General features: G+C 66.9%; 53 protein-coding genes and 1 pseudogene (1 of these 54 cut by a window edge). 35 read left to right on the top strand and 19 right to left on the bottom strand.

Translation table 11 applies throughout. The features are described from left to right. From AC3FNH_RS10130 to AC3FNH_RS10085, 10 genes are all read left to right on the top strand, one after another. Positions 1–571: the 3' portion of an ABC transporter substrate-binding protein gene (locus tag AC3FNH_RS10130; protein ID WP_488719948.1), read on the top strand. It extends 563 nt beyond the left edge of the window; 571 of the gene's 1,134 nt are visible here — the last part of the coding sequence; its start codon lies off the left edge, out of view; it ends in the stop codon at positions 569–571. A gap of 4 nt (positions 572–575) precedes the next feature. Then, positions 576–1,397, top strand: coding sequence for an ABC transporter permease (locus AC3FNH_RS10125; protein ID WP_488719947.1), 822 nt, complete (start codon positions 576–578; stop codon positions 1,395–1,397). A gap of 10 nt (positions 1,398–1,407) precedes the next feature. After that, positions 1,408–2,211: an ABC transporter permease gene (locus AC3FNH_RS10120; RefSeq protein WP_488719946.1), complete on the top strand. Its 804-nt coding sequence runs from the start codon at positions 1,408–1,410 to the stop codon at positions 2,209–2,211. A gap of 22 nt (positions 2,212–2,233) precedes the next feature. Next, entirely contained in the window at positions 2,234–3,079 is an 846-nt protein-coding gene (locus tag AC3FNH_RS10115) for an ABC transporter ATP-binding protein (RefSeq protein WP_276102316.1), read from the top strand. A 28-nt stretch (positions 3,080–3,107) separates the two neighbouring features. After that, entirely contained in the window at positions 3,108–4,082 is a 975-nt protein-coding gene (locus AC3FNH_RS10110) for a TauD/TfdA dioxygenase family protein (RefSeq protein WP_488719945.1), read from the top strand. Positions 4,083–4,270: 188 nt separating this feature from the next. Further along, positions 4,271–5,545, top strand: coding sequence for an O-acetylhomoserine aminocarboxypropyltransferase/cysteine synthase family protein (locus AC3FNH_RS10105; protein ID WP_488719944.1), 1,275 nt, complete (start codon positions 4,271–4,273; stop codon positions 5,543–5,545). A gap of 136 nt (positions 5,546–5,681) precedes the next feature. After that, a complete protein-coding gene (locus AC3FNH_RS10100) occupies positions 5,682–6,494 on the top strand; it encodes a MetQ/NlpA family ABC transporter substrate-binding protein (RefSeq protein ID WP_488719943.1) in 813 nt (270 codons plus the stop codon). A 236-nt stretch (positions 6,495–6,730) separates the two neighbouring features. Next, the gene (gene pdhA / locus AC3FNH_RS10095; protein WP_488719942.1) at positions 6,731–7,831 is read left to right on the top strand and encodes a pyruvate dehydrogenase (acetyl-transferring) E1 component subunit alpha; all 1,101 of its coding nucleotides are present in this window, start codon (positions 6,731–6,733) and stop codon (positions 7,829–7,831) included. An 11-nt stretch (positions 7,832–7,842) separates the two neighbouring features. After that, positions 7,843–8,820: an alpha-ketoacid dehydrogenase subunit beta gene (locus tag AC3FNH_RS10090; RefSeq protein ID WP_276102321.1), complete on the top strand. Its 978-nt coding sequence runs from the start codon at positions 7,843–7,845 to the stop codon at positions 8,818–8,820. Between the two features lie 18 nt (positions 8,821–8,838). Then, a complete protein-coding gene (locus tag AC3FNH_RS10085; RefSeq protein WP_276102322.1) occupies positions 8,839–9,948 on the top strand; it encodes a dihydrolipoamide acetyltransferase family protein in 1,110 nt (369 codons plus the stop codon). Between the two features lie 26 nt (positions 9,949–9,974). On the opposite strand, the gene AC3FNH_RS10080 is transcribed toward AC3FNH_RS10085, so the two are convergent. After that, positions 9,975–10,181: a DUF6494 family protein gene (locus AC3FNH_RS10080; protein WP_488719941.1), complete on the bottom strand. Its 207-nt coding sequence runs from the start codon at positions 10,179–10,181 to the stop codon at positions 9,975–9,977. Between the two features lie 129 nt (positions 10,182–10,310). Here AC3FNH_RS10080 and AC3FNH_RS10075 point away from each other — a divergent pair, with 129 nt between their 5' ends. The 5 genes from AC3FNH_RS10075 to AC3FNH_RS10055 all read left to right on the top strand — a co-directional run bounded on the left by AC3FNH_RS10075 (position 10,311) and on the right by AC3FNH_RS10055 (position 13,859). Further along, positions 10,311–11,921, top strand: coding sequence for a phospholipase D family protein (locus AC3FNH_RS10075; protein WP_488719940.1), 1,611 nt, complete (start codon positions 10,311–10,313; stop codon positions 11,919–11,921). A 102-nt stretch (positions 11,922–12,023) separates the two neighbouring features. Continuing rightward, complete coding sequence (locus tag AC3FNH_RS10070) at positions 12,024–12,227, top strand: CopG family transcriptional regulator (protein WP_488719939.1); 204 nt, start codon at positions 12,024–12,026, stop codon at positions 12,225–12,227. Between the two features lie 101 nt (positions 12,228–12,328). Continuing rightward, the gene (locus AC3FNH_RS10065) at positions 12,329–12,487 is read left to right on the top strand and encodes a hypothetical protein (protein WP_488719938.1); all 159 of its coding nucleotides are present in this window, start codon (positions 12,329–12,331) and stop codon (positions 12,485–12,487) included. Between the two features lie 209 nt (positions 12,488–12,696). Further along, a complete protein-coding gene (locus tag AC3FNH_RS10060) occupies positions 12,697–13,134 on the top strand; it encodes a universal stress protein (RefSeq protein WP_276102327.1) in 438 nt (145 codons plus the stop codon). Between the two features lie 71 nt (positions 13,135–13,205). Continuing rightward, on the top strand, positions 13,206–13,859 hold the full coding sequence (locus AC3FNH_RS10055; protein ID WP_276102328.1) for a peroxiredoxin: 654 nt from the start codon (positions 13,206–13,208) through the stop codon (positions 13,857–13,859). A gap of 252 nt (positions 13,860–14,111) precedes the next feature. On the opposite strand, the gene AC3FNH_RS10050 is transcribed toward AC3FNH_RS10055, so the two are convergent. The 4 genes from AC3FNH_RS10050 to AC3FNH_RS10035 all read right to left on the bottom strand — a co-directional run bounded on the left by AC3FNH_RS10050 (position 14,112) and on the right by AC3FNH_RS10035 (position 17,145). After that, positions 14,112–15,068, bottom strand: a complete 957-nt coding sequence (locus AC3FNH_RS10050; RefSeq protein WP_488719937.1) for a chemotaxis protein — start codon at positions 15,066–15,068, stop codon at positions 14,112–14,114. 185 nt (positions 15,069–15,253) lie between these two features. Further along, entirely contained in the window at positions 15,254–15,514 is a 261-nt protein-coding gene (locus AC3FNH_RS10045) for a MoaD/ThiS family protein (RefSeq protein ID WP_488719936.1), read from the bottom strand. Positions 15,515–15,529: 15 nt separating this feature from the next. Next, positions 15,530–16,714, bottom strand: a complete 1,185-nt coding sequence (locus AC3FNH_RS10040) for a WD40/YVTN/BNR-like repeat-containing protein (RefSeq protein ID WP_488719935.1) — start codon at positions 16,712–16,714, stop codon at positions 15,530–15,532. A 224-nt stretch (positions 16,715–16,938) separates the two neighbouring features. After that, positions 16,939–17,145, bottom strand: a complete 207-nt coding sequence (locus AC3FNH_RS10035; RefSeq protein WP_488719934.1) for a hypothetical protein — start codon at positions 17,143–17,145, stop codon at positions 16,939–16,941. Positions 17,146–17,617: 472 nt separating this feature from the next. Here AC3FNH_RS10035 and AC3FNH_RS10030 point away from each other — a divergent pair, with 472 nt between their 5' ends. Both AC3FNH_RS10030 and AC3FNH_RS10025 read left to right on the top strand, forming a co-directional pair. Next, entirely contained in the window at positions 17,618–19,000 is a 1,383-nt protein-coding gene (locus tag AC3FNH_RS10030; RefSeq protein ID WP_276102333.1) for an NCS2 family permease, read from the top strand. 705 nt (positions 19,001–19,705) lie between these two features. After that, entirely contained in the window at positions 19,706–20,017 is a 312-nt protein-coding gene (locus AC3FNH_RS10025) for an H-NS histone family protein (RefSeq protein ID WP_276102334.1), read from the top strand. Between the two features lie 44 nt (positions 20,018–20,061). Here the strand turns inward: AC3FNH_RS10025 and AC3FNH_RS10020 are convergent, their stop codons facing one another. Next, positions 20,062–20,634 (bottom strand): hypothetical protein, encoded by a 573-nt coding sequence (locus AC3FNH_RS10020; RefSeq protein ID WP_488719933.1) that lies wholly within the window; start codon positions 20,632–20,634, stop codon positions 20,062–20,064. A gap of 480 nt (positions 20,635–21,114) precedes the next feature. Further along, the gene (locus tag AC3FNH_RS10015; protein ID WP_488719932.1) at positions 21,115–22,335 is read right to left on the bottom strand and encodes an NnrS family protein; all 1,221 of its coding nucleotides are present in this window, start codon (positions 22,333–22,335) and stop codon (positions 21,115–21,117) included. Positions 22,336–22,559: 224 nt separating this feature from the next. Here AC3FNH_RS10015 and AC3FNH_RS10010 point away from each other — a divergent pair, with 224 nt between their 5' ends. The 8 genes and pseudogenes from AC3FNH_RS10010 to AC3FNH_RS09975 form a co-directional block, all read left to right on the top strand. Then, complete coding sequence (locus AC3FNH_RS10010; RefSeq protein ID WP_488719931.1) at positions 22,560–23,849, top strand: MFS transporter; 1,290 nt, start codon at positions 22,560–22,562, stop codon at positions 23,847–23,849. Positions 23,850–23,889: 40 nt separating this feature from the next. After that, positions 23,890–25,275, top strand: coding sequence for a NarK family nitrate/nitrite MFS transporter (locus tag AC3FNH_RS10005; protein ID WP_488719930.1), 1,386 nt, complete (start codon positions 23,890–23,892; stop codon positions 25,273–25,275). A gap of 174 nt (positions 25,276–25,449) precedes the next feature. Next, positions 25,450–29,181 (top strand): nitrate reductase subunit alpha, encoded by a 3,732-nt coding sequence (locus AC3FNH_RS10000; RefSeq protein WP_488719929.1) that lies wholly within the window; start codon positions 25,450–25,452, stop codon positions 29,179–29,181. Positions 29,182–29,183: 2 nt separating this feature from the next. Then, complete coding sequence (gene narH / locus AC3FNH_RS09995) at positions 29,184–30,731, top strand: nitrate reductase subunit beta (protein ID WP_488719928.1); 1,548 nt, start codon at positions 29,184–29,186, stop codon at positions 30,729–30,731. A gap of 18 nt (positions 30,732–30,749) precedes the next feature. Then, the gene (gene narJ / locus AC3FNH_RS09990; RefSeq protein WP_488719927.1) at positions 30,750–31,424 is read left to right on the top strand and encodes a nitrate reductase molybdenum cofactor assembly chaperone; all 675 of its coding nucleotides are present in this window, start codon (positions 30,750–30,752) and stop codon (positions 31,422–31,424) included. A gap of 19 nt (positions 31,425–31,443) precedes the next feature. Next, positions 31,444–32,127 (top strand): respiratory nitrate reductase subunit gamma, encoded by a 684-nt coding sequence (gene narI, locus AC3FNH_RS09985; RefSeq protein WP_488719926.1) that lies wholly within the window; start codon positions 31,444–31,446, stop codon positions 32,125–32,127. Positions 32,128–32,155: 28 nt separating this feature from the next. Further along, positions 32,156–32,908 carry a peptidylprolyl isomerase gene (locus tag AC3FNH_RS09980; protein ID WP_488719925.1) on the top strand — a complete coding sequence of 251 codons (753 nt, stop codon included), beginning with the start codon at positions 32,156–32,158 and terminating at the stop codon, positions 32,906–32,908. A gap of 53 nt (positions 32,909–32,961) precedes the next feature. Beyond that, a pseudogene (locus tag AC3FNH_RS09975) lies at positions 32,962–33,111 on the top strand (carbonic anhydrase); the annotation flags it as partial. Between the two features lie 95 nt (positions 33,112–33,206). On the opposite strand, the gene pobA reads toward AC3FNH_RS09975, so the two are convergent. Beyond that, a complete protein-coding gene (pobA, locus tag AC3FNH_RS09970) occupies positions 33,207–34,376 on the bottom strand; it encodes a 4-hydroxybenzoate 3-monooxygenase (protein ID WP_276102342.1) in 1,170 nt (389 codons plus the stop codon). A gap of 123 nt (positions 34,377–34,499) precedes the next feature. On the opposite strand from pobA, the gene AC3FNH_RS09965 reads away from it, so the two are divergent. Beyond that, entirely contained in the window at positions 34,500–35,387 is an 888-nt protein-coding gene (locus AC3FNH_RS09965) for a helix-turn-helix domain-containing protein (protein WP_488719924.1), read from the top strand. A gap of 16 nt (positions 35,388–35,403) precedes the next feature. Here AC3FNH_RS09965 and pcaDC read toward each other — a convergent pair whose 3' ends face one another. From pcaDC to pcaH, 4 genes are read right to left on the bottom strand one after another with little or no spacing between them, the layout of a single operon-like run. After that, complete coding sequence (pcaDC, locus tag AC3FNH_RS09960; RefSeq protein WP_488719923.1) at positions 35,404–36,594, bottom strand: bifunctional 3-oxoadipate enol-lactonase/4-carboxymuconolactone decarboxylase PcaDC; 1,191 nt, start codon at positions 36,592–36,594, stop codon at positions 35,404–35,406. Between the two features lie 39 nt (positions 36,595–36,633). After that, positions 36,634–38,034, bottom strand: a complete 1,401-nt coding sequence (locus AC3FNH_RS09955; protein WP_488719922.1) for a 3-carboxy-cis,cis-muconate cycloisomerase — start codon at positions 38,032–38,034, stop codon at positions 36,634–36,636. 58 nt (positions 38,035–38,092) lie between these two features. Continuing rightward, positions 38,093–38,662, bottom strand: coding sequence for a protocatechuate 3,4-dioxygenase subunit alpha (pcaG, locus tag AC3FNH_RS09950; RefSeq protein WP_488719921.1), 570 nt, complete (start codon positions 38,660–38,662; stop codon positions 38,093–38,095). A gap of 4 nt (positions 38,663–38,666) precedes the next feature. Continuing rightward, positions 38,667–39,368, bottom strand: a complete 702-nt coding sequence (pcaH, locus tag AC3FNH_RS09945) for a protocatechuate 3,4-dioxygenase subunit beta (protein WP_276102346.1) — start codon at positions 39,366–39,368, stop codon at positions 38,667–38,669. Positions 39,369–39,463: 95 nt separating this feature from the next. Here pcaH and AC3FNH_RS09940 point away from each other — a divergent pair, with 95 nt between their 5' ends. Beyond that, positions 39,464–40,435: a LysR substrate-binding domain-containing protein gene (locus tag AC3FNH_RS09940; RefSeq protein WP_276102347.1), complete on the top strand. Its 972-nt coding sequence runs from the start codon at positions 39,464–39,466 to the stop codon at positions 40,433–40,435. On the opposite strand, the gene AC3FNH_RS09935 is transcribed toward AC3FNH_RS09940, so the two are convergent. Continuing rightward, positions 40,429–41,820, bottom strand: coding sequence for an MFS transporter (locus tag AC3FNH_RS09935; RefSeq protein ID WP_488719920.1), 1,392 nt, complete (start codon positions 41,818–41,820; stop codon positions 40,429–40,431). The two genes, AC3FNH_RS09940 and AC3FNH_RS09935, sit on opposite strands and share 7 nt — an antisense overlap. Before the next feature lie 426 nt (positions 41,821–42,246). Continuing rightward, a complete protein-coding gene (locus AC3FNH_RS09930; RefSeq protein WP_488719919.1) occupies positions 42,247–43,317 on the bottom strand; it encodes a 4-hydroxyphenylpyruvate dioxygenase family protein in 1,071 nt (356 codons plus the stop codon). Between the two features lie 293 nt (positions 43,318–43,610). On the opposite strand from AC3FNH_RS09930, the gene AC3FNH_RS09925 reads away from it, so the two are divergent. The 3 genes from AC3FNH_RS09925 to AC3FNH_RS09915 all read left to right on the top strand — a co-directional run bounded on the left by AC3FNH_RS09925 (position 43,611) and on the right by AC3FNH_RS09915 (position 47,031). Further along, positions 43,611–44,444: a shikimate dehydrogenase family protein gene (locus AC3FNH_RS09925; RefSeq protein WP_488719918.1), complete on the top strand. Its 834-nt coding sequence runs from the start codon at positions 43,611–43,613 to the stop codon at positions 44,442–44,444. A 130-nt stretch (positions 44,445–44,574) separates the two neighbouring features. Beyond that, positions 44,575–45,909, top strand: a complete 1,335-nt coding sequence (locus AC3FNH_RS09920) for an MFS transporter (protein ID WP_488719917.1) — start codon at positions 44,575–44,577, stop codon at positions 45,907–45,909. A gap of 57 nt (positions 45,910–45,966) precedes the next feature. Beyond that, positions 45,967–47,031 carry a porin gene (locus AC3FNH_RS09915; RefSeq protein WP_488719916.1) on the top strand — a complete coding sequence of 355 codons (1,065 nt, stop codon included), beginning with the start codon at positions 45,967–45,969 and terminating at the stop codon, positions 47,029–47,031. Between the two features lie 105 nt (positions 47,032–47,136). Here AC3FNH_RS09915 and AC3FNH_RS09910 read toward each other — a convergent pair whose 3' ends face one another. Further along, on the bottom strand, positions 47,137–47,574 hold the full coding sequence (locus tag AC3FNH_RS09910) for a MerR family transcriptional regulator (protein ID WP_488719915.1): 438 nt from the start codon (positions 47,572–47,574) through the stop codon (positions 47,137–47,139). Positions 47,575–47,724: 150 nt separating this feature from the next. Between AC3FNH_RS09910 and AC3FNH_RS09905 the strand changes: the two genes are divergently transcribed. Both AC3FNH_RS09905 and AC3FNH_RS09900 read left to right on the top strand, forming a co-directional pair. Continuing rightward, on the top strand, positions 47,725–47,961 hold the full coding sequence (locus AC3FNH_RS09905; protein WP_488719914.1) for a GDCCVxC domain-containing (seleno)protein: 237 nt from the start codon (positions 47,725–47,727) through the stop codon (positions 47,959–47,961). Between the two features lie 18 nt (positions 47,962–47,979). Then, complete coding sequence (locus tag AC3FNH_RS09900; protein ID WP_488719913.1) at positions 47,980–48,189, top strand: DUF2188 domain-containing protein; 210 nt, start codon at positions 47,980–47,982, stop codon at positions 48,187–48,189. A gap of 429 nt (positions 48,190–48,618) precedes the next feature. Here AC3FNH_RS09900 and AC3FNH_RS09895 read toward each other — a convergent pair whose 3' ends face one another. Next, positions 48,619–48,816, bottom strand: coding sequence for a hypothetical protein (locus AC3FNH_RS09895; RefSeq protein WP_488719912.1), 198 nt, complete (start codon positions 48,814–48,816; stop codon positions 48,619–48,621). Positions 48,817–48,959: 143 nt separating this feature from the next. After that, a complete protein-coding gene (gene aroQ / locus AC3FNH_RS09890; protein WP_488719911.1) occupies positions 48,960–49,433 on the bottom strand; it encodes a type II 3-dehydroquinate dehydratase in 474 nt (157 codons plus the stop codon). 88 nt (positions 49,434–49,521) lie between these two features. Here aroQ and AC3FNH_RS09885 point away from each other — a divergent pair, with 88 nt between their 5' ends. After that, positions 49,522–50,481, top strand: coding sequence for a LysR family transcriptional regulator (locus AC3FNH_RS09885; RefSeq protein WP_488719910.1), 960 nt, complete (start codon positions 49,522–49,524; stop codon positions 50,479–50,481). Positions 50,482–50,521: 40 nt separating this feature from the next. Here the strand turns inward: AC3FNH_RS09885 and AC3FNH_RS09880 are convergent, their stop codons facing one another. Beyond that, entirely contained in the window at positions 50,522–51,289 is a 768-nt protein-coding gene (locus AC3FNH_RS09880; RefSeq protein WP_276102359.1) for an IclR family transcriptional regulator domain-containing protein, read from the bottom strand. Between the two features lie 142 nt (positions 51,290–51,431). On the opposite strand from AC3FNH_RS09880, the gene AC3FNH_RS09875 reads away from it, so the two are divergent. Then, a complete protein-coding gene (locus AC3FNH_RS09875; protein WP_488719909.1) occupies positions 51,432–53,306 on the top strand; it encodes a bifunctional sugar phosphate isomerase/epimerase/4-hydroxyphenylpyruvate dioxygenase family protein in 1,875 nt (624 codons plus the stop codon). A 62-nt stretch (positions 53,307–53,368) separates the two neighbouring features. Then, the gene (locus AC3FNH_RS09870; protein ID WP_488719908.1) at positions 53,369–54,205 is read left to right on the top strand and encodes a 3-oxoadipate:acetyl-CoA acetyltransferase; all 837 of its coding nucleotides are present in this window, start codon (positions 53,369–53,371) and stop codon (positions 54,203–54,205) included. 45 nt (positions 54,206–54,250) lie between these two features. Here the strand turns inward: AC3FNH_RS09870 and AC3FNH_RS09865 are convergent, their stop codons facing one another. Next, the gene (locus AC3FNH_RS09865; protein WP_488719907.1) at positions 54,251–55,138 is read right to left on the bottom strand and encodes a DMT family transporter; all 888 of its coding nucleotides are present in this window, start codon (positions 55,136–55,138) and stop codon (positions 54,251–54,253) included. Positions 55,139–55,795: the final 657 nt, after the last annotated feature.

The raw sequence follows: 55,795 nt of genomic DNA, 5'->3' as shown, positions 1-55,795 counted from the left end.
CGAGAAGGACCTGCGCCTGCTCAATCTCGACACCGCGGGCTACCTGGCCGCGCTGAGCACGCGCGACATCGACGCGGCCATCGGCGCCATGGACATCCTGCGCCTGCGCGACAAGGGCGCTGTGCGCATCCTGTATTCGAGCAAGAACCAGTCGCCGATCTACACGCGGCAAAGCCACGTCCTGGTGACGGACGACTTCGCCAGCCGCTACCCGGAAGCCACGCAGCATTTCGTCAAAAGCGCGGTGGAAGCGGCGCGCTGGGCCTCCGACGAGAGCCATCGCGAAGAGGTGCTGCGCACCTGGGCGCGCGCCGGCACGCCCTACGACCACTGGAAGGAAGACTTCGACGGCGAACCGCTGCGCGTGCGGCTCAACCCCAATTTCGACCCGTTCCTGGTCAGCCGCTACAAGGACGCCGCCGAGCAGGCCTACCGCTTCCGCCTGAGCCGCGCGCGCTTTGACGTGGACCAGTGGATCGACCAGCGCTTCCTGAAGAACGCGCTGAACGAGCTGAGCCTGCAGAGTTACTGGCCCATCTACCAGCCCAACGGCAAGATCCTGGGAGCCTGATGCCATGGCCGCCGAATCGATCGCGCTTCCCGCACGCGCGGCCGTCAGCGCCGCCGGCTGGCACTGGCGCGAGGCCACGCTGTGGCTGCTGGCATGGCCCGTGCCGCTTGCACTGCTGCTGCTCTGGTACGTGGCGGCGCGCTACGAGTGGATTCCGCCGCAGGTGCTGCCCACGCCCGAGTCGGTGGCGCTGACGCTGGCCGATCTCTGGCAAAGCGGCGAGCTGCAGTCGAACCTGGCCGTCAGCGCGCTGCGCGTGGCGAGCGGCTTCGCGGCCGGCCTTGTCGGCGGACTGGCGCTGGGCGCGGCGATGGGGCTCTTCCCAACGTTCCGCGACTATGTCTATCCCACCTTCAAGGCCTTCAGCCAGGTACCCGTGCTCGGCTGGCTGCCGCTGCTGATGCTGCTGGTCGGCATCGACGAAGCGCTCAAGGTCATCCTGATCGCCAAGGCCGCGCTGGTACCGATTGCACTCAACACATACAAAGGCATCGGCAATGTGCCGGTGCGCTATCTCGAGGTCGCGCGCGTGCTGCGCCTGACGCGCTGGCAGACGCTCGCGCGCGTGGTGCTGCCCGCGGCCGCCGCGCCGGTCTGGAACGGCATCCGCTACGGCCTGACGCATGCGTGGCTGGCGCTTGTGGTGGTGGAGCTGCTGGCTTCGTCCGAAGGGCTCGGCTACATGATCGTGTACGGGCGCCAGCTGTTCCAGCTCGACATGGTGATCGCGGCCGTGGTGGTGGTCGGTGTGGTGGGCCTTGCGCTGGACAAGGCACTGGCGCTCGCCGAGCGCGCGGTGCTGCGCTGGCGCAAGCCGGGCTTCTGAGGAGCAGGGCATGACGACACAAGCCACGATTTTCCCGCGGCGCGCGCGCATTCCGCGCGCCGTGCGCGGCTGGGTATTGCCGCTGGCGTTGCTCGCGCTATGGTGGGCAGCGGTGCGCTTCGGCTGGTCGAAATCGCCATTGCTGGTGCCGGTGTCCAGGGTCTGGGAGACGGCGGTGCGGCAGGCGAGCAGCGGCGAACTGGCGGTCTCTCTTTCCGCCAGCCTGTGGCGCGACCTTGCCGGCTTTGCGCTCGGCGCCAGCGCCGGGCTGGCGTTCGGCGCGGCACTCGGCCTGTCCCGCCTGTTCGAGCGGCTGGTCGGTCCCACCTTCCACACCGTCAAGCAGATCTCGCTGTTCGCGTGGATTCCGCTGATCTCGGTCTGGTTCGGGCTCGGCGATGCCGCCAAGGTGGTGTTCCTGTCGCTCGCGGCATTCTTCCCCGTGGTGCTCAATACCTTCGAAGGCATCCGGGCCGTGCCGGCCGACCTGCTGGAGGTGGCGCGCGTGCTGAAGTTCTCGCGCACGCAGGTGCTATGGCGCGTGGTGCTGCCGTCGGCGTCGCCGTCGATCTTCGCCGGCATCCACCTGGGGCTGATCTACGCGTGGCTCGCCACGCTCGGCGCGGAGTACCTGCTGGTGTCAGGCAAGGGCATCGGCAACACCATGATCGACGGCCGCGAGAACTTCTGGATGGACCTGGTGATCTTCGGCGTGATCGTGGTGGGCCTCGTGGGCTTCACGCTGAACTGGATCGCCAGCCGCATCGAACAACGCCTGCTCGCCTGGCGCGGCCGCTCGGTCGCCGCAGCTTGAACACCCTGACACGGAGAACCTTATGGCACATGCTGGCACGCTCGAGATCGCGCACCTGCACAAGCAATACGATGTGAAAGGCCAGGCGCTGCCTGTGCTCGAAGATGTCACGCTGACCATCGCCCCGGGCGAGTTCGTCAGCATCGTCGGCGCCAGCGGCTGCGGCAAGTCCACCCTGCTTCGGCTGGTGGTAGGGCTCGAAGAAGACTACCGCGGCGAGATCCTGCTCGACGGCCGGCGCGTGGCGGGCACCAGCCTGCAGCGCGGCATCGTGTTCCAGGAACACCGGTTGTTCCCGTGGCTGACGGTCGAACAGAACATCCGGCTGTCCTTGCTGAATACGCCCGGAACCGAAGCCGAGAAGAGCCGCAACGTGCGCGAGCATATCGCGCTGGTCGGGCTGGCGGGCTTCGAGCAGGCATATCCGCACCAGCTTTCCGGCGGCATGTCGCAGCGCGTGGCGATTGCCCGCGCACTGGTGACGCGCCCCGACATCCTGCTGCTGGACGAGCCGTTCGGCGCGCTCGACGCGCTCACGCGCGCCTACCTGCAGCAGGAACTGCACCGCATCTGGCAGGCCGAGGGCATCACCATGATCCTGGTGACCCATGACGTCGAGGAAGCCGTCTACCTCGGCGACCGCGTGGTGGTGATGGAACCGCGCCCCGGCCGCATCCGCCGCATCGTGCCGGTGGACCTGCCGCATCCGCGCGAACGCGCGTCCCTGCCCTTTGCGCGCGTGCGCGACGGCGTACTGCGCGAGTTCACCGGGCGCCTGGCCGAGCTGGCCGAGCCGCCGCTGCACGCCCCGGCACGCGCGGCCGATGCCATCGACCGCCTGCCCCCAACTTTCCAGTTTGCTGTCTGACCCAACCGTCGCCACCCGGAGACCGACCATGACCCAAACGCAAGCCAAGCAGGACCCGCAGACCGAACCGGCACAACTCGACATCCATCCCGTGGCCGGGCGCCTTGGCGCCGAAATACGCGGCGTGGCGCTGCGGGGCGACCTGCCCGCGGCCACCTTTGCCGCCATCCGCGCCGCACTGCTGCGCTACAAGGTGCTGTTCTTCCGCGACCAGGGCCATCTCGACGACGCGTCGCAGGAAGCCTTCGCCCGGCTGTTCGGCGACCTCGTGCCGCATCCGACGGTGCCCTCGCGCGAGGGCACGCGCAATGTGCTCGAGCTCGATTCGGAGCATGGCGGACGCGCCAATTCCTGGCACACCGACGTGACTTTCGACCTGGCCTACCCGCAGGTCTCGGTGCTGCGCGGGGTGACGATTCCCGAGGCGGGCGGCGACACGGTCTGGGCAAACACCGCGGCCGCCTACCAGGACCTGCCCGACGCGCTGCGCGAGCTGGCCGACAAGCTGCGGGCACTGCATACCAACGACTACGACTACGCGGCGACGCGCGCCAACCCCGATGCCGGCGGCGTCAGGCGCTACCGCGAAGTGTTCACGTCGGCCATCTACGAGACCGAGCACCCGGTGGTCCGCGTACACCCGGAAACCGGCGAGCGCACGCTGGTGCTCGGTCATTTCGTCAAGAAGCTGCTCGGCTACTCTTCCGTGGACTCCGCGCACCTCGTTGCGGTACTGCAGGGGCACGTGCACCGCCTCGAGAACACGGTGCGCTGGCGCTGGCGCACCGGCGACGTGGCCATCTGGGACAACCGCGCCACGCAGCACTATGCGATCAACGACTACGGCGAGGCGCGGCGCGTGGTACGGCGCGTGACCATCGCCGGCGACGTGCCGGTCGGCGTGGACGGCCGCCCCAGCGTGGCGGTCAAGTCCGGCGTGCGGCGCGACGCCGCGGAGCCGGCCAACCAGGCTGCAGCGGAAGCGGCAACCCGGGCGGCCTGAGCGGAGCCGGAACCGTTCCCGGCGGCGCTGGCCGCGCATAAGCAAATGCAATATGGTTCGTAGCCGCGCATGGCCCCGGGCACCATGCGCGGCTACCATGCCCAGGCCCGGCGCACCGTACGTTGCGGCTTCACCCGGCATCTACCTCACGCATGCCGGTCCAGCACCCGACCCATAACAACCCGATCATGAGACTTGAAACCATTGCCGTCCACGGCGGCTATTCGCCCGACCCGACCACGCGCGCTGTTGCGGTCCCGATCTACCAGACCGTCGCCTACTCGTTCGACAGCGCACAACATGGTGCGGACCTGTTCGACCTGAAGGTGCCCGGCAACATCTACAGCCGCATCATGAACCCGACCAACGACGTGCTGGAGCAGCGCCTGGCCGCGCTGGAGGGCGGCGTCGGCGCGCTGGCGCTGGCCTCGGGCATGGCGGCCATCACCTACGCCATCCAGACCATCGCGGAGGCCGGCGACAACATCGTCTCGTCCAGCCAGCTCTACGGCGGCACCTACAACCTGCTCGCGCACACGCTGCCGCAGTCGGGCATCGAGACGCGCTTTGCCGACGGCCGCAACCCGGCGAGCTTCGGCGACCTGATCGACGAGCGCACCAAGGCCGTGTTCGTGGAATCAGTGGGCAATCCGCTTGGCAATGTGGTCGACATCGAAGCCATTGCGCGCGTGGCGCACAACCACGGCGTGCCGCTGATCGTCGACAACACCGTGCCGTCGCCGTACCTGTGCCGGCCGTTCGAGCACGGCGCGGACATCGTGGTGCATTCGCTGACCAAGTACCTGGGCGGCCACGGCAACAGCGTGGGCGGCGCCATCGTCGACAGCGGCAAGTTCCCGTGGGCCAGGCACAAGGAACGCTTCAGGCGCCTGAACGAACCCGACGTGTCCTACCACGGCGTGGTCTACACTGAAGCGCTGGGCCCGGCTGCCTACATCGGCCGCGCACGCGTGGTGCCGCTGCGCAATACCGGCGCGGCGCTGTCGCCCTTCAACGCGTTCCTGATCCTGCAGGGCATTGAAACCCTTGCGCTGCGCCTGGACCGCATTACCGAAAACGCGCTGGCCATCGCCAGGCACTTGCAGAAGCATCCCAAGGTCGATTGGGTCAACTTCGCCGGCCTGCCCGAACACACTGACCACGCGCTCGTGCAGAAGTACCTGGGCGGCCGCGGCCCCGGCATCCTGTCGTTCGGCCTGAAGGCCGGCGGGCGTGAAGGCGGCGCACGTTTCCTCGACGCACTGCAGCTGTTCACGCGCCTGGTCAACATCGGCGACGCCAAGTCGCTGGCCACGCATCCGGCTTCCACCACGCACCGCCAGCTCAACGCCGACGAGCTCAAGGCCGCGGGCGTGAGCGAGGACATGGTGCGCCTGTCCATCGGCATCGAGCACATCGATGACCTGATCGAGGACCTCGACCGCGCGCTGGCTTCCGCCTGAGCGCCGCCGTGCCCATATGTGCTTCCAGCATATGGGCATGACGAATTACTCGTTCCCTCATTGTCTGCCCCTCCCTACAATGGCCCGACCATGCAGCTGAACGCTGCGCCATTCCGAAAACCACAGGGGAGCTTTGATGAAGATCGGCAAGGGGATCCGGCTGTTCGCAGCCGTGCTGGCAGTTGGCGTGATGCAGGCGGCGGGCGCTGCCGATCCGGACAAGAAGGAAATCCGCTTTGGCGCGACGGCCGGCCCGTACGCCGACCAGATCCGCTACGGCGTGAAGCCGGTGCTGGAAAAGCGCGGCTACAAGGTCACCATCGTCGAGTTCAGCGACTACGTGCAGCCGAACCTGGCCCTGGCCGATGGCGCGATCGATGCCAACGCGTTCCAGCACGTGGCCTACCTGAAGAAGTTCTCGGCCGACCGCAAGCTGCAGCTGTCCGAAGTCGTCCAGGTGCCGACCGCGCCGATCGGCATCTACAGCAACAAGCACAAGGCCCTGACGGAAGTGAAGGCCGGCGCCACGGTGTCGCTGCCCAACGACCCGACCAACCTCGCGCGCGCCATCACCATCCTGCAGCAGATCGGCTGGGTCACGCTCAAGCCGGGCACCGACAGCATCCGCGCGTCGGAGCGCGACATCGACAGCAACCCGCACAAGCTCAAGCTGATCCAGCTCGAAGCGGCGCAGCTGCCGCGCTCGCTCGATGACGTGGACTATGCCTTCGTCAACGGCAACTTCGCGCTGGCCGCGGGGCTGAAGCTGACCTCGGCGCTGGCGCTCGAGAAGATTCCCGACTACTACATGAACCTGGTGGCGGTGAAGACGGCCGATCTCAACAAGCCGTTCGTGAAGGACATTCGCGAGGCCTACCAGTCGGCCGAGTTCAAGGCCGTGGCACAGCAGCGCTTCGCGGGCTTCGTGCCGCCGGCTTACCAGAAGTAGGCGGCCGCGCTGATCCGCTGATCGCAGCCAGCACTGAAAGGCTCCCACCGGGAGCCTTTCTTGCTTTCGATGCCAGGGTTGCGAGGCGGCCACGCTTCTGCGCCCCGAGTAACACAAACGCCGCTTTCCGTTCCCCGTACGCGCGCCCATGCCCTAAACTCAAAGCAACCCGACCCGGTCCTGCCGTTCCACAAGGATGCGCGGGATCCCTGACACGCACATCGGAGGCCTCCCACATGGGCACGGTTGCGAGCTTTGACATCGGCTACACACGGTACCTGGACCTGCCGGGCGCATCCCCGGTTTCTTCTTCCCCTCTCCCGCCATTCGCCACCGATCCGGACGCGCTGCTGCCGCTGTACCGCGCGATGGTGCTGACCCGCCAGTTCGACCTCAAGGCCATTGCGCTGCAGCGCACCGGCAAGATCGGCACGTTCGCCTCGGCGCTCGGGCAGGAAGCGGTCGGCGTAGGGGTGGCCAGCGCGATGCGGCCCGAGGACGTCCTGGTGCCCTCGTACCGCGAACATGCCGCGCAGTTTGTGCGCGGCGTCACCATGACCGAGAGCCTGCTGTACTGGGGTGGCGACGAACGCGGCAGCGGATTTGCGGCAGCGCCGCATGACTTCGGCAACAACGTGCCGATCGGCACGCAGGTATCCCATGCCGCAGGCGTGGCCTATGCGTTCCTGCTGCGCAAGGAGCCACGCGTCGCGGTCTGCATGCTCGGCGATGGCGGCACCTCGAAGGGCGACTTCTACGAGGGCATGAACATGGCCGGTGCCTGGCATGCGCCGCTGGTCATCGTCGTGAGCAACAACCAGTGGGCCATCTCCATGCCGCGCAGCCGCCAGACGGCCGCGCACACGCTCGCGCAGAAAGCGATCGCGGCGGGCATTCCGGGCGAACAGATCGACGGCAACGACGTGGTCGCCGTGCGGCACCGCGTGGGCGAGGCCATCGAGCGTGCCCGCGCCGGCGAGGGGCCGGCGCTGATCGAGGCCGTCACCTACCGGCTTGGCGACCACACCACGGCCGACGATGCGTCGCGCTACCGCGACGAGTCGACCGTCAAGGCGCACTGGCAGGCCGAGCCGCTGCTCCGGCTGCGCGAGCACCTGCTGAAGCTCGGCGCATGGGACGCGGGCCGCGAAGAGGCGCTGGTGCGCGAGTGCTCGCAGCAAGTGGCAAAAGCCGTCGAAGCCTACCTGGCGCTGCCGCCGCCGGAACCGGAGGCGATGTTCGACTGCCTGTTCGCCACCATGCCGGCGGCGCTGCAGGAACAGCTGGCGACAGCGCGGCGCTACGCCGCGCCGCATGGCCAGCCCAACCCGAACTGAGCGAGCGCACCATGGCTGAAATCACGCTGGTCGAGGCCGTCAACCAGGCGCTGGGCTACGCGCTGGAACACGACCCCGACGTACTGCTGCTGGGCGAGGACATCGGCGTCAATGGCGGCGTGTTCCGCGCCACGGTCGGCCTGCAGGCCCGCTTCGGTCCGCTGCGCGTGCTGGACACCCCGCTGGCCGAGGCCGGCATTGTCGGCGCCGCGATCGGCATGGCGGCAATGGGGCTCAAGCCGGTGGCCGAGATCCAGTTCACGGGCTTCATCTATCCGGCCATCGACAACATCATCAACCACGCCGGGCGCATGCGGCACCGCACGCGCAACCGGCTGGGCTGCCCGCTGGTGGTGCGCTCGCCGTTCGGCGCGGGCATCCACGCGCCCGAGCATCATTCGGAAAGCCCCGAGGCCATGTTCGCCCACATCCCCGGCATTCGCGTCGTCATCCCGTCGTCGCCAGCGCGCGCCTATGGCCTGCTGCTGGCCGCGATCAACGACCCCGATCCGGTGATCTTCCTGGAACCGACGCGCCTGTACCGGCTGTTCCGCCAGGAAGTCGCCAATGACGGCGCGGCGTTGCCGCTCGACGCCTGCTTCACGCTGCGCGAAGGCAGCGATGTCACGCTGGTGAGCTGGGGCGCGATGGTGCAGGAAACGCTGGCCGCCGCGGACCAGCTTGCCGAAGAGGGCGTGTCCGCCGCCGTGATCGACGTGGCCACGCTCAAGCCGCTCGACATGCAGACCATCCTCGAATCGGTGGCGCGCACGAGCCGCTGCGTGATCGTGCACGAGGCGCCGCGCACCGCCGGCTTCGGCGCGGAGATCGCGGCGGGGCTGGCCGATGCCGGCCTGTACTCGCTGGCGGCGCCAGTGCAGCGCGTGACGGGATTCGACACCGTGGTGCCGCTGGCGCGGCTCGAGCATACCTACCTGCCCAGCGTGGCGCGCATTGTCGATGCCGTGCGCAAGGCGCTGGCCGGCTGACGATCCGGGGACGCAACCATGAGAGTGTTCAAGCTGCCCGATCTGGGCGAAGGCCTGCAGGAGGCCGAGATCGTGACCTGGCACGTCAAGGTCGGCGACACCGTGGCCGCCGACCAGCCGCTGCTGTCGGTGGAAACGGCCAAGGCGATCGTCGAGATTCCGTCGCCGTACGCCGGCACGGTCGGCAAGCTGTTCGCGCAGGCCGGCGACATCGTGCACCTGGGCGCGCCGCTCGCCGGCTTCGAGGGCGCCGGCGATGATGCCGATGCGGGCACCGTGGTCGGCGCGGTCAAGGTTGGCTCGCACGTGGTGGCCGAGTCGGCCACGCCGCTCGCACCCGGCGCGGGTGGCGCCGGCATCAAGGCCACGCCGGCGGTGCGCGCGCTCGCGCGTCGCCTGGGCGTGGACCTGGCGATGGCAAACCCGTCCGGCGCAGATGGCGTGGTCACGGCCGCGGACGTGGAGCGCGTCGCCTCGACGCTGGCCGAAACCGGCCCGGGCGAAGTGCTGCGCGGCGTGCGCCGCGCGATGGCGCAGAACATGGCGCGCGCGCAGAGCGAGGTCGCCGCCGCGACCGTGATGGACGACGCGGATATCCATGCCTGGCAGGGCACGCACGACGTCACCATCCGCCTGGTGCGGGCGCTGGTCGCCGGGTGCCGCGCGGAGCCGGGCCTCAATGCCTGGTACGAAGGCCAGACCGGCAAGCGCCACGTGATGCAGAAGATCGACGTGGGCATTGCCGCCGACCTGCCCGAAGGCCTGTTCGTGCCGGTCCTGCGCAATGTGGGCAACCGCGACGCCGCCGACCTGCGCCACGGCCTGGACCGCATGCGCGCCGATATCCGCGCGCGCACCATCGCGCCTGAAGAAATGCGGGGCAGCACCATCACGCTGTCCAACTTCGGCATGATCGCGGGCCGCTATGCCGCGCCGATCGTGGTGCCGCCGACCGTGGCGATCCTCGGCGCCGGCCACATCCGCGACGAGGTGGTGGCCGCCGGCGGCGTGCCGGCGGTGCATCGCGTGATACCGCTGAGCCTGACCTTCGACCACCGCGTGGTCACCGGCGGCGAGGCGGCGCGCTTCCTCGCGGCGGTGATCGCCGACCTGGCGCTGCCCGAATAGGCGCCTCGTCCGTCCGGTCCGCCCCGTCAGGCCAGGCGGATGTCGCCGTCGAACGTCGCGCTCAGCTTCAGCTTGCCGAGCTCCAGCGTCATCTTGACCGGCAGGATCTCGTTCCCGGCCAGCTCGCCACTGGCCAGCGCGGCCGCCACGGCCTGCTCGATCTCGCGCTGCGAACTGACCCCGACGGTCTTGAGGAACTTGCGGATGCTCATGTTGAAGGTTTCCTGGTCCATGGCGGTCTCCTGACTGGCGGTTCGCTTCGTCTTGATGGTACGTCTTGATAGTAGTGCAGGCCGGCGAAGGACTGGCGCATGGGTGCAAAACGCGCTACACAGGAGGCTGGCCCCTGCCCAGGAGAAGCGATGCCCGCGATCCATGACCACCGCGGTCCGACGTCCCGCTGGCTCTGCCGCCTCGCGTCCCTGCTGGCTGCAGGACTATTGATGGCCGGCTGCGCCAGCCTGCCGCCGCAGAATGGGCGCGTTGCCTCCTACGCGGTCACCGATACGTCCGGCACGCTGCTGGGCCGCACCATGGCGCCGAAGCTGTCCGCGCACCCGGGCCAGTCGGCCTTCTATCCGCTCGCCAGCGGTCCCGACGCGCTGGTCGCACGGCTGGCGCTGGCCAGGGCCGCGCAGCGCACGCTGGACGTGCAGTACTACATCTACGACGGCGACCTGACCGGCAAGACGCTGCTGGCCGACATCATCGCCGCGGCCGACCGCGGTGTGCGCGTGCGGTTGCTGCTAGATGACCTGCACATGTCCGGCCAGGACCGCACCCTCTCCGCGTTCGACGATCACCCGAATATCGAAGTGCGCCTGTTCAACCCGTTCACGGCGCGCAGCCTGCGCATGGCCGAGATGGCCCTCGACTACAGCCGGCTGAACCGCCGCATGCACAACAAGTCGATGACGGCCGACAACCAGCTCACCATCGTCGGCGGGCGCAATATCGGCGACGCGTATTTCTCCGCCGACAAGGGCTCTGACTTCACCGACCTGGACCTGCTGCTGGCAGGCCCGGTGGTGCCGGAGGTCTCGGCGGTCTTCGACGACTACTGGAACGGCGCCGCCGCGTACCCGGTCGGCGCGCTGGCCAAGCCGCCCGCGGACGCGGCCGCGCAGCTGCAGGCGGTGCGCGAATACCTCGACCAGCACGTGGCCGAAGCCCGCGGCGGCGAGTATTCGCAGGCCTTGCAGGCATCTGGACTGGCACAGGCCCTGGAAAGCGGCAAGCTCCCTGCGTACTGGGGCCACGCTACCGTCATCGCCGACAAGGCGGCGAAGGTCACGCTGCCGCCAGAGGATGATTCCAGCCATGCCATTCCGAAGCTGGCGAAGCTGCTTGGCAGCGCGCAGCAGGAACTGGCGCTGGTCTCGCCTTATTTCGTGCCCGACCGCAAGTCGGTCGACTGGCTTGCGCAGATGACGAAGCGCGGCGTGACGGTGCGCATCCTGACCAACTCCTTCTCCGCCACGGATGTCAGCGCCGTGCATGCGGGGTACTCGCCGTGGCGCAAGGACCTGCTCGAAGCCGGCGTGGAACTGTACGAGCTCAAGCCTTCGGCCTATGCTGAGATGGCGCGCGAAGGCAAGCACGCGCACCGCAGCATGATCAGCAAGAGCCGCGCGAGCCTGCATGCCAAGAGCTATATGGTCGACCGGCACCTGCTGTTCGTCGGTTCGCTCAACCTGGACCCACGCTCGGCCCGGCTCAATACCGAGATGGGCGTGGTGGTCGACAGCGCGCCGCTGTGCGCGGCGCTCGGCAAGGACCTGGACCAGGCCATGCTCGACATCGCCTACAAGGTCATGCTGGCCCCCGGCACCGACGGCAACGCCGCGCACCTGGAATGGGTGACGCGCGAGAACGGCCTGCTACGCACCTATGACAGCGAACCCGGCATGGGCGCGTGGCAGCATCTCGGGCAGGGACTGCTGCGAATGCTGCCGATCGAGGAGGAACTGTAGGCAGGCCGGGCGCATTGGCGCTGCATTGGCGCGGCATTGGCGCTACTTGGGTCCTGTATATAATGCGGTTCCGATCGCCGCCGCGCATCGCGACCGACTTCCATGGAATCCAAGACCGCCCGCCTCACCATCCTGATCGACCCGGTCAAGAAAAAGGCTTTCGAGACCCTGTGCGCATCGCAGGACCTGACGCCATCGCAAGTGGTGCGGCAACTCATTCGCGAATATCTCGCGCAGCACGGCATGGACTACGCTACCAAGGCAAAGCCCGCCGGCCGGAAGAAGGGCCCGGCCGACAAGGCCTGAGAACCGTCGTACCTGCGGCGCGATCCGCGCGCATTGCCCGGTCGCATCGGCCAGCGTTTCCTGGTAGTTCCTTCCCCAGTGCCGCCAGCACGCCGGCACGCATGAGCGTCTGGCGCACGCGCGCATTGGCTTTGCACAGCACCACCACCCCGCTGCGCCGCCAGAGCTTGCCGATCACCTTCTCCAGCTTCTGCAGGCCGGTCATGTCCCTGAACGGCACGCAGCGCAATCATCATTGGGGCACCTTTGTCGTCGGATGATCGGCAAGCACATCGGATGATAACGATGTGTTAATCCTCGACAATCACCGGCGACCCCCGCCCGGGGGTTGCGCGGTGATGCCGGAAAGTACACTGACGGGCTGTCGCGACAGGCAGTCAATTCCTATACTTGAGTGGCCCGCGCGGACCGGGGCGTGCACCAGCCGGCAACGCGCCGGCTTTCAGTGGACTGGCAAGCGGAGGACACGATGTTCAAGCACTTCCTGGTTCCCACGGACGGCTCGCCCCGTGCCGATGCAATGATTGCGCGCGCCATGACCTTCGCCGGACGCGTCGGCGCCCGCGTCACCGGCTTGCATGTGATTCCCCAGTACCACCTGATGACCTACCGGCTGACCAGCCTGCAGGACACGCGGGAGACATTCGCCGCGGAAGCGGCGCGCCATGCTGACGAATTCCTGGCCGCACTGAGCCGGGCAGCCACGCAGGCAGGCGTGCCGTGCGAAACGGTCACCGCCACGGACGACCACCCGTGGCAGGCCATCGTGCAGACGGCGCAGCAAAGAGATTGCGACCTGATCGTGATGTCATCGCACGGGCGGCGCGGCCTGCAGGCCATGCTGATCGGCAGCGAGACACACCGGGTCCTCACACACAGCGCGATTCCCGTGCTGGTGTTCCACTAGCCGCCCGCAAGGGCCTGGCAAGCGGGCAACGAGCCCACCCCACCTTCACCACAAGACCAAGGAGTTCGATCATGGCGATTCGAATAGGCGAAGAAGCCCCTGACTTCACCGCCGAGACCACGCAGGGCCCGATCCGCTTCCATGAATGGATCGGCGACAGCTGGGCCATCCTGTTCTCGCACCCGAAGGACTTCACGCCCGTGTGCACCACCGAACTCGGCTACATGGCCGGCCTCAAGCCCGAGTTCGACAAGCGCAATACGAAGATCATCGGCCTGAGCATCGACCCGGTCGGGGACCACGCTCGCTGGGCCAAGGATATCGAAGAGACGCAGGGCCATGCGGTGAACTATCCGATGATTGGCGACCCCGACCTGAAGGTGGCCAAGCTCTACGACATGATCCATCCGGAAGCCAGCGGCGGCCCGCGCACGGCTGTGGATAACGCGACCATCCGCTCGGTGTTCTGGATCGGGCCGGACAAGAAGATCAAGGCCATGCTGGCGTACCCGATGAGCGCCGGCCGCAATTTCGACGAAGTCCTGCGGCTGCTGGACTCGCTGCAGCTCAATGCGAAGCATACCGTGGCGACGCCGGTCAACTGGAAACCGGGCGACGACGTGATCATCCCGACTTCGGTCTCGGACGAAGACGCCCGGAAAAAGTATCCGAACGGCTTCAAGACGCTGAAGCCCTATCTCCGGGTGGTGGCCCAGCCAAAGTAGCAGGGTGAGGGCCGGGCGGCGGGGCCGTCCGACCCCCGGAAGTTTCGGGCGCCGCCTCATCCTTTGGTACGAGGCGGCCGAATCACCGGAAATCTATCCACAGGAACGGTGGATATCCGGCCTATTGACAACCGCAAAAGGCGCGCCGGGACTGGGAAACACTGGATTGCCTAAATTCTAGGCAACCGGCCGGCGTGGGGAAATGGTTGCGCCGCCGGCCATTCTGTGCCTGATGCGATACAGCGTGCGCGCTTAGTGCACCAGCACGGTGCGAATAGTATCGGCCAATTCCTTGGCAACAAACTTGGCGACGTAAGCGTTGGCGCCGACCTTGCGTACGTGTTCCTCGCTGGCCTCCCCGGAAAGAGATGAATGAATCACCACGGGGAGCGTTTTCAGGCGGCCGTCCGCCTTGATCTTGCGGGTCAGCGTGAAGCCATCCATCTCCGGCATTTCCAGATCGGTCAGCACGAGCGCCACCTCGTCATGGATGGAGCGGCCGTTGCTGGCCGCCTCCGCGGCCATGCTGTCGAGCAGATCCCAGGCTTCCTTGCCCGACTTGGTCATGACCACCGGCGCGCCGAGCGCCTTCAGGCTCTGTTCGATCAGCCCGCGTGCCAGTGCCGAATCATCGGCGGCAATGACCTTGGTGCCGGGAGGCAGGGTGAGCTGCGGGCCGACGGCATCCGGGACGACATCGGGCTGGCGCGACGGCAATACGTCGCGCAGGATCTGCTCGACGTCCAGCACCTGCACCAGGCGTGCCTGGTCCGTGCCGGCATCCAGCTTGGCGATACTGGTGACGTGGCCCGTGCGCACGGTGGCCTCGGCCGAATGCACCTGGTTCCACTCCAGCCGCACGATTTCCTCGACCGCCTCCACCGCAAACCCTTGCGTCGAACGCGCATATTCGGTCACCAGCAGGATGCCGAGGCCGTTGGCGGGCTTGCAGCCCACCAGGCGCGGCAGGTCGATGACCGGGATCACCTGGCCACGGATATCGGCCATGCCCAGGATCGACGGATCGGCGCCGACCACCGTGGTGACCGGCGGCATCACCAGGATTTCGCGAACCTTGAAGACGTTGATGCCGAACAGTTCGGACTGGCCTGAATGCTCGGCGTCGCCCAGCCGGAACAACAGCAGCTCGAACTGGTTGTTGTTGGTCAGGTTGGTGCGCTCGTCGATGTCCCTCATCGAACTGCTCATGTGATGCTCCCCTTGCATGCCGATTGGCCTTTGGTTGCCGCTGCGGTACAGGCGGTCTGCGGCCTGGCGGCAGGCGGACAGCAGACGCACGATGCCTGGATAACGGCAAGCAGGATCGGGGATTTAAGGCACGCCCCTGCGCCAGATCAAGGTGCGGGGCGCGGTGCAGGCAACGCGACGGCGGTTCAGCCGCCGGCGAGCGCCTGGAGGATGTGGATTTCGTCATCGTCGCGCAGCGGCGCGTCGAGCCTCATCCACTGCACGCGATTGACGAAGACGCGGATATACGGCCGCAGCTTGTCCTGCTCGTCGACGATGCGAAAGCGCATGCCGGGGAATTGCCGGTCAAGGTCCTCGAGCATCTGGCCGATGGTGCCGCCGCGCGCTTGCACCACCGATTGCTGGCCGGTGTAGGAAAGCAGTGGCGAGGCAATATGCACGCGCATGGCCCGGACCCCGGCTCAGGCTGGCCGCGCGGACTGCACCGCGTAGATATGCGGCAAATGGCTGGCGATGCACTGCCAGTGTTCTCCCTCGTCGGCACTGGCCCAGACCTCGCCGCCGGTGGTGCCGAAATACAGGCCCACGGGCGACTGCGCGTCGGCCGCCATGGCCTGGCGCTTGACCGTGAGCCAGGCCTGCCCGGCCGGCAAGCCGCGGTCCTGCCGTTGCCAGGATTCGCCGGCATCGCGCGTGACATAGACCGCGGGCTTGCCGCCGGGGCTCACGCGTGGCCAGACGTCGCTGCCATCCATCGGGAATACCCACACCGTGCGGGGATCGCGCCGGTGCGCAACGATCGGGAAACCGATGTCCCTGACCTCGCGCGGCATGGCGTCGCCGATGCGCTTCCAGGTTCCTTCGCGCCGGTCCATGCGGTAGATGCCGCAGTGGTTCTGCTGGTACAGGATGTCGGGCGCGGCCGGATGCTGCAGCACGCAGTGCGGATCGTGCCCGTATTCAACATTGGGGTCCGGCAGGAAATCGGCGGCACAGCCGCGGTTCAGCGGCTTCCAGTCGGCGCCGGCATCGGTGCTTTCGAATACGCCGCCGCTCGACATGCCGATGTAAAGGTGCTTCGGGTCGCGCGGATCCACCAGGATGGAATGCAGCTTGGGGCCGTCGGGCGTGCCATCCTGCTCGCCGCCGGTCCAGGTGCGCCGCATCGGGTGGTCGTTGAAGCCGGTCACGGAGTCCCAGCTTGCACCATGGTCAGTACTGCGGAACAGGCCCTGCGGCGATGTGCCGGCGTACCACGTGCCGGTCTCGCTCGCGTGTCCGGGCGTCAGCCAGAAGACATGGTCGACCACGCGTCCGGCCTCGCCTTCGGGCGCCTTGGCAAAGGCCGGCGGGCGGGTGGCTTCGGTCCAGTTCTGGCCGCCGTCGTCGGAACGGAATACGGTCGGGCCCAGATGGCCGGTGCGTGCAGCCATCAACATGCGCCGGGGCTCGCGCGGGTCCTGCACGATATGGTGGATGGTGTGTCCCAGGAATACCGGCCCGCGCAGCGCCCAGCTGCGCCGGGCCGCGTCGCTGGTCAGGAACCAGGCGCCCTTGATCGTGGCGACCAGCAGCATCGCCGGGCCGGAGTCGGGCGTCGGAATCGGGTGAGGGTCGGTTTGCGGCGCCGTGCTGGCAGTCATCATGGCTCCTGCGGAACTGCCCCGATGCGGGGCGCGTGCTTCCGAGTCTAGTGCATGTAGACAGTGTTCACAAATAGCTATCCGCTAGCGGAATCGACCGCCCAGCACCGCGCAGCCCGTGGAAGATCCTTGCGGTTAGACGCTGTTGAGGGCGGATCCTCGCTTTTTCGCGGCCGGAACTGGTCGGTCCTCACGATCCGCTGATGCTCTTCGGCGCTCGGAACCGTTCAGAGCCAGGTAATGGGCGCCGCAAGGCGGGCATTCTCGACATGCAGCATCCAGCCGCGCGCAAAGTAATCACTCACGCGTGCGGCCAGCGAGCGGCCGCTGCCTATGCGGGCGTACAAGGCCACATCGCGCGTCGCGTCAGCAGGCACAGCAGCCGGACGGCGGCTCGGAGATTGGCGATAAAGGGTATCGGCAAGCACTTGCATGAGAAGATTCCAGGCGGAGAAGGGGTTGGCAAAAAAGGGAATCAAGCCGCACTTACTTTATGCAGCAGCCAGCGCCTGGCTCGATTCGAGGGTTATCCCTAGTATAACGAAGCCACTCGCACGGCATACGGGTCATTACCTATAGGCCGCATTTGCCCCAAGTGATAATGGCAGACTGCCTCCGCCCGCCGTTGGCGTCACCCGCCGCCACGAAGACGGCAATTCATCACATCCACTATTCCCGTCCAGGCATACCGCGCATTTTGTCGGGGTTATGACGACTCTCCACGCGTCGCCTAGCCTTCAGCCTTGCCCAGATCGCGCCCATAGAAGGCAACAGACAGCAGGCACACCGATAAAACCGGCCGGACAACGAGCATTGCCACGGCCGATACCTAGAACCACGTGAGACAAAGCCTGTCCACGGCCTATCCGTCGGCCGCGGCAGCGCCCTGCAAGGAGACAGATCATCATGATCGAACAGCCCTATCCGTCAGTGACGGAAGTCGATTCCGCCCCCCCCGAAGTCAAGAACAAGCTCGACGCCTATTTCCAGATCACGGCGCGCGGCAGCACGCAGCGCCAGGAACTGGTGGCCGGCGTGACCACCTTCATGGCCATGGTCTACGCGGTCTTTGTCGTGCCGGGCATGCTCGGCAAGGCTGGCTTTGACACGAGTGCGGTGTTCGTGGCGGTGTGCCTGACCACGGCGTTCGGCTCGCTGCTGATGGGCGTGTGGGCCAAGCTGCCGATCGCCATTGGCTGCGCCATTTCACTGACAGCCTTCATGGCTTTCGGCCTGGTATTGGGACAGGGACTGTCGCCGGCCGTGGCGCTTGGCGCGGTATTCCTGATGGGCGTGGTGTTCACCGCGATTTCCGTCACCGGGGTGCGCTCCTGGATCCTGCGCAACCTGCCGGCCGGCGTGGCCCATGGCGCGGGGATCGGCATTGGCCTGTTCCTGTTGCTGATCGCGTCCAATGAGGTCGGCCTGGTGGTCAAGAACAGCGGCGCGGGCCTGCCTGTCACGCTGGGCAAGATCACCGCGTTTCCGGTGGTGATGTCGGTGCTGGGCCTGGCCGCCATCTTCGGCCTGGAGCGCCGCCGCGTGCCGGGGGGCATCCTGCTGGTGATCGTCGCCATCTCGGTGCTGGGCCTGATCTTCGACCCCGCCGTGAAGTTCACCGGCGTGTTCGCCCTGCCTTCGCTGAGCGCGCCCGGCCACCAGTCGCTGATCGGCGCCATGGATATCCGTGGCGCACTGTCCGCTGCCGTGCTGCCGAGCGTGCTGGCACTGGTGATGACTGCGGTGTTCGATGCCACCGGCACGATCCGCGCCGTGGCGGGCCAGGCTGGCCAGCTCGATGCCAGCGGCCATATCCGCAACGGCGGTCGTGCGCTGACCGCGGACTCGGTCAGCTCGATCTTCTCCGCCATGTTCGGCGGCGCCCCGGCCGCGGCCTATATCGAGTCCACCGTCGGCGTCGCCGCCGGCGCCAAGACCGGCCTGACCGCCGTGGTGGTCGGCCTGTTGTTCCTGGCCGTGATGTTCTTCTCGCCGCTGGCGGCCCTGGTGCCGTCGTACGCCACCGCGCCGGCACTGATGTACGTGGGTCTGCTGATGCTGTCGAGCGTCTCGCGCCTGCACATGGATGACCTGGTCGATGCGCTGTCGGGCCTGGTGTGCGCGGTGTTCATCGTGCTGACATGCAATATCGTCACCGGCATCATGCTCGGCTTCTGCACCCTGGTTGTCGGCCGCATCGTCTCCGGCGAATGGCGCAAGCTTAATGTCGGTACCGTGGCCATTGCCATTGCGCTGGCCGCGTTCTATGCCGGCGGCTGGGCAATCTGAAACAGGCGCTTCAATCGGATGGCCGCTGCCCCTGGCGCGGTTGTCCGAAGTGAATTCAACAATGTCTCCTCCACCGCCACACGGTGGATTTAGGCCCCGGGATTCCTGCTTTCCCGGGGCATTTTTTTATTGCACGCTGGCCACGCGGAAATTTCTCCGTGCTTCGCGCCGGCAATGCTCCCATACGCGCAATCCAGCCATTCATCACCATGGCAACATGCGCCCGCCATTGTTCTGCTATCAACACCTCACTGAATCCGCATGCCTTATCGAGGCCGCCGCGCTCGCCCCGATTGAGTGCGATGTGCCGGCAATGTCCGTCCTGCCGGTCATGCACAGCCCCGCCGCACCGGGGAATGCCAGGGGAAGCCTGATGCCCGCTGCAAGGACATAACGGATTTCCACGCAAGCCGACTGGATAGCGGAATGCGATCGCGCATGCGCGACCGGCAAACTCGTTCCACACCTCTGGAGGAGAATCCATTTCCTGCCTTTAGCAATAGCCAAAGCCGCGAAACAAGGCAATGGCATTGCCCCGACAATCCCCGCGATTTCTCGCGACCGCCCTGTCTGTAACAATAGAGTCGTGCAAGCTGCGGGATATTTTGTAAAATATTTTTGTGTCCGCCGCAGCATGCCAATGTCATATCCGCAGGTAGTTTGCAGTACTATGCAGCGGTCAATTGCCGAAAAAGGGGAATATAAATGGCGACATACAAGCAACTCCTTGCAGAAAAAGAAGCGCTCGAAGCCAAGCTCAATGAAGTCAGGGCGACGGAAGTCGCCGGCGTAATCGACCAGATCCGCTCGCTGATGGCCGAATATGGCCTGACTGCAGACGACATCGCGCCGCGCCGCGGCCGTGGCCGGCCGGCCGGTTCGAGCATCAAGAAGGCGGAGCACGCTCCGCTGCCGCCGAAGTATATGGACCCGAAGACCGGCAAGACCTGGTCGGGTCGCGGCCGTGCCCCGGCATGGCTGGGCAAGCGCCCGGAACGTTTCCTGATCGAGTCGTAATCCCGCGCGGCCGCCCCGTCAGGGGCAGGCCCGGCCGGGCGCCGTCAGGACGCCTGGCACACGTATTCCTTCCTCAGCGCGCGGAAGCCCTGCTGCGTCGGTTCGGCCACCGGCCGTGCACCGCCTGACGGCAGCGGTTGCAGGCGCAGCACCTGGGCCGAGCACTGGCTCGCGGTTTCGTCACGCTTATAGCGGATTTCGTATTGCGCCCCCGGCGCGGGCACGAACGACACCCCCGCCGCGCAGCGCAGTTCCGGCAGGGGCGGCGCAGCGGTCGAACTCACGCCCACATAGATCCTCCGGCCCGCCTCCACCTGGCGCTCCCGCGTGCGCGCCGGCGGCTCGGGCGAGGTCCCGGCCATCTCGAGCCCACGGTCCCGCCCGATCGCCGAAAGCTGCTTGCCGGTCCCGGCCAGGACCAGCGGGCGGGCCGGGGCCGGGCATTTGGCGGGATCCACCACCGTGAAGGTGGTGTTGTCATCGGTATCCGTCATCAGGCGCACGCTGGCCACCGGAGCGCCGGACGGCACGCGGTACTGCGCCACGCAGCCGGCCGCCATGACGGCACCAGCCAGCATGGTCAGGATCGGTACTGCCGTCGGCCCGTGGTTTCGCATGGTGTCTGGAGGAAAGGGAATGCATGCCGGGTCGCCGAACGGCAAGCGGCAGGCCGGGGCGGATCGCCCAGCATACGCCCAAGCCGGAGGGCCCGTCGTTGGTAGAAACCCACGTTGAAAATCCGACAAGGATATCCACAGAATCTGTGGATATCCTCGCGCGTCTCCCCCGGAACGCCCAGTCTGTGCGCCAACGCACCGGACCGCCCATTTTTTAGGCATCCGGTTTGCGCCACGCTGCGGCCTTCGACCAGCGCACAGCCCTGCTCCGCGATGATCGCGCATTCTGGCGTCGCGTGGTGCAATGCAGCAATCAAACCTCCAGACCGCGCCACCAGTCCCAGCTGGCCACCGCCACCGAAAAATCCAGCCTGCAATCCGCAAGCACCCTAGCCCTTCGCCATCCACAGCCAGTCTGCCGTTGCCGTCATCTTCGGCATCCCGGGCGTCGCGAGCGAAGGCATTCCTAGCCGGGTCCCGTCAGCCTGCCTTCCCGTCGATCCTGGGCCGCGCCAGCCGCGGCGCGTAGACCACCGCGTAGATCACGAACCCGACCGCCCAGCAGCCGGCCCCACCGTATATCCAGTGCAGGTACCAGGCCGGCCACAGCAGCGGCCCGATGACGCGCAGTACGGCGGCCGCTGCCACCAGCCAGTAGGCCGCGGTCTCCGCACGCCCCGCCGCCAGCATCCGCCCTGTATGTCCCAGCGCCGTGCGCGTGACCATGGCGATGATCGCGCCACCAAGCACGCCAACCGTGAGCGCATGCGTGGCGATAGCCGGCATCACCAGCCCCAATCTGGCGGCGGCCTGCAGCACGAAGGCCAGCGGCAGCCACGCATAGGCCAGGTGCAGGGACCACTGCAGCGGCCGGTTTCCGACCGCGTAGCCGCGCCAGCCGGCCACGCGGATGCCGAGCGCCACGGCGGCCGGCAAGGACAGCACGGCCGACAGCCATCCCGGCAACGGCAACAGCCCGGCCAGCAGGCCCAGCACCGCGGCCGGCACCACCAGCCGGTCGACCTTCGGATACTGGCGCAGGCGGAAGCCGGGAACGGCGTTGGTCGTGAACATCGGGATCACGCGGCCGCCGATCACGATCACGAACAGCGTGATCAGCGCAACCCCGGCCTGGCAGGCGCGCAGTGCCGCGTCGGTGTGGCCTGCGGCCTGCAGCCCGAGGCTCGACGCATTGGCCAGCGCCAGCAGCCATAGCGCGAACGCCAGCGGATAGTTGCGGCGGTTGCCGCCCCTGACCAGCGTACGCGTGAATGCGAGCGCGGCGAGCGGCAGGAACGCGCAGTCGATCCACGCCGCCAGAGCGCCCGTACCGAACCACATGGCACCGCGCCCGGCCAGCCACAGCGCGAACAGGCAGGCCAGCGGCGCGCCGGTCGGCGTCGGTTGCCCGGTCCACGCGCGCCCGGCCGTGAACAGGAAGCCCACCACGATGGCCGCGGCAAAGCCGAACACCATCTCATGGGCGTGCCACAGCATCGGCGGCAAGGCGCCAGACGGCGCCATGCCCGCCATGCCGCCGAACATGGCCGCCCATACGGCCACGGCGATCGCCGCGAACACCGCGCCGCCCAGGTAGAACGGCCGGAAACCGAGCGCGAACAGAGCGAAACCGCGCGGTGGCGGACCGGCTTCCGGCGACTTGCGCGGGCCGCGAGCGGGCAGGATAGGGATGGTTTCCATGATGGGCGCGTGCGAGAAATTTGATCCTTGTCACGGGTTGATGCCGTGTCCAGGCGGGCTGCGACCACGATAGCACCCTGATGCCGCCGTCGTCCTCCGCCGATGGAACTAGCTCCACCAGCAGGTTCCGTGGCGTGGCGGCCTGTGCTCCCGGCGAATGGTCAGCCGTAACGCCCGTGCCTACTCTGGCGTCATCCCGTCAAAGTTGACACAGGAGCATGGCCATGGCCACCCCCACACGCGCGGCGCGAATGCCGGAGCCCGTCCCTCCCGGAGCATGGACGACGCTGGCATCGAGCACCTTCGCCTTCACCATCTGCTTCGCCGTCTGGATGCTGTTCGCCGTCCTCGGCATCCCGCTCAAGAAAGAGCTCGGACTCAACGAGACCGAGTTCGGCCTGCTGGCCGCCACGCCCGTGCTGAGCGGCTCGCTGATCCGCGTGCCGCTCGGCATCTGGACCGACCGCTACGGCGGCCGCGTCGTCTTCTTCGCGCTGATGCTGGCCACGGTCATCCCGATCTGGCTGATCTCGTACGCGCACACCCTGTGGCAGCTGCTCGTGCTGGGCCTGTTCGTGGGCCTGGCCGGCGGTTCGTTCTCGGTGGGCACGCCCTACGTCGCGCGCTGGTTCCCGCGTTCGCGCCAGGGGCTGGCCATGGGCATCTTCGGCGCCGGCAACTCGGGCGCCGCGCTGACCAAGTTCGTCGCGCCCGCGCTGATCCTGGCCGCGGGCACGTGGGAAATCGTGCCGCGCGTGTACTCGGTGGCGATGCTGGTGACGGCCGTCGTGTTCTGGATCGGATCGCGCAGCAATCCCGCCCACCGCGTATCGTCCAGCACCGGCTGGCGCGAGCAGTTCGCCATGTTGCGCGACCCGCGCGTGTGGCGCTACTCGCAGTACTACTCGGTCGTGTTCGGCGGCTATGTCGGCCTGTCGCTGTGGATGACCAAGTACTACATCGGCGAGTACGGCTTCGACATGAAGGTGGCCGCGTTCATGGCGGCGTGCTTCTCGCTGCCGGGCGGCGTGCTGCGCGCGATCGGCGGCTGGATCTCCGACCGCTACGGTGCGCACCGCACCACCTGGTGGGTGATGTGGGTGAGCTGGGTCGGCTTTTTCCTGCTGAGCTACCCGCAGACCGACTTCGTGATCCACACCACCACGGGCCCGCAGAGCTTCCGCATTGCGCTCACGCCGACGGTGTTCACCTTCCTGCTGTTCGTGGTCGGCATTGCGTTCGCCATCGGCAAGGCCTCGGTCTTCAAGTTCATCTCGAACGATTTCACGCACAACATCGGCGCCGTCTCCGGCGTGGTGGGCCTGGCCGGCGGGCTGGGCGGCTTCGTGCTGCCGATCCTGTTCGGCGCGCTGGCCGATCTCACCGGCGTGCGCAGCAGCTGCTTCATGCTGATGTACGGCACCGTGTGCGTCAGCCTGGTCTGGATGCACTACAGCCAGCGCGCCGAGCGCCGGCGCAAGGAACAAGCCGTCGGCCTCACGCAAGCGGCGTGACGCCTCCCCCTGACAACTCATTCCACTCAAGCACACTGTCATGTCCACCTCCGTACTAACGCGCTGGGAGCCTGAGAACACTTCGTTCTGGCAAGACACCGGCGAACGCATTGCTTACCGCAACCTGTGGATCTCGATCCCCGCACTGATGCTGGCCTTCGTGGTCTGGATGCTGTGGAGCGTGGTCGCGGTCAACCTCGACCGCGCCGGCTTCCAGTTCACCAAGAACCAGCTGTTCTGGCTGACCGCGCTGCCCGCGCTGTCCGGCGCCACGCTGCGCATCTTCTACTCGTTCCTGGTGCCGGTGTTCGGCGGCCGGCGCTTCACCGCGATCTCCACCGCGCTGCTGCTGATTCCCGCGCTCGGCATGGGCTTCGCGCTGCGCGACCCGTCCATGAGCTACCCGACGCTGCTCGCGCTCGCGCTACTGTGCGGGCTGGGCGGCGCCAACTTCAGCTCGTCGATGGCCAATATCAGCTTCTTCTTCCCGAAGGCGAAGAAGGGGCTGGCCACGGGCCTGAACGCGGGCATCGGCAACCTGGGCGTGTCGGTGGTGCAGTTCATCACCCCGCTCGTCGTATCGCTGGCAGTGTTTGGCACGCTCGGCGGAGATCCCCAGCAATACCAGGCAGGCGGCGCCACGCAGAGCCTCTGGCTGCAAAATGCAGGCTTCATCTGGGTGCCGTTCATCGTGGTGTCTTCGCTGGCCGCGTGGTTTGGCATGCATGACATCGCCGACGCCAAGGCTTCCTTTGCCGACCAGGCCATTATCTTCAAGCGCAAGCACAACTGGCTGATGTGCTGGCTGTACGTGGGCACGTTCGGCTCGTTCATCGGCTTCTCGGCCGGCCTGGCACTGCTGACCAAGTCGCAGTTCCCGGGTGTGAACCCGACCGCCTATGCCTTCCTGGGGCCCCTGGTCGGCGCGCTGACGCGCCCCGTGGGCGGCTGGATCTCCGACAAGCTCGGCGGCGCCCGCGTGACGCTGTGGACCTTCGTCGGCATGATCGTCGCGGTGTTCGCCGTGCTGGCCGCGCTGCCGCATGATGGCGCAGCAGGCAGCTTCCCGGCCTTCCTGGCCGCCTTCGTCGCGCTGTTCGCGCTGACCGGCATCGGCAACGGTTCGACCTTCCGCATGATCCCGGTGATCTTCCTCACGGAGCGCCAGCGCGCCGCCGCCGGCAAGGGCGACCTCGCGCAGAAGCAGGCGCTGCAGGAAGCCGGCAAGGAATCGGCCGCCGTGCTCGGCTTCTCCGGCGCGATCGGCGCCTATGGCGGCTTCTTCATCCCCAAGAGCTTCGGCACCTCGCTGGAGCTGACCGGCTCGGCCGACGCCGCGCTGTACTGCTTCATCGCCTTCTACGTGAGCTGCGTGCTGGTGACGTGGTGGTGCTACGCGCGCCGCAATGCGGCCATGCCCTGCTGATCCTGCCGGCCGGCCTAGTTCGACAGAACTAGGCCGGCCCCCGCCGACTAGCCCGAACGCACCGCGCGGCCTGTTCCACCAGCGAATTGGCGCGCACATGCCTCCCCCATAAGCTACGAGTGTCCCTGCAACGGCCGTGTGCCGCCAGCAGCTAGCATTCGCGGAGAACAAGAGATGAGTCACTTTCTGGATCGACTGAAGTTCATGTCGCGCGTCAAGTCCACGTACTCGGACGGGCACGGCGCGGTGGTGAATGAAGACCGCAAGTGGGAAGACGGCTACCGCAGCCGCTGGCAGCACGACAAGATCGTGCGCTCCACGCACGGCGTGAACTGCACGGGCTCGTGCTCGTGGAAGGTGTACGTGAAGAACGGCCTGATCACCTGGGAAACCCAGCAGACCGACTACCCGCGCACCCGCCCCGACCTGCCCAACCATGAGCCGCGCGGCTGCCCGCGCGGCGCCTCGTACAGCTGGTACGTCTATGCAGCGCAGCGCGTGAAGTACCCGATGATCCGCGGCCGCCTGATGGAGATGTGGCGCGAGGCCCGCAAGACCATGGACCCGATCGCCGCCTGGGAATCGATCAGCCAGGACCCCGAGAAGGCCAGGCGCTACAAGAGCGTGCGCGGCCAGGGCGGCTTCGTGCGCGCCGACTGGAACACCGCGACCGAGATCATCGCGGCCGCCAACGCTTTCACCGTCAAGAAGTTCGGCCCGGACCGCGTGATCGGCTTCTCGCCGATCCCGGCGATGTCGATGGTGTCCTACGCCGCCGGCGCGCGCTACCTGAGCCTGCTCGGCGGCGCCTGCCTGTCGTTCTATGACTGGTACTGCGACCTGCCGCCGGCGAGCCCGCAGATCTGGGGCGAGCAGACCGACGTGCCCGAGTCGGCCGACTGGTACAACTCCACCTACCTGATGGTGTGGGGCTCGAACGTACCGCAGACACGCACGCCGGATGCCCACTTCTACACCGAGGTCCGCTACAAGGGCACCAAGACCGTGGCCGTGTCTTCCGACTTCGGCGAGATGGTCAAGTTCGGCGACATCTGGCTTGCCCCGAAACAGGGTACCGACGCCGCGCTCGCCATGGCCATGGGCCATGTCGTGCTCAAGGAGTTCCACGTCAGCCGCAAGTCCGCCTACTTCCGCGACTACATCAAGCAGTACACCGACATGCCGATGCTGGTGCTGCTGCGCGACAACCACGGCACGCTGGTGCCCGACCACTTCCTGCGTGCCTCGCACCTGGCCGATAACCTCGGCGAAGCCAACCATCCGGACTGGAAGACCCTGCTGGTCGACGACATGACCGGCGATATCGTCGCGCCCAATGGTTCCATCGGCTTCCGCTGGGGCGAGGGCGCGCACAACGGCGGCGAGAAGGTCGGCCGCTGGAACCTGGAAATGAAGGACGGCGGCAGCGGCCGCAACATCGACCCACGCCTGTCGCTGCTGGGCAGCCATGATGAAGTGGCCGAAGTCGGCTTCGCGTACTTCGGCGGCGAGCACGACGCGCTGCTGCGCCGCCGCGTGCCGGCCCGCCGCGTGACGCTGGCCGACGGCACCACCGCGCTGGTTGCCACGGTGTATGACCTGCAGCTGGCCAACTACGGCGTCGACCAGGGCCTGGGCGGCCCGAACGTGGCCACGTCCTATGACGATGACGTGCCTTACACGCCCGCCTGGCAGGAGAAGCACACCTCGGTGCCGCCGACGCTGGTCATCCAGGTGGCGCGCGAGTTCGCCGACAACGCGGACCGCACGCAGGGCAAGAGCATGGTCATCGTCGGCGCGGCGCTGAACCACTGGTACCACAACGACATGATCTACCGCGGCATCATCAACCTGCTGATGATGTGCGGCTGCATCGGCAAGAGCGGCGGCGGCTGGGCCCATTATGTCGGCCAGGAAAAGCTGCGTCCGCAGTTCGGCTGGGCACCGCTTGCGTTCGGGCTGGACTGGTCGCGCCCGCCGCGCCAGATGAACGGCACCTCGTTCTTCTACAACCACACCAGCCAGTGGCGCCACGAGAAGCTCGGCGTCGACGAAATCCTGTCGCCGACCGCCGACCGGAACAAGTACGGCAAGCTGTCGCTGCTGGACCTGAACGCCAAGTCCGAACGCATGGGCTGGCTGCCGTCGGCGCCGCAGCTCGGTTCCAACCCGCTCGACGTGGTCGATGCGGCCGAGCGCGCCGGCAAGGACCCGGTTGCGTACACCGTCGAGCAACTGAAGTCCGGCAACCTGCAGTTCGCCTGCGACGACCCGGACAACCCCGCCAACTTCCCGCGCAATATGTTCGTGTGGCGCTCGAACATCCTGGGCAGCTCGGGAAAGGGTCACGAGTATTTCCTCAAGTACCTGCTCGGCACGCAGAACGCCGTGTTCGGCGACGAGGACGACGCCATCAAGCCGAGCGAAGTCAAGGTCCGCCCGGCCGCCGAAGGCAAGCTCGACCTGCTGACCGTGCTCGACTTCCGCATGAGCACCACCTGCCTGTACGGCGATATCGTGTTGCCCACGGCCACCTGGTACGAGAAGGACGACCTCAACACGTCCGACATGCACCCGTTCATCCACCCGCTGTCCGAAGCCGTGCAGCCGCTGTGGGAAAGCAAGACCGACTGGGAGATCTACAAGGCCATCGCGAAGACATTCAGCGAGATCGCCGGCCCTTACCTCGGCACGCGCAAGGACCTGGTCTGCACACCGCTGCTGCACGACACCCCGGGCGAACTCGGCCAGCCGTTCGAACCGAAGGACTGGAAGCACGGCGAGTGCGACCTGATCCCCGGCAGGACCGCGCCGTCGATGACCGTGGTCGAGCGCAACTACGCCGACATCTACAAGAAATTCACCTCGATCGGCCCGCTGCTCGACAAGATGGGCAACGGCGGCAAGGGCATCAACTGGGATACGAAGCACGAGGTCAAGGAGATCGGCGAACTCAGCAAGACGGTGACCGAGCACGGCGTGAGCCACGGCCGCCCGAAGCTGGAAACCGCGATCGACGCCGCCGAGATGATCCTGACCTTCGCGCCCGAGACCAACGGTCATGTCGCCGTGAAGGCGTGGGATGCGCTGTCGAAGATCACCGGCCGCGACCATACGCACCTGGCCGAGGGCCGCGAGCACGACAAGATCCGCTTCCGCGACGTGCAGGCGCAGCCGCGCAAGATCATCTCCGCGCCGACATGGTCGGGGCTGGAGTCGGAAGAAGTCAGCTACAACGCCGGCTATACCAACGTGCATGAGCTGATCCCCTGGCGCACGCTCACCGGCCGCCAGCAGTTCTGGCAGGACCACCGCTGGATGCTCGACTTTGGCGAAGGCTCGGCCGTGTACAAGCCGGCCATCGACACCAAAACGGTCAGCCCGATGCTCGGCAAGAAGCCGAACGGCAACCCGGAGCTGGTGCTGAACTGGATCACGCCGCACCAGAAGTGGGGCATCCACTCCACCTACTCGGACAATCTGCGCATGCTGACGCTGTCGCGCGGCGGCCCGCACGTATGGATCTCGGAAGTCGAGGCCAAGGCCAACGGCATCCGCGACAACGACTGGGTCGAAGTGTTCAACGTCAACGGCACGCTGACCGGCCGCGTGGTGGTGTCGCAGCGTGTGCCGCAGGGCATGTGCCTGATGTACCACGCCCAGGAAAAGATCGTGAACGTACCGGGTGCCGAAACCAGCCGCATGCGCGGTGGCATCCATAACTCGGTCACGCGTGCGGTGACCAAGCCCACGCACATGATCGGCGGCTACGCGCAGCTCGCCTACGGCTTCAACTACTACGGCACCGTCGGCAGCAACCGCGACGAGTTCGTGATCCTGCGCAAGATGAACAAGGTCGACTGGCTGGAAGGGCCGCTCGTGGAAACTGTGAAGGAAGGAGCCTGAGAATGAAGATCCGTGCCCAGGTAGCCATGGTGCTGAACCTAGACAAGTGCATCGGCTGCCATACCTGCTCCGTAACCTGCAAGAACGTGTGGACCAGCCGTGACGGCATCGAGTACGCGTGGTTCAACAATGTCGAAACCAAGCCCGGCATCGGCTACCCGAAGGAATGGGAGAACCAGGACAAGTGGCAGGGCGGCTGGAAGCGCAATGCCGACGGCAGCCTCGAGCCGCGCCAGGGCGGCAAGCTGAAGATCCTGGCGAACCTGTTCGCCAACCCGAACCTGCCACAGATCGACGACTACTACGAGCCGTTCACCTACGACTACGAGCACCTGCAGAAGGCACCGCTCGTGCAGACCCCGCCGACCGCGCGCCCGGTGTCCGTGCTGACCGGCCGCAAGATGGAAAAGATCGAATGGGGTCCGAACTGGGAAGACGACCTCGGCGGCGAATTCAGCTCGCGTGGCCGCGACAAGCTGTTCGACGACGTGCAGAAGGAGATGTACTCGACCTTCGAGAACACCTTCATGATGTACCTGCCGCGCCTGTGCGAGCACTGCCTGAACCCGGCCTGCGTGGCGTCGTGCCCGTCGGGCTCGATCTACAAGCGCGAGGACGACGGCATCGTGCTGGTCGACCAGGACAAGTGCCGCGGCTGGCGCATGTGCATCTCGGGCTGCCCGTACAAGAAGATCTACTTCAACTGGCAGAGCGGCAAGGCCGAGAAGTGCCTGTTCTGCTATCCGCGCATCGAGGCCGGCCAGCCCACCGTGTGCTCGGAAACCTGTGTTGGCCGCATCCGTTATCTGGGCGTGATGCTCTATGACGCGGACCGTATCGAACAAGCGGCATCGGTGGCCGACGAACGCGACCTGTACCAGTCGCAGCTCGACGTGTTCCTCGACCCGCACGACCCGGCCGTGCAGGCCGAAGCGCACCGCCAGGGCATTCCACAGAGCTGGCTCGATGCCGCGCGCAAGTCGCCGGTCTACAAGATGGCGTGCGAATGGAAGGTCGCCTTCCCGCTGCACCCCGAATACCGCACGCTGCCGATGGTCTGGTACATCCCGCCGCTGTCGCCGATCCAGTCCGCCGCCGAGGCTAGCCACATGGGCATGAACGGCGTGATCCCGGACGTGAAGAGCCTGCGCATCCCCGTGAAGTACCTGGCCAACCTGCTGACCGCGGGCGACGTGATGCCGGTGCTGTCGGCGCTCGACCGCATGCTGGCGATGCGCGCCTACAAGCGCTCGCAGGTCGTGGACGGCATGCAGGACCTGGCCGTGCTGGAGCAGGTCGGCCTGACGCCGGCGCAGGTCGAAGACATGTACCAGACCATGGCCATCGCCAACTATGAAGACCGCTTCGTCATCCCGTCGTCGCACAAGGAAATGGTCGAGGACAGCTTCAGCGACAAGGCAAGCTGCGGCTTCACCTTCGGCAACGGCTGCTCGGGCGGCACTTCGGAAGGCACGCTGTTCGGCAAGAAGCCGAAGCCAGCCATTGCCTACGCGGCCCTGCCGCGTTCGCGCAAGGCGTTCGCAGGCTGACCAGACAGGAGAACCGACATGCCCCTTTACCCTATCCTCAGCGCCCTGCTCTGCTACCCGGAGGAGGCCCTGCTCGACAGCCTGCCCGAGATCGGCGAGGCCCTTGCCGAATGGCCGCAGGCGCGCGACATGCTCGCGCCGCTGATGCGCCTGCTGCGCGGCGAAGCACTGATCGCGCTGCAGGAGAACTACGTCGCCACGTTCGACCGCAATCCCGCGCATTCGCTTCACCTGTTCGAGCACGTCCACGGCGAAAGCCGCGACCGCGGACAGGCCATGGTCGACCTGATCGAGGAATACCGGCGCGACGGCTTCGAGCCGACGGCGGCCGAGCTGCCCGACTACGTGCCGCTGTTCCTCGAGTACCTGGGCGCGCTCGTCGCGGACGGCAAGGACGCACGCGCCGAGCAGCTGCTTGGCGATGCCATCCATGTGCTGGCCGCCGTAGGCGACCGGCTCGCGCGCAACGAAAGCCCGTATGCCGGCATCTTCACGGTGCTGCGCACGCTGACCGACGTGCAGCCCGAGCCGCAGCAGGAACCGCCCGTGCGCGACATGGATGAAGCGCTCGAAACCTTCGGCCCGGGCGCCGACGGCGTCGAGCCGCTGCTCGGTCCCGCGACCGGCGCGCACGCCGTGAAGTTCTACCCGCGTGGCACCGCGCAGCGCGCGCCGGTGGCATCCGTCTGCTGAGAACGCCAAGGTGACGACCATGAACCTGATCCATCAATTCCTCTTCGGCATCTACCCGTATATCGCGCTGGCCATCTTCCTGTTCGGCAGCCTGGCGCGCTTCGAGCGCGAACAGTACACCTGGAAGACCGACAGCTCCCAGGTGCTCTACCGCGGCAACCTGCGCACGGGCAACATCCTGTTCCACGTCGGCATCCTGGGCCTGTTCTTCGGCCACCTGGTCGGGCTGCTCACGCCCGTGGCCGTGTGGGACGCGCTCGGTGTTTCGCACAGCTTCAAGCAGGCCGTTGCGATGACCGCCGGTGGCGTGATGGGCACCATGTGCCTGGCCGGCCTGCTGATCCTGCTGCATCGCCGCCTGACCAACGCGCGCGTCTCCGCCGTGACCCGCGCCGGCGACAAGGTGCTGCTGCTGTGGCTGCTGGTCACGCTGCTGCTGGGGCTGTCCACCATCTTCGAATCCGCCAGCCATATGGACGGACACATGATGGTGCTGCTGATGACCTGGGCACAGCACATCGTGACGCTGCGCGGCGATGCGGCCAGCTTCGTGGCCGATGCCCCGCTGCTGTTCAAGGCCCACCTGTTCATGGGGATGTCGCTGTTCGTGATCTTCCCGTTCACGCGGCTGGTCCACGTGTGGAGCGGCTTCGCCTCGGTGGGCTACCTAGGCCGCGCCTGGCAACTCGTGCGCAGCCGCTGAGCCGCGCGCACCGAAACCGGAGAACACCATGCCCGTCACCGTCAATGGCGTAGAACTGACCGACGCCGACATCGAACGTGAAATGGACCACCACCGCGACGCGCGCAACCCGGCGCAGATGGCAACGGTATCCGCCATCCTGCGCCGCCTGATGCGCACGGAGGCGGAACGCCTGGGCATTGCCCGCGGCGATATGGATGACGACGCGCTGGCGCAGGCGCTGCTCGCGCAGGAGGCGCCCGTGCCGGACCCCGACGAGAGCAGCTGCCGCCGCCACTACGACAGCCGGCCCGACCGCTTCCGCGAAGGCGAATGGGTCGAGGTCGAGCACATCCTGTTCCAGGTCACGCCGCGCGTGCCGCTCGACGCGCTGCGCGAGGTCGCGCAGCAGACGCTCGCGCTGGTCAAGGGCGATCCGTCGACCTTCGCCAGCCACGCCAGCGCCTTGTCCAACTGCCCGAGCGGCGCAGGCGGTGGCCGCCTGGGCCGTGTGTTCCGCGGCGAGACTGCGCCGGAATTCGAACGCGCGGTCTTCTCCGCGCAAGCACAGGGCTTATTGCCCCAGCTCGTGGAGACCCGCTTCGGGCTGCATATCGTCCGCGTGCTCGACCGCTGCGGCGGCAACCGCCTGCCCTTCGACGTGGTGCGAGCGGACATCGCGCGTGCGCTGTCGGACGCCGCGCGTGACCGTGCGTGGAAGCAGTACGCGAGCCTGCTGATCGGCCGGGCCAGCATTACCGGCATCGAGCTCGAAGGCGCCGACGGTCCGCTGGTGCAATAGCACCGTCAACTCCGGGAGCCCGCTGGCATGCACGAGATCGAACGTCTGCCGGCAAGGACTTCATCGGCCCGTGGGTGCGGATTGCCAGCCCCGCACGCCGGCACGTCGACGAGCCCCTGGCTGGTGCCAGCGCCGCACAACGCCAGCGTGCCTGCGAGCAGGCGGCCATCCTGGTGTCGCTGCGCAATCTTGAGACCTTTCCAGGACTGGCCAGCCCTGCGGTGATCATGATCGGCGCGGTGCTGGCCGACGCGCGCGCGCTCGCGTCGTTGCCCGACGCGGCGGGGCCTCGGTCGCCTCAGTACGGCAGCCCGACGTAGTTCTCGGCCAGCGCCTTGCAGGCGGCCTCGGAGCTGACCAGGTAGTCGAGTTCGGCCTGCTGGATGCGCGACGAGAACGCATCGGCGTCGGGGAAGCGGTGCAGCAGCGATGTCATCCACCAGGAGAAGCGCTCAGCCTTCCAGATGCGGCGCAGGCATTTCTCCGAATAGCCGTCGAGTTCGCGCGGGTCGTCCTGCCGATAGCGCGCGGCCAGCGCGTCGGCCAGGTACAGCACGTCGCTCGCGGCCAGGTTCAGGCCCTTGGCGCCGGTCGGCGGCACGATATGCGCGGCGTCGCCGGCCAGGAACAGCCGGCCGAAGCGCATCGGCTCGCATACGAAGCTGCGCAGCGGCGCGATGCTTTTCTCGATCGAAGGGCCGGTCACCAGCGACTGCGCGGCCTGCGGGTCGAGCCGGCTGCGCAGCTCATCCCAGAAACGCTCGTCCGACCAGTCTTCGACGCGCTCTGTCGACGGCACCTGCACGTAATAGCGGCTGCGTGCTTTCGAACGCATGCTGCACAGCGCGAAGCCGCGCTCGTGGCCGGCGTAGATCAGTTCGTCGGCAACCGGCGGCGTGTCCGACAGAATGCCAAGCCAGCCAAACGGATAGACGCGTTCGAACAACTTCGTCGACGCGACCGGCACGCTCTGCCGGCTGACGCCGTGGAAGCCGTCGCAGCCCGCGATGTAATCGCATTCGATCTCATGCGTGACGCCGTCCTTGCGATAGCGTACGAGCGGCCGCGTGCCGTCGAAGCCGTGCAGGCTCACGTCGGACGCCTCATAGATCGTCGTGGTGCCCTCCGCCTGGCGCGCGGCCATCAGGTCGCGCGTGACTTCGGTCTGGCCGTACACCGTCACCCTGCGCCCGGTCAGCGCGTGCAGGTCGATGCGATGGCGCTGGCCGTTGAACGACAGCTCGATGCCATCGTGCGGCAGGCCTTCCTCATGCAGCCGCGCCGCAACCCCCGCGCGCTCGAGCGCGTCGACGGTCACGCTTTCCAGGATGCCGGCGCGGATGCGCCCAAGCACGTAGTCCGGGCTGCGTTGTTCCACGATGATGTTGTCGATGCCCGAGCGAGTAAGCAACTGGCCGAGCAGAAGACCGGCGGGGCCGGCGCCGATGATGGCGACCTGGGTGCGCATGGCTTGTCTCCGTATGCGTTGTTTTGATGGTAGGAAAGATAGCGGCCAGGGGTGCTTTCCGGAATGGACAGACCGAACCAAGAACAGGACAATCCGAACATCTCTGGTAAACACTGATGCGTCGTGAAGCTCGTTCCCACCTATTCGCTGTACGGCACCAGTTCATCGGAGCCACTACTGGACCAGCTGCATTTCGAATCGATTGCGCAGCGCAGCAAGCTGCACGGCTGGGAGATCCAGCCGCACCGGCATGAGCGCTTCCTGCAAATTCTGTACATCCACGCGGGCGGTGGCGAAGCCTTGCTGGAAGAGCGGCGTGAAGCGCTGCGCAGCGGCTCGCTGGTCATGGTGCCGCCGCAGCACATTCACGGCTTCGTGTTCCGGCCCGATACGGACGGCATCGTCGTGACCATGACCGACAGCCATCTGCGCACGCTGCTGGCCGGCGTGCCGGACACGCTGCCCTTGTTCGAGCACCCGCGCCACGACCGCGTGCAGCGCAGCGACGCGCTGGCCGATGCGCTGGTGCTGTTCCGCGGGGAAATGGAGGGCGTGTCCGCATGGCGCGGCGCCGCGCTGTCAGCGCTGCTGACCGTGGTGCTGATCGGCATTGCGCGGCTGGCCGATGCCGCGGCGCCGGCCGCGGCGCGCAGCAGCAGCCGGCCCGCGCGGCACTTCCAGCAGTTCCAGCAATTGCTGGAATCGGGCTATCGCGAACAGAGGGAGATTGGCGACTATGCCGGCGACATCGGCATCACGGCCACGCAGCTCAACCGGATCTGCCGGCAGATGGCCGGACAGTCCGCGTTGCAGATGATCCACGCCAGGGTGCTGGCGCAGGCGCAGCGCGACCTGCTGTTCAGCGACCTGGAGGTCAAGCACATCGCGCTGTCGCTGGGCTTTGCCGACGCGGCCTACTTCTCGCGCTTCTTCGCGAAGCAGGTCGGGCAGACGCCGACCGCGTTCCGGCAGTCGGGGCGCGCCCGGCTGCCGGCGTTCGCGACGCGCTAGAGCGCGCCAGGACGGGTCAGGCCTGCGGCCTGCGGTTGGCCTCGTCGATGGCGGCAAAGACTTCCTCGGCCATGTGGAATGCCGAGTTGGCGGCCGGCACGCCGCAGTAGATGGCCGTTTGCAGCAGCACTTCCTTGATCTCGTCGCGCGTCACGCCATTGTTGGCGGCGGCGCGCAGGTGCAGCTTCAGTTCCTCGGCGCGGTTCAGCGCGACCATCATCGCGATGGTCAGCAGGCTGCGCGTGTGCCGCGGCAGGCCTTCGCGGGTCCAGATCTCGCCCCACGCATAGCGCGTGATCAGGTTCTGGAACTCCTCGTTCAGCGGCGTCAGGTGCGCGAGCGAGCGGTCCACGTGAGCGCTGCCGAGCACCTCGCGCCGCACCGACAGGCCGGCTTCGTAGCGGGCGTGATCATCGGTGACGGGCAGGCGGCCCAGGATGAAATCGAGCAGCGCGGCGGTGAAGCGGCCTGGTTGCTCGAAGTTGGAGATATGCGCGGCCGGCAGGGCAACGAAGTGCGCGCCGGGGATCTCCGCGGCCAGGTCGCGGCCCTCCTGCACCGTGGTGGACGGGTCGTGGCTGCCCGCGATCACCAGCACCGGCACGCGCATCGTGCGCACGGCCTCGCGGAAATCGGCATCGCGCACGGCGGCGCAGCTGGCCGCATAGCCGCGCGGATCGAGCGCGGCCAGCACGGCGCGCAGCGGATCCAGCGCACGGCTAGCCGTGGCGGCAAACTCGGGCGTAAACCAGCGCTCGATCGACGGTTCCACCATGATGCCCATGCCGTCGCGCAGCACGCTGTCGATGCGCGCATTCCAGCCTTCGGCATTGCCGATCTTTGCGGCGGTGTTGGCAAGCACGATCTTCGGGAAGCGCTCGGGCGCATGCACGCCCAGCCACATGCCGGTCAGGCCGCCCATCGACACGCCGCAGAACGCGGCCCGTTCGATGCCCAGCGCGTCGAGGATGGCGAGTACGTCGCCGCCCAGCTGGTCCATGGTGAAGGCATCGCCGGGCGCACTGGAACGTCTGTGGCCACGCGTGTCATAGCGCACGATGCGGAAGCGTCCCGCCAGCGCATCGACCTGCGGCTGCCACATCGTGTGGTCGGTGCCGAGCGAGTTGGAGAAGACGATGGCCGGTGCATTGTCGGGGCCATCCACGGTATAGAAGAGCCGGGCGCCGGCGTGGTCGAGATAGGGCAATGCGGTCTCCTTGGAATCCTGTATGAAGGGGTGACGCAATCAGCTGGCCAGGCGCTGCGCGAGCGCAGCCTGCCAGCCCTGCACGGCGGCATCCGCGAAGGCGGCGGACTGGCCGGCGTAGTTGGCCGGGTCGGCCAGGCGGTCGAGGGTGGCATCGTCGAGCAGGCCTGCGTGCGCGGGATTCTCGCTGAGCGTCTGCGCCAGCGCCAGCGCCAGCGCTTCACGCAGCGTGATGCCTTGCGCTACCGCGCGGCGCGACGCGTGCTCCACCAGATGGTGCGCTTCGAGCCGGCCGATGCGGCCGCCGAGTTCGAGCATGGCCGCCTCGCCAAGGATCAGGCCGTGCGTGAGGTCGAGATTGGCACGCATGCGCGCGCCATCCACCTGCAGGCCCGACACCACCTCGCCCATCTGGCGCAAGGCGCCGGCGGCAAGCGTCACGATCTGCGGCAGCGTGTCCCACTCGGCCTGCCAGCCGCCGAGCGCGCGCTCGTGTTCCTGCACCATGCCCGACAGCATCGTCGCCACCAGCGGCGGCACGCGCACGGCCGCGGTCAGCACGGCGGCGCAGCCCACCGGGTTGCGCTTGTGCGGCATGGTGCTGGAGCCGCCGCGTCCGGGGCCGGACGGCTCGGCCACTTCAGCGACTTCGGTCTGCATCAGCAGCGAGAGATCGCGCGCCATCTTGCCGAGCGTGCCGGTCAGCATGCCAAGCGCGGTGGCGACCTCGACCAGCCGGTCGCGATGCGCATGCCACGGCAGCGCGGGCAAGGCCAGCTTCAGCTCGCTGGCCAGTTCGCGGGCCACCGCCGGCGCGGACGTGCCCAGGCTCGCCAGCGTGCCGGCCGCGCCGCCAAACTGCAGCGCGCTGGCCTGAACGCGTGCCGCGTCGAGCCGGCAAAGGTCACGGCGCAGCGCATCGAGCCAGCCGGCGGCCTTCAGGCCAAACGTGGTGGGCAAGGCATGCTGCAGCCAGGTGCGGCCGACCATCGGCGTGTCGCGGTGGGACGCAGCCAGGCCGGCGCAGGCATTGCCAAGCGCCAGCAGGCTCGCCCGCAGGCGCGGCATGGCCTCGCCGAGCTGCAGCACCAGCGCGGTGTCGATGATGTCCTGGCTGGTGGCGCCCCAGTGGACGAAGCGCGCGGCCTCGGCGTCGCGCGCCGCCACGGCGGCGGTGAGTTGTTTGACGAAAGGAATTGCCAGGTTGCCTGCGGCGACAGCGGCCTGCGCCAGCGCATCGAAGTCGATAACCGAGACGTTCGCGCAGACTTCGGAGATAGCCGTCGCGGCCGACACGGGAATGACACCGCAGCGCGACTCGGCGCGGGCCAGCGCGGCTTCGACGGCAAGCATGCAGCGCACGGTGCCGGCATCGGAGAAGATCTCCAGCACGGCAGGGCTGCCGAACATGGGATCGGTAAGGCGGGACGAGCTTGGCATGGGGGCGTAGTGGGTGTGCCGTCACGACATTGGCGACGGCACGATTATGCGCGCAGCGTCAGATGTCGAAGAACACCGTCTCGCCCGGACCCTGCAGCACCACGTCCCAGCGCAGCGCGCCGTTGCCTTGCGCCTTGGCAACGAGCGTGCCGCGCCGTTCCGCCGGCACCAGCGCCAGCACGCCATCGGCGGCATTGGCAGCGGCTTCGTCCGGGAAGTAGATGCGCGTGGCCACATGCTTGACCAGGCCGCGCATGAACACCGACACCATGATATGCGGCGCCTGCGGCTTGCCGTCCGCGCCGGGCACCACGCCCGGCTTCACGGTGACGAAGCGGAACGAGCCATCCTCGGCGGTCGGCACGCGGCCGAAGCCGGTGAAGCCGGCGACCAGCGGCAGTTCGCGCGTGTCCTCGGCATGGCGGTAGCGGCCGGCCGGGTTGGCCTGCCAGATCTCGACCATCCCGTCGGGCACGGGCGCGCCGGTGCCGTCGATGACGCGGCCTTCGATGATGATGCGCTGCCCGGCCAGTTCCGGCGCGTCAGCGGTGAGGTCGGCGCAGTTCAGGCCGGTCAGGCCGATATGCAGGTAGGGGCCGACAGTCTGCGAAGCGGTGGCGTACAGCATGTTCTTACTCCATCGGCGTGGCATCGCGGCCACGCAGCACGATATCGAAACGGTAGCCCAGCGCGTATTCCGGCTGCGTGGTCTCCCAGTCAAAGGTGGAAATCAGGCGGTTGCGCGCCTTCTCGTCGGGCACGCAGTTGAAGATCGGGTCGTACGCCAGCAGCGGGTCGCCGGGGAAGTACATCTGCGTGACCAGGCGCGTGGCGTAGGCATTGCCGAACAGCGAGAAGTGGATATGCTGCGGCCGCCAGGCGTTGTGGTGGTTGCGCCAGGGGTAGGCACCGGGCTTGATGGTCTTGAACTGGTAGCGGCCGTTGGCATCGGTGACCGTGCGGCCTTCGCCGGAGAAGTGCGGGTCGAGCGGCGCATCGTGCTGGTCGCGCTTGTGCGTGTAGCGTCCGGCGGCGTTGGCCTGCCAGACCTCGATCAGCGCGTTAGGCACCGGGCGGCCGTTCTCGTCCAGCACGCGGCCCGTGACCAGGATGCGCTCGCCGAGCGGCTCGCCGCCATTGCCGACGGTCAGGTCGTTGTCGCCGGCGCGCACGAACTCGGCACCGAAGGTGGGGCCGGTCACTTCGGACAGCGACTGCGGAATCTGCACCAGCGGCTGCGCTGGCGAGCGCAGCACGGTGGACGCATAGGGGTCGAAACGGTATTCGGGCTGGGTGTCCCAATAGGGGCGGCGGTACTGGGCGAGGCGGGTCATTGCTTCGTCTCCGGTGTTGTAGGGGTGGAATGACTTTAAGACACACACAAAGTCATGTAAATTGAGTTATTCGCTGATTACGATGAATTTTTGATATGGAACGGCAAGAGCAGGCCGCACAGGACATCTTCCGCAACCGCGTGCGCCTGCGGCATCTCTATTGCTTCGTGGCGGTGTCGCAAACCCAGCACCTCGGACGCGCGGCGGACCGCCTCGGCCTGACCCAGCCGGCCGTTTCCAAGACCCTGAGCGAACTGGAGGAGCTGGCCGGCACGCGGCTGCTGGTGCGCCAGCGTGCCGGCACCGAGCTGACCACGGCGGGCACGCGCTTCCTGCAGCATGCGCTGCGCATCCTGGCCGATATCGACGCTGCCGCCGGCAGCGTCACGGGGGAAACGGCGCAGACGCACGAACGTATCCGCCTGGGTGCGCTGCCAAGCGTGGTGCCGGCCGTGCTGACCGATGCCGTGCTGCGCTTTCGCGCCACCTATCCCGAGGTCGGCCTGGATGTGCGCACCGGCATGAACCGCAACCTGATCGACCAGCTCAAGGCCGACGTGCTGGATCTCGTGATCGGCCGCATGGACGATCCTGTCGCGATGGAAAGCCTGTGGTTCGAGTCGCTGGGACCCGATTCGCTGGTGCTGGCGGTGCGTCCCGGCCATGCGCTGGCGACGACCACGCGGCCCACGCTGCTCGATTGCCTGGCGTGGCCGCTGGTGATTGCCGCCGCGGGCTCGATCCCCCGGCACAACACCGAAAGCCTGCTGGCCCGCCACGGTCTGCGCCTGCCCGATGGCTGCGTGGAGACCTCGGACGCCTATCTCGGACGCCTGCTCGCCGAGCAGAGCGACTGTGTCTGGGCGGCGCCGATGTCGGCCACGCGCCGGGCCATGGACGAGGGCGGCCTGGTGGCACTGCCCATCGACACCCTGGGCACCGAGGAGCCCGTCGGCCTGCTGCGCCACAAGGACCGCACCCTGACGCCGATGGCGGAGGCGTTGGCCGACTGCATCCGGGCGGCGGCGCATCCGGGCGCTCCGCGTCGCGGCCAGCCGGCTCAGTGAGCGGCCACGGGCCGCCTGCCCGGCTCGCCAGCCGGAGCGGGGCTGCCGCCGAAGTGCTTCACCATCAGCGCAATGGCGGCCAGGAAGGCAGGTACGGCCAGCAGCGTGAAGATCATGTCGAACCCAAGCTGCAGGCGCAGCAGTTCCGCGCCGAGCAGTGCGCCGGTGATGCCGCCGAAGCGGCCGATGCCGAGCATCCATGCCACGCCGGTGGCACGGCCCTGCGTCGGGTAGAAGGCCGCCGCCAGGGAAGGCATGGAGGACTGGGCGCCATTCATCGCCGTGCCCGCCAGGAAGATCAGCACGCCCAGCATGAGCTGGCTGCCGGTACCGTGCCCGACGGCGTAGATCAGCGCGCCGGTGACCGCATAGGTCAGCGCGATCACCTTGTTCGGGTTGAAGCGGTCCATGAACCAGCCCGCGGCGATGGTGCCGATGCCGCCGCCGAGCGGGAACAGCGCGGTCAGGAACGAGGCGCGCTGGATCGAGAAGCCCGCGTCCTTCATCAGCGTGGGCATCCAGCTCGTCAGCAGGTAGAAGATGACCAGGCCCATGAAGTACGTGGCCCACATCATGGCCGAGCCCAGGCGATAGCCCGGCGACAGCACGGTGCCAATGGCCGACCGGGTGGCGGGAGCCTGCTCGCCAATGACATAGCTTGCGGCCGCCGCTCCGGCACCGGTCACGCGCTGCAATACCTTGCCGATCTGCTCGAGCGGGTAGTTGCGCAGCACCATGTAGCGCACCGATTCCGGCAGCAGCAACACCAGCAGCACGGCCAGCACGACCGGCAGCACACCACCGAGCAGCAGCACACTGTGCCAGCCGTAGTGCGGGATCATCGCCGCCGCAACGAAGCCGCCCACCGCCGAGCCGAGCGGAAAGCCGCAGAACATGGTGTTGACCAGCACGGCACGGCGGCGCTGCGGCGCGAATTCGGAAGTCAGCGTGACCGCATTCGGCATGGCCGCGCCCAGGCCCAGGCCGGTCAGGAAGCGCAGCGCCGTCAGCCAGCCCAGGCTAGGCGCGAAGGCCGTGGCCAGGCTGCACACACCGAAGAAGAAGACCGAAAGCACCAGCACGCGCTTGCGGCCGACGCGGTCAGCCAGCGGGCCGGCGAAGATCGCGCCAAAGGCCAGGCCAAACAGCGCGGCGCTCATCACCGGGCCAAGCTCGGATTTCTGGATACCCCAGTCTTGCACCAGGGCCGGCGCAATATAGCCGATGGCCGCCGTGTCAAAGCCGTCGACCGCGACGATCAGGAAGCACAGGATCAGGATCAGCCACTGGCAGCCGGTAAACGGCCGCTCGTCGATCAGGGCCTGGACGTCGATGACGCCGCCCTTGGCAGGGGTGGATTGGGGCACGGTTGTCTCCGTTTGCATGGAATTCGGCTGGGGTCAGCGACTGGGCAAACCCGCCCGTTGTTCTAATAGCGAACCATCGTTCTCTATAGGAACTGATCTTAGGAGTGGGAGGGGAAAGGCAAGAATTCGGGTTAACCCCTCGCGGCAGAGCAGCGCGAGTCGGGCCGGGCATGGTGGATTACGCCAGTCGGAGGGCGAATTCCGCGGGAAACTTGCGCGGTCTGCGGACAGGTTCCTTGCAGGTGTGACAGATCGGCCAAGCTGCGCAATCTTTCACCGCCGGCTTATGGGACTACAGACGATAGATGCGAAAATTTCATGGAAATAACGCCAGATGTTATTTTCCATGCCATGACGTATTGCTTAGGATGCGCTAAACAGCCGTCAACGCGAGTCAGGCCAAAAAGATAAGTATAAGACTCAATCGGCTTGACCCACGCCTCATCACGGGGCCAACGACTCCAGCACGGCAAGGTTGCCCTCGCCGAAGCCGTGGTGCCCGTCCCGCTGGACGATCTCGAAGAAGAACTCGCCCGCCTCGCGTTTCGCGAAGGCCTGGAGGAAGCGGTCCTGCCCACCGTCGGCGCGCACGGTGCCGTCTACCAGGATGCCATAGCGCTGCAGCGTGGCCAGGTCCAGTCCATGCCCCGGCAGGCGCGCATCGAGCGTGCCGTAGTAGGCCGCCGGCGGCTGCACGAACTGCACACCGTGCGCAGCCAGTGCCGCGGCGCTCGCCGCCAGGTTGTCGGTGGCCAGCGCAATGTGCTGGATGCCCTCGCCATGGGGGTCCGACAGGTACTGGCGCATCCGGTCGTGGCGCGGCGTGCCCTTCTCGTACAACGGAATCCGGATCTGCCCGCAAGGGGAAAGCAGCACGCAGGCATCGCTGGCCACCTGCCAGTCGGGATGGACTTCGTGGATCTCCCGAAAACCCAGCACCTTGCGGTAGAAGTCGCTCCATTCTTCCAGGTGGCCCGGTTCCACGGCCTGCGTCAGGTGATCGACCCGGGTCAGACCCGCGCCTGGCGAACGGCCGTCCTGCGGCAAGGGCCGGAAGTCCACGTCGTAGATCGAGATATCTCCCACGTCGCCCGGACGGCCTTCCTTGCCGCGCCAGCGGTCAATGAAATAGATGACCGACTGGCCGATGCCCTGGATGGCGGGAATATTCAGTTCCATCGGCCCGACCGTGCCGCCTTCGAACGGCCACGCGCCCGCTTCGATGGCGCGCTCGAACGCCGCCGCGGCATCGTTCACGCGGATGCCGACGGCGCAGATCGACAGGCCATACTCGGCGGCGTAGCGTGTGGCAAAGGAATCCGGCTCCGCGTCCACGATGAAGTTCATCTCGCCCTGGCGATACAGCCTGACTGCCTTGTGGCGGTGCTCGGCAATGGCGGCAAAGCCGAAACGCTCGAAGGTCCGGCCCAGTGCGGCCGCATCCGGCGAGGCGAACTCGATGAATTCGTAACCCTGGATGCCCAGCGGGTTGTCCCAGGCTTCAGCGGCGCTCATGTTGGGGGGGCTCCTGTATGGGTGCGGGGCGGTACGACAAGCCCCGTGGCAACGTGGTCCGATCATAGCAATGCTGCCGGCGCCTGCCGCATCGCCCATGGAGCCCGGCCCCCTCCGTAGAAACCCGCACTGCGTTTCCTGATCGCCCAACTGCGTTCACTAATCGCGCGTTATGCGCTTTACGTCGCTTGGCTCGCCGCCCATCGGCCACTAATCTCCGGTCATCGAGACACAGCGCCAGGCCCGGACCATGTATCCTCGCCGGCCCGACTTCCTACGCCCCCAGGAACATCATGATCAACGGCAAGACCACCCTCATCGCGCACCTTGGCTTTCCGACCGAGTCGTTCAAGGCGCCCATGATCTACAACCCCTGGTTCGAGCAGCAGGGCATCGATGCCGTGGTAATGCCGATGGGCGTGAAGCCCGACGACTACCCGGTGTTCTTCCGCTCGCTGTTCCGCCTGAGCAATATCCGCGGCGCGCTGGTCACCATGCCGCACAAGGTCACCACCGTCGAACTGGTGGACGAACTCACCCCCACTGCCCGCATCGCCGGCGCCTGCAACGCGGTGCTGCGGCGCGACGACGGCACGCTGGTCGGCGACCAGTTCGACGGCGCGGGCTTCGTGCGCGGCATCCAGCGCAAGGGCTGCCGGCTTGAAGGCGCTCGCGCCATCGTCACGGGCAGCGGCGGCGTGGGCAGCGCGATCGCCGCCTCGCTGGCCGCGGCCGGCGTGGCGGAGCTGGCACTGTTCGACACGCGCGACGCCTCGTCGCTCGCGCTGCGTGACCGGCTGCTGGCGCACTACCCGGCCCTGCGCGTGACCACCGGCTCGGCGGATCCCGCCGGCTACGACGTGGTGGTCAACGCAACGCCACTCGGCATGAACGCGGGCGATGGGCTGCCCTTCGATGTCGCCCGCATCGATCCGGGCGCCATGGTTGGCGAGGTGGTGATGAAGTCCGAGTACACCCCGTTCCTCGAAGCCGCCATCGCGCGCGGCTGCAAGGTCCAAGTCGGCACCGACATGCTGTTCGAGATGATTCCCGCCTACCTGGAATTCTTCGGCTACGGCACCGCCACGCCGGACGCCCTGCGCGCCGTAGCCCGCCTTAAATACTGAAAGACAGCCGGGGAATGCGCCACGGGCCCCGCACCGTGCGCGCACGCCCGTCACAAAAATACCGGATGCCGCCCCCAGGTCTTCCAGGCATGCCGGAAAGCACATCGCACCCATTGGTGGAGACAGACAAATGACCACAATCAACAAGGAGATCACGGCCCCCGCCGTGGCCGGCCACTCGCTGGCCGACAAGATCCGCGCCGGGTTCACGCTCGGCAAGGTGCGCTGGGGCATGCTGGCGCTCGTGTTCTTCGCAACCACGCTCAACTACATCGACCGCGCCGCCCTGGGCGTGCTGCAGCCGGTGCTGGCCAAGGCCATGGCCTGGACCGCGCAGGACTACGCCAATATCAACTTCTGGTTCCAGGTCGGCTACGCCATCGGCTTCGCCCTGCAGGGACGATTCATCGACATGGTCGGGGTCAAGCGCGCCTTCGCGCTGGCCGTGCTGCTATGGAGCCTCGCCTGCGGCGCGCATGCGCTCGCGGCCTCGGCGGTCGGCTTCATGGTCTGCCGCTTCTTCCTTGGCCTGACCGAAGCCGCCAACTACCCGGCCTGCGTCAAGACCACGCGCATCTGGTTCCCGGCCAGCGAACGCGCCGTGGCCACGGGCATCTTTAACGCCGGCACCAATGTCGGCGCCATGCTCACGCCGATCATGCTGCCGCTGATCCTGCAGGTCTGGGGCTGGCAGGCAGCCTTCCTGATCGTGGGCGCGCTCGGTGCGATCTGGCTGGTGTTCTGGCTCATCAAGTACTACAACCCGGACGAGCATCCCACGGTCAGCCAGGCGGAACTGACGCACATCAGCCGCGATGTCGAGCCGGCGCCGCAGCGCATTCCTTACTCGCAGATCCTGCGCATGCGTGGTACCTGGGCTTTCGCGCTGGCCTATGCCATCACCGCGCCGGTGTTCTGGTTCTACCTGTACTGGCTGCCGCCGTTCCTGAACCAGCAGTACCAGCTCGGCATCAGCGTGACGCAGATGGGCATTCCGCTGATCGTCATCTACCTGTGCGCCGACATCGGCAGCGTGGGCGGCGGCGCGCTCTCGTCCTGGCTCATCAGCCACGGCATGCCTGCCGTGCGGGCGCGGCTGGTGTCGATGCTGGCCTTCGCGCTTTGCATCACCTCCATCATCCTTGCCGCCGGCGCGAGCAGCCTGTGGATGGCCGTGGCCGCGATCTCCGTCGCCATCGGTGCACACCAGGCCTGGACCGCGAACATCTGGAGCCTGGTGATGGACTACACGCCCAAGCACGTCGTGAGCTCGGTGTTCGGCTTCGGCGGGATGATCGGCGCGATCGGCGGCATGTTCATGACGCAGCTGGTCGGCTACGTGCTCACCGTCACGCACAACAACTATGCGGTGCTCTTCACGATGATTCCGTGCGCCTACTTCATCGCGCTGACCTGGCTGTTCTTCCTGGCACCGCGCAAGGTGCCGACCGCCACCACGGCCTGAGCACGCAGGCTGTCACCGTCACAACGAACCGACAACAACAATCCGGGAGACCTTCCAATGCATAAATCCATGGTTGCGTTGCTCGCGCTTGCCGCGGGCAGCCTGCCCGCGGCCGCCCAGACCAACAGCGGCATCACGCTCTACGGCCTGATCGACACCACCATCCGCTTCAGCACCAACGAGGACGCGGCCGGCCATTCGCGCACGCAGATGACCGACGGCGTGCTCACCGGCAGCCGCTGGGGCCTGCGCGGCACCGAAGACCTCGGCGGCGGCAACAAGGCCTGGTACATCCTCGAATCCGGCTTCGCGCCCGACACCGGCACCAGCCAGCAGGGCGGGCGCCTGTTCGGCCGCACCGCGGTGATCGGGCTCGACGGCGACTATGGCAAGCTCGCGCTGGGCCGCCAGTACACCCTGGCCCACGAAGTGCTCTCCTCCTACGAGGCGATGGCCTTCGCCAACAACTCGATCGTTGGCTACCAGGGCGGCAACTACACCGGGCTGCGCTACGACAACACGATCAAGTACATCAAGTCATTCGGCCCGGTGCAGGCGTCGGCGGCCTATACGTTCGGCGAAGTGCCGGGCAGCATCAAGAACAGCTCGGCCGCGGCGGGTGCGCTCGTCTACAGCAACGGGCCGCTTGAAGTCGGCGCGGTCTATCAGCAAACCCAGAACGTCACCAGCGCATTCTTCGGCGCCGTACCCGCGGCGCAGGCCAGCAAGCAGACAGTCTGGGGGCTCGGCGGCACGTGGAAGGCCGCGCGCGCGCAGTATTACCTGGGCTACACCAACAACCGGCTGGACGTGGCCGACTACCGCAACAACGTCGGCTATATCGGCACACGCTACACGCTGACGGATGCGCTCGCGTTCATCGGCACGTTCCAGTACGACTGGCTGCGTCATGCCGGGCAAAGCGGCAAGCGACTCACCACGGCGGGCATGCTGGACTACAGCTTCAGCAAGCGCACGGATGTCTATCTGGAGGTGGATTACACCCACCTGCAGGGGGCGTGGATCGCGCTGAACAGTTCGCCCGCGTTCAACAACAGTGGCAATACGTACGGCAATGGCACGCGGTTGGGCGTGGTGGCCGGCGTGCGGCACAAGTTCTGATGTGGCGGGCGCCGTTGGGGGGCGCCGTGTTCTGCAGCGGCAGTCCGCCCCCTGAAGCCGCTTGTCGGCCGCACCTTGCGGGTGGAATAGGTTCCCCGCCAGCATTCAGGGTCGAAGTGGAGCGTCGCGGGCGATCGCCCACCCCGTGCTGTCGGACAATGTTTCAATCAAGGGGCAGGACGCCTCATCGCCATTGGCCTTGCATTGCCCGATCAGATGCGTCAGTTCGGCGCGCAATCGTTCGAGATCCCTCAAACGTTGCTCCACCAGACCGAGCTTTCGCTCGGCCAGTACGCGGGCCCTGCTGCACGAGTCACCATCACTCTGTTGCAGCAGCACCCGGATTTCATCAAGGGTAAACCCGAGCGACTGGGCCCGGCGGATGAAGAAGATCCGCTTCAGGCTCGGTTGCGAATACTGCCGAATGGTTCCATTGACACGCTCCGGCACCGGCAGCAAGCCGCACCGGTGGTAGTAGCGGACCGTCTCCACGCCTACACCAGCCGCCTTGGCCAGCTTACCGATCGTCAGGGTGTGCGCCATCGCTTGACTCCGTACCTTGGTACGGAACTAGGCTACGTCCAAAACCCCTCAATGGGAAAGGGCAGACTGCATTTCGATATGGAACCGGGGGCCGGAACGCCAGGGATGGTGACGTCTGCCGCCTACCGGCCGCGATGGCGAAGGGACGTGATGAGTGCAGTCAAGCTGAAGTCGATCATCACCTGCCCCAAGTGCGCCTATGCAAAAGAAGAAACGATGCCGACAAATGCCTGCCAGTGGTGCTATGAGTGCGAGCGCTGCCACATGTTACTGAGGCCGAAGGCCGGTGATTGCTGCGTCTTCTGCTCATATGGGACCGAACGGTGCCCGCCCATGCAGCAGCAAACTGGCTTGTGCTGTTCGCCGGCGGCCGTCACTCGCCGCTGACGCCAGAGCCGGGGCATCATGCAATCACAAATCATTCGCGTTTTTCCCGCGGAATATGGCTGGGCACTGGAGGTCGGCGACCTCAATGCAAAGGTCCAGATATTTCCGACCATGGAAGCCGCAATCGCTGCGGGTTGGGGCCTGGCGAGGCAGGAGAACGCGGAGTTGCACATACACCGCCACGATGGGAACCTGCGCTGGCGCACCAGCGGCTGCGACCAGCACTAGCCGTGGGCGCCGCTATCCGGCGACAGGCGGAAATACGTACCACGCGCCATCGCCATGGCGGAAGAAGGCAATCGACAGGCGCCGCGCGGATTGGGTCGATTCGACGCACACGAGGCAACCCTTGTGGTTGGCAAGGTGCCTGAAGCAGGCAACCCGCGCCGGGCTCTCATCGCTTGGCGACAACCACTTTTCTACCTGCGCGCGTAGTGAATTCTCTGTATTGCGCATCGTGGCACTCCTTCCGAGGCACACCTCACCGGTACCGCAAACAACTGGCACCTCCTTGATTTCAAGGTTAGATGGAGGGCCTCGCCACCGCCTTAGGCAAGGGACAACAATACGCATCGGGACGGACTGAATCGCTCGTAGGAAATCCCTGACAGGAGGTGTCCAGGCACCCCGGGGCAATGTATAGGGCGTATCTGCCCTTCAACGCGGCTTGCCGATCGCCGCAAGAAGCTGCAGGCCCTCGCCAGTGATGCAGAGGTGCCTGTGGTCAGGCGCAGTAGCCTCCAGCCGGACAAGCTGGCGTTCGACCAGCGCGCCGATGTCGGCAGGGTCCAATTCCCGGTGGCCTTCCATATCACCGAGAACCATCAAGGCGGCGATCTCATGAGGACTCAGCATCTCCTGTCTCCGGCGGTGATCGAGGGTCGTCTCCGGTGCACCGCCCGAAGCCTCTTGCAGGCCCCGGGCCGGTCGCCGGCACGTCTTCGTCACTATAGGAGTCGACGCCCGAAGAAATGCGAGGGATTCCGCCGCATTTGCGTTCAATCAATTCGGGGCGCGCCATCCACCCCCGCCAGCATGGCCAGCGCCGAAACCGCCACCGCATATCCCTTGACGCCCAGGCCTGCCATCACCGCCTTCGCCACCGGTGAAATCCATGAGTGATGCCGGAACGCCTCGCGCGCATGCACATTCGAGATGTGGTACTCGATGACCGGCACCGAGGCCCCCTTGATGGCGTCGTGCAGCGCAATCGACGTATGCGTCAGCGCGCCCGCATTAAGCACCACGCCGGCCATCTCGCCGCGCGCACAGGCTTGCCCTGCCTCATGCATCCAGTCGATTAGCTGTCCTTCGTAGTTGGTCTGCCGGCATTCGGCCCGCAGGCCAAGCGCTTGCGCGGCCGCCTGGCAGATCCGCTCCACGTCGGCCAGCGTTTCGCTGCCGTACACCGCCGGCTCGCGCGTGCCCAGCAGGTTGAGGTTGGGGCCGTTGAGCACCAGTACTGTCTTCATTGTGTCTCCTGGAATGAACAAGGCCGCGCCTCTGGCGCGGCCGTCACCGATAGCCTATCGTTAAGCCTCCGCATAACAATCCGGCAATATGGAAACTCAGAATGCGCTGTCAGCGAACAATGATCCCTTCCTGCGGGATCTGCGCCTGTTCTGCACGGTGGCGCGCCGCTCCAGCTTTATTGCCGCGGCCCATGAGACAGGCATTTCACCCGCGCACGTGAGCAAGCGCATCGCGATGCTGGAGGCGATGCTTGGCACGCGCCTGTTCCATCGCACCACGCGGCGCGTCAGCGTGACGGCGGAAGGCGAAAACGCGTTCGCGTGGGCCCGCAAGATCCTGGAAGACGTCGACGGCATGCTCGAAGCCGTGGGCGGCGCCGGCAAGGCCGAAAGCGAGCCGCGCGGGCTGCTGCGCATTGCCACCAGCCTGCGGCTCGGGCGCCGCTTCGTGGCGCCGGTGCTGGCGCTGCTGCGGCAACAGCATCCGGGGCTCGAGGTCTGGCTGGAACTGCTGGACCGGCGCGTGGACCTGATCGGCGAGAACTTCGACCTGGACATCCGCATCGGCGAAGTCGAGGAACCGCACCTGATTGCCAGCCGCATTGCCAGCGGCAGCCGCGTACTGTGCGCGGCGCCGGCCTATCTGGCGCGCCGCGGCGCGCCGCGCCACCTGGCCGAACTGGCGCAGCATGACTGCCTGCTCCACCGCGAACGCGACCAGGCCTTCGGCGTGTGGCGGCTGCACGGCCCCGCCGGCATGGAAATGGTCAAGGTGACCGGCCCGATGGCGTCGAACCACAGCGACGTCACGCGCGAGTGGGCGCACGAGGGCTACGGCATCATCATGGCCTCGGTCTGGGACGTGGCCGACAGCATTCGCGCAGGCGAGCTGGTGCAGGTGCTGCCGGCGTGGCAGCAGCCGGCCGACGTCTGGGCCGTGACCAGCGCCCGGGCATCGTCGTCGGCGCGCATGCGCGTCTGCATCGACTTCCTCAAGGCCCGCCTGTCACAGGGCCCGTTCGCGCTGGCGAGTTCGCTGCACGGGTAGAAGCCGGCCCGCGCGGCGGCGCGTGGGTCTGTAACAGACCCTAAAGCGTGCGCATGATCGACAGCGCGGTGTCCTGCAGCACTTGCAGCACGCGCGCGCAGGCCGCGTCCGCGCTCTCCTCGCCGATCTGCATATTGACCGACAGCGCCGCAATCACCTTGCCGTGGCGGTCGCGCAGCGGCACCGCCACCCCGCGCACGCCGATCTGCAACTGCTGCTCCACCACGGCATAGCCCTGGGCGCCGGCCTTGCGAATCTCTTGCAGCAGCCGGTCGTGCTGGAGGATCGTGTAGGGCGTATAGGGCGTCAGCACGCACTGGTCCAGCCACTCCCTCACCGTGTCCTCGGGCTGCGACGCCAGCATCATCACGCCGGCCGAGGCCAGCGGGGCCGGCACGCGCGCACCCAGCACGAAGCCCGTGCTCATCACGCGGCTGGTGCTGGTGCGGGAGATGAATACCAGCTCCCAGCCATCGAGCACGCTCAGGTAGGCGGCCTCGCCGACCTGCGCGGTGATCTGCTGCAGGAACGGCTGCACCAGGCGCGGCAGCCGCGCCGAATCAAAGTAGGACCAGCCGACCTTGAGCACGCGCGGCGTCAGGCTGAACAGCGTGCCGTCGCTGGTCGTATAGCCCAGGTGCTCCAGCGTGAGCAGGTAGCGCCGCGCGGCCGTGCGCGTCAGGCCAGTCAGCTGCGCCGCCTGCGACGGCGTGAGGCGGGGATGGTCGTTGTCAAAGGCCTCCAGGATCGCCAGGCCCTTCTCCAGCCCGGCGATCCAGTCGCGCCGGTTCAACGGTTCTTTTTCCATGCTCGCTTATGGTTAACCCGGGTAATGCGCGACTGTCGCGCATGATCGCGCGATTATCGCTCTTTTAGGCGCGAATTGCGATTGTTTGGCGCGCTCGCGACTTCTACGCTTGCTGCATACCGGCCCCGACCTTCACCGCATCATGTCTGCAGCCTCTCGCCCCAAACCGCTTCCGAAGTCGATCGCCACCGTCTCGCTCTCCGGCACCCTTCCCGAAAAACTTGAAGCCGCCGCGGCTGCCGGATTCGACGGCGTGGAAATCTTCGAGAACGACCTGCTCAACTTCGACGGCTCGCCCGCCGAAGTGCGCCGCATGGCGGCCGACCTCGGCCTGCGCATCACGCTCTACCAGCCGCTGCGCGACTTCGAGGCCATGCCGGCGGAACTGTTCGCGCGCAACATGGCGCGCGCCGAACGCAAGTTCGACGTGATGGAACAGCTTGGCGCCGACACGGTGCTGGTCTGCAGCAATGTCCAGGACATCGCCATCGACGACCCCGCGCGCGCCGCCGCGGACCTGCGCCAGATGGCCGAGGCCGCCGCCCGGCGCGGCCTGCGCGTCGGCTACGAGGCCCTGGCGTGGGGCCGGCACACGCGCCGCTGGCGCGAGGCGTGGGACATCGTGCGGCGCGCGGACCACCCGGCACTGGGCCTGGTGCTGGACAGCTTCCATACGCTGGCGCTGGGCGACACCCTGCAGGGCCTGGACATCGTGCCGGCCGAGAAGATTTTCTTTGTGCAATTGGCCGATGCGCCGCGCATGTCGATGGACGTGCTGGGCTGGAGCCGGCACTACCGCAACTTCCCTGGACAGGGCGACCTGCCGGTGACCGACTTCGCGCGCGACGTGCTGCAGGCTGGCTACACCGGCCCGCTCTCGCTGGAAATCTTCAACGACGAATTTCGCGCCGCCCCGGCGCGCCAGACCGCACTGGACGGGCTGCGTTCGCTGATCTGGCTCGAATCCGAGGCGGGCGGCTTCGCGCTGCCGGCGCCGCCGGTGTTCGAAGGCGTCGACTTCGTCGAGTTCGCGGTCGACTACGTGGCCGGGCGCGAACTGGCGCAGCGGCTGGCGTCGCTCGGGTTCGTGCATGCCGGGCGCCATCGCTCCAAGGCGGTCGACTTGTACCGGCAGGGCGACATCAACCTGATCCTCAATGCGGAGCAGGACAGCGCGGCCGCCGAACACTTCCAGCTGCACGGCCCGTCTGTCTGCGCAATCGGCCTCAAGGTCGACGATTCACGCCGCGCCATCGCGCGTGCCCGCGCGCTGCTGTGCAAGGAGTGGCGCGAACCGGTGGGCCCGCAGGAACGCGTGATTCCCGCGCTGCGCGCGCCCGACGGCATGCTGTTCCACCTGATCGACGACATCGACGCCGCGCGCAGTATTTACGAGAGCGACTTCGAGCTTCGCCCGCTGCCGCAAGAAGCCGCCGCGGGCGCGGGGCTGACGGCGATCGACCATATCGCCCAGGCCCTCCCGGCGCACCGGCTCGACACCTTCGTGCTGTTCTACCGCTCGGTGTTCGGCATGCAGGCAGAGGCCGTCCACGAGATTGCCGATCCGTATGGCCTGGTCAAGAGCCGCGCCATGGTCAGTGCCGGCCAGCGCGTGCGCATTCCGCTCAATGTCTCGGAGAGCGGGCGTACGGCCACGGGGCGTTTCGTCACCGCCTACGCGGGCTCGGGCGTGCATCACATTGCCTTTCGGTCCATGCAGCTCGCGCATACGGTCGAAGCCATCGACCGCAGCCGCTCGGCGATGCTGCACGTGCCCGACAACTACTTCGAAGACCTGGCCGCGCGGCTGTGGCTGGATGATGACCTGCTGGCCCGGCTTCAGCGCCTGGGCCTGCTCTACGACCGTGACGGCCATGGTGAATTCCTGCACACCTACACGGAGCCATTCCACGAGCGCTTCTTTTTCGAACTCGTGCAGCGCGATGGCTACGTCGGCTACGGCGTGGCCAACGCGTCGGTGCGCATGGCCGCTCAGGCGCAGCTGCGCCACAGCTGATGCCAGCCGTCCCACTTTTTCAAGACAACCAAGACAACCACACTTCCCACAGGAGACTCTGAATGCTGGATCCTTGCATCATCTCGGTTGCGATTACCGGTTCCGTACCGCGCAAGAAAGACAATGCCGCCGTGCCGGTCACGGTAGCCGAACAGATCGAAAGTACTCACGCCAGCTATGAGGCGGGCGCCTCGCTGGTCCACCTGCACGTCCGCGACGCGCAGGAGAACTCCAGCTCCGACCCCGAGAGTTTCGCCGCGCTGCAGGAGGGCATCCGCAAGCATTGTCCGGGCATGATCGTGCAGTTCTCTACCGGCGGACGGGGCCGTGAAGCCAGCCAGCGCGGCGCCATGCTGTACCTGCGCCCGGACATGGCATCGCTGGCCACCGGCTCGGTCAATTTCCCCACCAGCGTCTATGAGAACCCGCCCGACTTCATCCGCTCCCTGGCGGCCAGCATGCGCGAGTTCCAGGTCAAGCCCGAAATCGAGATCTTCGACCTGTCGATGCTGTACAGCACGGCCGAACTGGTAAAGGAGGGGCTGCTCGCGCCACAGCCGCATGTGCAGTTCGTATTCGGCATCCGCAACGCGATGCCGGCGCGCCGCGAAGTCCTGGCGTTCGAAGTCGAGCAACTGCAGAAGGTGCTCCCCGGCGCAACCTGGACTGCAGCCGGGATCGGACGGCACCAGCTCGAAGTCAATCACTGGACACTGGAGCTTGGCGGCCATTGCCGGACCGGGCTGGAAGACAATATCCGCTGGGACAAGGACACGCTGGCCCGCAGCAATGCGCAGCTGGTGCAACGCGTTGCGCAACTGTGCGAGCAGTATGGCCGCGCCGTGGCGACGCCCGCTCAGGCCAGGGCCCTGCTCGGCTTGCAACCCTTGGCGGCTTAGCCTCGATATGTCGGACCGGCGGCCCGCCCGGCGGCCGCCCGGGCGTCACGCGGGGACGTTCGCTGCGGGCGCCCCCCGTTCGCGCGCCGCCGCGGCGGTTCCGCCCAGGCCGCTGGCGGCAATGAATGCGACGCCGAGCACCGACCACGCATCCGGCACGGAACCGAACACCATCCAGCCGCCGAGCATGGCAAAAGCGATCTGCAGATACAGATACGGCGTCAGGATGCCTACTGGTGCGCGCGCATAGGCCAGCACCAGGCAAAGGTGACCGGCGCAACCGGCCAGCGCCATGCCGGCCAGCATGGCCCAGTGCATTGCGCTGACGTGCCAGACCCACGAGAACGGCAACGCCGCCGTGAGCAGCAGAGTCGCCACAGAGCCCGTGTAGAAGTGCGTCGTCCCGACGCCGTCGGCACGCGTCAGCGCGCCGGTCAGCAACTGGTAGCCGGCGTTGGACAGCACCACGCCCAGCGGCAGCAGCATGGCCGGGTGGAAGTCGGGGCCGGGGCGTATCACCATCACCGCGCCGGCAAACCCCAGCAGCAGGAACAGCCACCGCACCGGCGAGACCCGCTCGCCCATCAGCGCTGCCGCGGCGAGCGTGATGGCCAGCGGCGTGAGCATTGCCACCGCGGTGAAGTCGCCCACGGGCAGGACCTTGAGGCTGAAGAACGCGCACAGGCTCGACACCAGCATCAGCGCCGCGCGCATGCATTGCAGGACCGGCCGGCGTGTGTGTAGCAGGTACCGGCCGCGCGCCGGCAACAGGACTGCGCCGGTCAGCGCCGTCTGCGCCAGATAACGCACCCACAGCGCCATGACCACCGGGACGGCGCCGCCGACGCCCTTGGTCAGCGTATCGAGCGTGGCAAAGCAGGCTACCGCCGCGATCATTAGCGCAATGCCTTGCGGCGTGTGGTGGTCCTTCATGGCGGGGTTGGCTGCTTGTTGCGCCGCTGGCAGTGGGTTGCGCGGCGTGGATTGGGGGATGGGAGCAGGTTACTGTTGTCAGCGGGAAAAACAATTGGGCTGGGAGGAAAGTCAGAATGTGCGCTGAGCGAATAATCGGTGGGCTGCCGGACGGCGCTTTTGGGGGCTTCCTTGCGGGCGTGGCTGTTTCGCCGGCGTTGCCGGCGGGAGTTTTGTGGTTGGGATTGCGCTGTCGTGCTTGGCAGGCGCCGCTGTTTCGCCGGCGTAGCCGGCGAGTCACTTCTTGTCCGAGCGACAATAAGTAACCAAAAAGCGCGTCGCCTGGCGGCTGGCCATCAACGAGGCGCTTCTTGTCTTCAAGCGGCTTTGGTCTCGCGATGCTTGGGTGCCCGTTCGAGCCTGCTACGCATAGTGATTCAGAACCAGTGCCTCCGATAACCGGCTCTTGTACGATCCCCATGTAGGGCTCGGGTACAGCGTTCCAACGAGGTCAGCGGTGGGACGCCTACGGCTGCGCTGCGCGCGCGCCCTAGTCGGTATGCGCGGGGCATCATCGTCGCCATTGCCGACGGTTCGGTTTCTCTGCTTCGCTGTGGCGCGGTTTGCCTGCGGCCTGGGTGCTCAGACTAGGGCTCTGCGCGTAGCGCAGCCGAAGGC

It is taken from the genome of Cupriavidus sp. 22TCCZM01-5, from assembly GCF_057798915.1.
This window is presented reverse-complemented; position numbering and strand designations above follow the sequence as displayed.

Coding starts and splice junctions, on each gene's coding strand:
- AC3FNH_RS10125 (WP_488719947.1), top strand. CDS start 576: ATGGCCGCCGAATCGATCGCGCTTCCCGCACGCGCGGCCGTCAGCGCC.
- AC3FNH_RS10120 (WP_488719946.1), top strand. CDS start 1,408: ATGACGACACAAGCCACGATTTTCCCGCGGCGCGCGCGCATTCCGCGC.
- AC3FNH_RS10115 (WP_276102316.1), top strand. CDS start 2,234: ATGGCACATGCTGGCACGCTCGAGATCGCGCACCTGCACAAGCAATAC.
- AC3FNH_RS10110 (WP_488719945.1), top strand. CDS start 3,108: ATGACCCAAACGCAAGCCAAGCAGGACCCGCAGACCGAACCGGCACAA.
- AC3FNH_RS10105 (WP_488719944.1), top strand. CDS start 4,271: ATGAGACTTGAAACCATTGCCGTCCACGGCGGCTATTCGCCCGACCCG.
- AC3FNH_RS10100 (WP_488719943.1), top strand. CDS start 5,682: ATGAAGATCGGCAAGGGGATCCGGCTGTTCGCAGCCGTGCTGGCAGTT.
- pdhA (WP_488719942.1), top strand. CDS start 6,731: ATGGGCACGGTTGCGAGCTTTGACATCGGCTACACACGGTACCTGGAC.
- AC3FNH_RS10090 (WP_276102321.1), top strand. CDS start 7,843: ATGGCTGAAATCACGCTGGTCGAGGCCGTCAACCAGGCGCTGGGCTAC.
- AC3FNH_RS10085 (WP_276102322.1), top strand. CDS start 8,839: ATGAGAGTGTTCAAGCTGCCCGATCTGGGCGAAGGCCTGCAGGAGGCC.
- AC3FNH_RS10080 (WP_488719941.1), bottom strand. CDS start 10,181: ATGGACCAGGAAACCTTCAACATGAGCATCCGCAAGTTCCTCAAGACC.
- AC3FNH_RS10075 (WP_488719940.1), top strand. CDS start 10,311: ATGCCCGCGATCCATGACCACCGCGGTCCGACGTCCCGCTGGCTCTGC.
- AC3FNH_RS10070 (WP_488719939.1), top strand. CDS start 12,024: ATGGAATCCAAGACCGCCCGCCTCACCATCCTGATCGACCCGGTCAAG.
- AC3FNH_RS10065 (WP_488719938.1), top strand. CDS start 12,329: ATGAGCGTCTGGCGCACGCGCGCATTGGCTTTGCACAGCACCACCACC.
- AC3FNH_RS10060 (WP_276102327.1), top strand. CDS start 12,697: ATGTTCAAGCACTTCCTGGTTCCCACGGACGGCTCGCCCCGTGCCGAT.
- AC3FNH_RS10055 (WP_276102328.1), top strand. CDS start 13,206: ATGGCGATTCGAATAGGCGAAGAAGCCCCTGACTTCACCGCCGAGACC.
- AC3FNH_RS10050 (WP_488719937.1), bottom strand. CDS start 15,068: ATGAGCAGTTCGATGAGGGACATCGACGAGCGCACCAACCTGACCAAC.
- AC3FNH_RS10045 (WP_488719936.1), bottom strand. CDS start 15,514: ATGCGCGTGCATATTGCCTCGCCACTGCTTTCCTACACCGGCCAGCAA.
- AC3FNH_RS10040 (WP_488719935.1), bottom strand. CDS start 16,714: ATGATGACTGCCAGCACGGCGCCGCAAACCGACCCTCACCCGATTCCG.
- AC3FNH_RS10035 (WP_488719934.1), bottom strand. CDS start 17,145: ATGCAAGTGCTTGCCGATACCCTTTATCGCCAATCTCCGAGCCGCCGT.
- AC3FNH_RS10030 (WP_276102333.1), top strand. CDS start 17,618: ATGATCGAACAGCCCTATCCGTCAGTGACGGAAGTCGATTCCGCCCCC.
- AC3FNH_RS10025 (WP_276102334.1), top strand. CDS start 19,706: ATGGCGACATACAAGCAACTCCTTGCAGAAAAAGAAGCGCTCGAAGCC.
- AC3FNH_RS10020 (WP_488719933.1), bottom strand. CDS start 20,634: ATGCGAAACCACGGGCCGACGGCAGTACCGATCCTGACCATGCTGGCT.
- AC3FNH_RS10015 (WP_488719932.1), bottom strand. CDS start 22,335: ATGGAAACCATCCCTATCCTGCCCGCTCGCGGCCCGCGCAAGTCGCCG.
- AC3FNH_RS10010 (WP_488719931.1), top strand. CDS start 22,560: ATGGCCACCCCCACACGCGCGGCGCGAATGCCGGAGCCCGTCCCTCCC.
- AC3FNH_RS10005 (WP_488719930.1), top strand. CDS start 23,890: ATGTCCACCTCCGTACTAACGCGCTGGGAGCCTGAGAACACTTCGTTC.
- AC3FNH_RS10000 (WP_488719929.1), top strand. CDS start 25,450: ATGAGTCACTTTCTGGATCGACTGAAGTTCATGTCGCGCGTCAAGTCC.
- narH (WP_488719928.1), top strand. CDS start 29,184: ATGAAGATCCGTGCCCAGGTAGCCATGGTGCTGAACCTAGACAAGTGC.
- narJ (WP_488719927.1), top strand. CDS start 30,750: ATGCCCCTTTACCCTATCCTCAGCGCCCTGCTCTGCTACCCGGAGGAG.
- narI (WP_488719926.1), top strand. CDS start 31,444: ATGAACCTGATCCATCAATTCCTCTTCGGCATCTACCCGTATATCGCG.
- AC3FNH_RS09980 (WP_488719925.1), top strand. CDS start 32,156: ATGCCCGTCACCGTCAATGGCGTAGAACTGACCGACGCCGACATCGAA.
- pobA (WP_276102342.1), bottom strand. CDS start 34,376: ATGCGCACCCAGGTCGCCATCATCGGCGCCGGCCCCGCCGGTCTTCTG.
- AC3FNH_RS09955 (WP_488719922.1), bottom strand. CDS start 38,034: ATGCCAAGCTCGTCCCGCCTTACCGATCCCATGTTCGGCAGCCCTGCC.
- pcaG (WP_488719921.1), bottom strand. CDS start 38,662: ATGCTGTACGCCACCGCTTCGCAGACTGTCGGCCCCTACCTGCATATC.
- pcaH (WP_276102346.1), bottom strand. CDS start 39,368: ATGACCCGCCTCGCCCAGTACCGCCGCCCCTATTGGGACACCCAGCCC.
- AC3FNH_RS09940 (WP_276102347.1), top strand. CDS start 39,464: ATGGAACGGCAAGAGCAGGCCGCACAGGACATCTTCCGCAACCGCGTG.
- AC3FNH_RS09935 (WP_488719920.1), bottom strand. CDS start 41,820: ATGCAAACGGAGACAACCGTGCCCCAATCCACCCCTGCCAAGGGCGGC.
- AC3FNH_RS09930 (WP_488719919.1), bottom strand. CDS start 43,317: ATGAGCGCCGCTGAAGCCTGGGACAACCCGCTGGGCATCCAGGGTTAC.
- AC3FNH_RS09925 (WP_488719918.1), top strand. CDS start 43,611: ATGATCAACGGCAAGACCACCCTCATCGCGCACCTTGGCTTTCCGACC.
- AC3FNH_RS09920 (WP_488719917.1), top strand. CDS start 44,575: ATGACCACAATCAACAAGGAGATCACGGCCCCCGCCGTGGCCGGCCAC.
- AC3FNH_RS09915 (WP_488719916.1), top strand. CDS start 45,967: ATGCATAAATCCATGGTTGCGTTGCTCGCGCTTGCCGCGGGCAGCCTG.
- AC3FNH_RS09910 (WP_488719915.1), bottom strand. CDS start 47,574: ATGGCGCACACCCTGACGATCGGTAAGCTGGCCAAGGCGGCTGGTGTA.
- AC3FNH_RS09905 (WP_488719914.1), top strand. CDS start 47,725: ATGAGTGCAGTCAAGCTGAAGTCGATCATCACCTGCCCCAAGTGCGCC.
- AC3FNH_RS09900 (WP_488719913.1), top strand. CDS start 47,980: ATGCAATCACAAATCATTCGCGTTTTTCCCGCGGAATATGGCTGGGCA.
- AC3FNH_RS09895 (WP_488719912.1), bottom strand. CDS start 48,816: ATGCTGAGTCCTCATGAGATCGCCGCCTTGATGGTTCTCGGTGATATG.
- aroQ (WP_488719911.1), bottom strand. CDS start 49,433: ATGAAGACAGTACTGGTGCTCAACGGCCCCAACCTCAACCTGCTGGGC.
- AC3FNH_RS09885 (WP_488719910.1), top strand. CDS start 49,522: ATGGAAACTCAGAATGCGCTGTCAGCGAACAATGATCCCTTCCTGCGG.
- AC3FNH_RS09880 (WP_276102359.1), bottom strand. CDS start 51,289: ATGGAAAAAGAACCGTTGAACCGGCGCGACTGGATCGCCGGGCTGGAG.
- AC3FNH_RS09875 (WP_488719909.1), top strand. CDS start 51,432: ATGTCTGCAGCCTCTCGCCCCAAACCGCTTCCGAAGTCGATCGCCACC.
- AC3FNH_RS09870 (WP_488719908.1), top strand. CDS start 53,369: ATGCTGGATCCTTGCATCATCTCGGTTGCGATTACCGGTTCCGTACCG.
- AC3FNH_RS09865 (WP_488719907.1), bottom strand. CDS start 55,138: ATGAAGGACCACCACACGCCGCAAGGCATTGCGCTAATGATCGCGGCG.